The organism is Streptomyces fructofermentans (assembly GCF_014651055.1).
Classification (GTDB): domain Bacteria; phylum Actinomycetota; class Actinomycetes; order Streptomycetales; family Streptomycetaceae; genus Streptomyces; species Streptomyces fructofermentans.
Window position 1 is genome coordinate 401,036 of the sequence record NZ_BMWD01000001.1, and the last position, 57,671, is coordinate 458,706.

A 57,671-nucleotide genomic window follows, 5' to 3' on the forward strand; every position below is an offset into this window, starting at 1 on the left:
GCAGGCGGACCTCTCCGTGCGCGGTACGTGGGAGTCCCACAGCGCGCAGGCCGAGGCGAGCGGCGCGATCGCCGAGCGCCTGGGCCTCGAGGCGGGCGACCGGGTGATGTGCACGAAGTACGTCTTCCGGGACGCGGGCGAGGCGATGATGCTCTCCACCTCGTGGGAGCCCCTCGCCGTCACGGGCCGCACGCCGGTGATGCTTCCCGAGGAGGGGCCGCTCGGCGGCATGGGCGTGGTCGAGCGGATGGCGGCCATCGAGGTGATCGTGGACAACGTCACGGAGGAAGTGGCCGCGCGCCCCGGTCTGGCCGAGGAGTTGTCGGCCCTCGGGGGCGTGCCGGGGCACGTCGTGCTGGTCATCCAGCGCACCTACTACGCGTCGGGGCGGCCGGTGGAGACGGCGGACGTCGTGGTCCCGGCGGACCGGTACCGGATCGCCTACCACCTGCCGGTGAAGTAGCGGGGAGCCTCGCGAAGCCGTCGTTCCCGGGGCCCCGCCCTGGAGCCCGGGGTCCCGGGGCGGGGAAGCCGGCGGGCCCGTCGGCTCGGGAGCCCGGATGCCTCGCGGGAACCGGGAGGTCGGCAGGCACAGCAGCCCGGAGGCCGGGAGGCCGGGAGGCCGGGAAGACGGCAAGCGCGGAAGCCCCGGAAGGCCGGAGGCCAGAAGTCTCGGAGGCCGGGAAGTCGGTGGGCCCCGGAGCCCAGAAGTCTCGGAAGCCGGAAGCCGCAAACCGGAAACCGGAGGACCGGAAGTCTCGGAAAGCCGGAGGTCCGGAAGTCTGTGGTCCCGGGGGTTCGGGGGCCCGGGGGTTCGCAATTCCGAAAGTTCGGGAGGCGGGGCGGTTCGGGGCGCAGGACGTGGGCGCCCGAGCCGTGGCCCGGGGCGGGACCGTGAGTCCGGGGCCCGGGCGAGGGTGCCGGTCCCGTCGGGGCCGGACGGTCCGGGAGGTCCGGCCGGACCGTCCGGGAGGTCCGGCCGGACGCCGGACGGGACCCGCGGTCCGGACGCACGGCTCGAACGGGCGCGCCCCCGGGGCGACTCGGGCGAGCACATCGGGAACCACGCCCGAACGGGCGGTGGACGCCGTGCACATGCCGGTGGAATCCGGTCTTTCTCGGGACCGGTCCGCCGTCGGGTCCCGACGCCGTCCACCGGACCCGAGAGGTGCTCCGGGGGCTGCCCCGGGGGCGCACCCGCGAGACGCGCCCCGCCCGCACTGGCCGGTTGCGTACCTGTCGCATACCTCTTTGTGAAAAGCCGTATTCGCTGCGTGAAGGTTAGGCGTAGGCTCGGGCATATGCGGATTGCGGTTTCCTTATGGAACGGGGCAGGGCGCGAGCCGGGGGCGGGGAGTGGAGGGGCGCGATGAATGACGGCACGATCACTCTGCCCTGGCTCGTCATACGGCAGGACGACAACGGCAATCGCTACCGCGTCGGCAGGTACGCGACGAGGGCCGAGGCCCAGAAGATCGCGGACAGTCTCGATGAGCGCGGGCACAAGCAGCTGTACTGGGTCGAGCGGATCGGTCAGAACGGCGTGAAGTGACCGACGCGGGAACGGCCTCCCGGCTCCCGTAGGCTCCGGCGCATGACCGAACGGATCGTGGTGGTGGGAGCCGCCGTGCTGCACGGGGGGCGGCTCCTCGCCGCCCGCCGCAGCGCGCCCGCCGAGCTGGCCGGACGCTGGGAGCTGCCCGGCGGCAAGGTCGAGCCCGGAGAGGCTCCCGAGGGGGCGCTCGTGCGCGAACTGCGCGAGGAGTTGGGCGTCGAGTCGCAGGCACTGGCCCGGGTCCCGGGCGAGTTCCCGCTGAAGGCGCCGTACACGCTGCACGTCTGGACGGCCCGGCTGGTGCCGGGGTCGCCCGACCCCGAACCCCTCCAGGACCACGACGAACTCCGCTGGCTGACCCCGGACGAGCTGTGGGACGTGGAGTGGCTCGACCAGGACGTGGCCGCCGTGATGGAGGTCGCGCGCGGCCCCTGGGGCGACGGGGCCCCGGACGACTGAGGCGGTCCGGCGGTGTGACGGCCGGGCAGGCGCCTCCCGGAGGTGTGAGCGCCGCATCGCGGTGCACTCGGGTCCACGGGATGTGCGGCGCCCGCCGGGCGTGGGACCCTCGGGCGTCGGAACGCGTGCGGCGGTACGGCCGACCGGGGAGCCGTACGTCGTTCGGGCCACAGCACACTCCCGCACACGGTATTCGTCGGTGATATCGGGTATGTGCCCATTAACCCCATGAAACCGGACATGGTCCACTTCTGGGCTGGGAGTGATCTGCGTGATCCACGCCGAGGGCGACGTCGCCGAGTGGACCTTTCCCGCGGATCCGGGCGCCGTCCGGACCGCCCGCGGCGTCGTCCGGGGTCAGCTCCACTCCTGGGGCCTCGACTCCCTGGGCGACATCACCGTGCTGCTGGTCAGTGAGTTGGTGACGAATTCCCTGCGGCACGCCACCGGCCCCATCGGCGTACGCCTCGTACGCCCCTCCCGACCGCTGGACGCCCTGCTGGTCGAGGTCTCCGACCCGCTGCCGGACCCACCCCGTGAGCGGTCGGCGCAACCGGAGGACGAGACCGGCCGGGGACTTCAGCTCGTGGCGAACTCCTCCCGCCGCTGGGGGACGCGACCAGGGGGTACGGGCAAGACGGTGTGGTTCGAACTCCCCGTGCCGGGCTGACGGGGAGGCGCCGGGGAAGCGGTCCCCGACGGGTGGACGGGCCGCCGGCCGCACCCGGATGCGAGAGCGGGGCGGAGTACGTGGTTCGACGGGGTGCCACGTGGTTAGAAGACTGGGAGTGTTTGTCGCGGCCGGTCCAAAAAGCATCGGGACCGTGCTGTGATCGTGAACACCGTGTTGTGCGGCACCGTAGTGCTGGATACTGCGGGCAGCCGCCCCCGGTGACCGATGCCGGGCGCGGTGAGCTGGAGGGGACGGTTCGCGTGAGCGAGATACCAGCGAAGGCCACGGAGTCAGAGGACCCGTCGGGCGGCGCGAGGGCTGATGCGACGACAGGCGATGCCGCCGTGCCCGCGACGGGCGGGGCGCGCGACGCCTGGACCACCGAGCCCTCGGGCGAGGTCGTGTGGCAGAGCAGCCCGCCCGGATCGATCTACGACTACATCAAGGTCGCCTCGTTCTCGATCGGCCCGGACGGTCTCGTCGACCAGTGGAGCATGCGGGCCGAGCAGCTCTTCGGCATCCCGGCCGAGCACGCCGTCGGCATGGACCCCATCGAGGCCTTCGTCGCCGAGGACCGGCGCGAGCTGGGCCAGCGGAAGATGGCCGAGGTCCTCGACGGCCGGGAGTGGACCGGCGTGGTCCCCTTCCGGCTGCCGGAGTCCGACGACACGGGCGGCGCCGTCGAAGGGCTCGCCGAGGTCTACGTCATGCCGACGCGGACCGAGGAGGGCGAGCGGGCCGCGGTGTGCATCGTCGTGGACGTGCGGACACTGCGTCAGATGGAGACGGACCTTGCCGCCTCGCAGGCGATATTCGGTCAATCTCCTTTCGGATTCCTCCTGATCGACCCCGATCTGCGCATCCGGCGTGCCAACCGGCGCTTCGCCTCGATCTTCGGCGGCACGGTCGACGACCACCGCGGACGCACCGTCAGGGACTACCTGCCGCCGGGTGAGGCGGAGCGCGTCTCGGCGATCCTCAACCGGGTCCTGGAGACGGGCGAATCCGTCACGGAGATGCTGGTCACGGGCACGGTGCCCGGTTCGAGCGACCGGCGGCACTGGTCGATCAACCTCTACCGCGTGCACAGCGGTTCGGGGCGTCCGATCGGCATCGCCTGGCTGGGCACGGACATCACCGCACGCCGTGCCGCCGCCCGTGAGGCCGCGCACGCCCGGCGCAATCTCGCCCTTCTCAACGAGGCCGGGGCCCGCATAGGGAACTCCCTCGACCTGGAGACCACGGCCCGCGAACTCCTCGACGTGGCGGTCCCGGGCTTCTGCGACCTCGCCTCCGTCGACCTGTACCAGGGGCTCCTCGCGGGCGACGAGACGCCGCCCGGCCTCGCCGACGGCAGCGCGGGGCTGCGCCGCGTCGCCTACGCCAGCGCCGTGTCCGACGCCCCGTTCATCGGCGGCCAGGCCCCCGTGGGCGTCGGCGCCGTCCACCACTACGCCTTCAACTCGCCCTGCGCGGACGCCCTGCGCACCGCCCGCCCGCAGGTCGTCCCCGCCGAGGAGGGCGGCCTGATCCAGTCCACCCTCGCCGTGCCGATGGTGGCCCACGACACCGTCGTCGGCCTGGTCCAGTTCTCCCGTACGAAGGGCAGCGAGCCGTTCGGGGAGCGCGACCGCGCCCTCGCCGTGGAACTGGCCGCCCGCGCCGCCGTGTGCATGGACAACGCCCGCCTGTACCGGCGTGAGCACGAACGCGCGCTGATCCTGCAGCGCTCCCTCCTGCCGCCCGGCGACCCGGAGGCCTCCGGCCTGGACATCGCCTGCCGCTACCTGCCGGGGAACGCGGCGACCGAGGTCGGCGGCGACTGGTTCGACGTCATCGAACTGCCCGGACACCGCACGGCTCTGGTGGTCGGCGACGTGATGGGCCGAGGCCTGCGCGCCGCCGTCGCGATGGGCGAACTCCGCACGGCCGTACGCACCCTGGCCCTCCTGGACCTGGAACCGGCGGAAGTGCTCTCCGCCCTCGACGAGATCGCCCGCGGTCTCGGAACACCCGGCGGCGTGCAGCAATCTACGCGCGGTGCCCGCCAGTCCCGGGACGCCGACCTGTCCGAGGTCTACCTCGCCACCTGTGTGTACGCCGTCTACGACTCCGTCACGCGCCGCTGCACCTTCGCCAACGCGGGCCACCTCCCGCCGGTCCTCGTCGAGCCGGGGGAGAGCGCCCTCATGCTCGACGTGCCGCCCGGGATGCCGCTGGGCGTCGGCGGCGAGCCGTTCGAGGAGGTCGAGGTGGAGCTCCCCGAGGGCGCCCTCCTGGCGCTCTACACGGACGGTCTCGTCGAATCGCGCGACCATCCCCTGGACGAGGGCCTCCAGGCCTTCGTGGGGGCCCTCACGGACCCCTCCAGCCCGCTGGAGGACGTCTGCGACCACGTTCTCAACACCCTCGACACCCACCACGGCGAGGACGACATCGCCCTGCTGATGGCGCGCGTCCAGGGGCTGCCGGCCGAATCGGTCGGGGACTGGACGCTGCCGCGCGAGCCGCGCAGCGTGGGCCGGGCGCGCGAGTACGCGCGGGGCCAACTGCTCAGTTGGGACCTCGAACCGCTGGTCGACACCACCGAACTGCTCGTCAGCGAACTCGTCACCAACGCCCTGCGGTACGGCGAGGGCGAGATCAGGCTCCGCCTCCTGCTCGACCGCACCCTGGTCTGCGAGGTCTGGGACGCGGGACTCGTCCAGCCCCGCCGGCGCCGGGCCCGGGACACGGACGAGGGCGGCCGCGGCCTCCAACTCGTGGGCCTGCTCAGCGCGGCCTGGGGCTCGCGCCGCACCCCGCGCGGCAAGACGGTGTGGTTCGAACTCCCCCTGCCCAACGGCGGAACGGGTCTCACGGACCCCGCGGAGGCCCTGCTGAGCCTGTTCTGAGAGCGCGGCGCACCCGCCCCGCACCGCGCTCGCCGACGGCACGGCGTACGGCCCTGGAGTCCTGCCGCCCCGACGCGCACGCGCCGGACCCGCGGCCGGTTCCGGGAAGCGCCCCGGAAACCGGCCGGGCCGTGCCGGGCTACGAGGACGAGGACCTGCGTCCGATCCTGGACCCCAGCCAGACCAGCGGGTCGTACTTGCGGTCCACGGCCCGCTCCTTCAGCGGGATCAGCGCGTTGTCAGTGATCTTGATGCCCTCCGGGCACACCTCGGTGCAGCACTTGGTGATGTTGCAGTAGCCGAGCCCGTGCTCGTCCTGTGCCGCGCGCTTGCGGTCGAGGCCGTTCTCGTCGGCCGCGTCCAGCGGGTGCATGTCCAGCTCGGCCACCCGCATCAGGAAGCGCGGCCCGGCGAACGCCGGCTTGTTCTCCTCGTGGTCGCGCACCACATGGCAGGTGTCCTGGCACAGGAAGCACTCGATGCACTTCCGGAACTCCTGCGGGCGGTCGACGTCCTCCTGCATCATCCGGTACTCGCCGGGTGCCACCCCCGCGGGCGGTACGAACGCCGGAACCTCCCGTGCCTTCGTGTAGTTGAAGCCGACGTCCGTCACCAGGTCCCGTACGACCGGGAACGCCCGCAGGGGCGTCACCGTGATCGTCTCCTCGCGCGTGAACACCGACATCCGCGTCATGCACAGCAGCCGGGGCCGCCCGTTGACCTCCGCCGAGCACGAACCGCACTTGCCCGCCTTGCAGTTCCACCGCACGGCCAGGTCGGGCGCCTGCGTGGCCTGGAGCCGGTGGATGATGTCGAGCACCACCTCGCCCTCGTTGACCTCGACGCCGAAGTCCTCCAGGCCCCCGCCGTCCACGTCGCCGCGCCACACCTTGAAGCGGGCCTCATAGCTGCTCACTCGTAGAGCTCCTCTTCGGCGAGGTACTTGACCAGCTCCTCCTTCTCGAAGAGGGCGAGCAGGTCGGGGCGGATGGGCTCGGTGCTCTCGCGGGACAGGTCGATCTGGCCGCGCACGGGATCGGTCGCCGCCAGCCCGCCCGTCGGGTCGGCCAGCCGGCAGAGCAGGTTCAGGCGCCGCCAGGCCCGGTCCATCCCGGGGTGGTCCTCGCGGGTGTGGCCGCCCCTGGACTCCGTGCGCTCCAGCGCGGCCCGGGCCACGCACTCGCTGACCAGCAGCATGTTCCGCAGGTCGAGCGCGAGGTGCCAGCCCGGGTTGAACTGCCGGTGCCCCTCGACCCCGGCCCGCCGGGCCCGTACGCGCAGCTCGGCCAGCTTCTCCAGCGCGGCCTCCATCTCCGCCTCCCGGCGGATGATGCCGACGAGGTCGTTCATCGCCTGCTGGAGCTCCTGGTGGAGCGTGTACGGGTTCTCCGGCGGCCGGCCCGCGGCGGGCACGGCGTCCCGGCCGGGAAGGGCCGCCTCCGTACCGGTCCCCGTGCCCGGCTCCGGGCCCTCGGCCGAGAAGGGCCGCAGCGCCTCCGCGGCCGCCGCGTCGACCTCGGTCTCGTCGACGGCGGGGCGCCCGGTCTGCACGGCGGAGGCCGCGTACCGGGCGGCGTGCAGCCCCGCCCGGCGCCCGAACACCAGCAGGTCGGAGAGGGAGTTGCCGCCGAGCCGGTTGGACCCGTGCATCCCGCCCGCGACCTCGCCGGCGGCGAACAGCCCCGGGACGCCGCGGGCCGCCGCCGTGTCCGACTCGACGGCGATCCCGCCCATCACGTAGTGGCAGGTGGGGCCGACCTCCATCGCCTCGGCGGTGATGTCGACGTCCGCCAGCTCCTTGAACTGGTGGTACATGGACGGCAGTCGGCGCCTGATCACCTCGGCGGGCATCCGCGTCGACACGTCCAGGAAGACCCCGCCGTGCGGCGAGCCGCGGCCCGCCTTCACCTCGGAGTTGATGGCCCGCGCCACCTCGTCCCGGGGGAGCAGTTCAGGGGGCCGCCGGTTGTGGTCCGGGTCCTCGTACCACCGGTCGCCCTCCTCCTCGGACTGGGCGTACTTCTCCTTGAAGACGTCCGGGACGTAGTCGAACATGAACCGCTTGCCCTCGGAGTTCCTGAGCACCCCGCCGTCCCCGCGCACGGACTCGGTGACCAGGATGCCCTTCACCGACGGCGGCCAGACCATGCCGGTCGGATGGAACTGCACGAACTCCATGTTCAGCAGGGGCGCCCCCGCGAGCAGGGCCAGCGCGTGCCCGTCGCCGGTGTACTCCCACGAGTTCGACGTCACCTTGAAGGACTTGCCGATGCCGCCCGTCGCCACGATCACCGACGGGGCCTCCAGCACGAAGAAGCGGCCCGACTCGCGTTCGTAGCAGAACGTGCCGGACACCCGGTCGCCGTCCTTGAGGATCCGGGTGACCGTGCACTCCTGGTAGACCTTGAGCCGGGACTCGTAGTCACCGGTCTCCGCGAAGTCCTCCTGCTGGAGCGACACGATCTTCTGCTGGAGTGTGCGGATCAGTTCGAGTCCGGTGCGGTCGCCGACGTGGGCGAGACGCGGGTACTCGTGGCCGCCGAAGTTGCGCTGGGAGATGCGCCCGTCCTTCGTGCGGTCGAAGAGCGCGCCCCAGGTCTCCAGCTCCCACACCCGGTCCGGGGCCTCCTGGGCGTGCAGCTCGGCCATCCGCCACTGGTTGAGGAACTTCCCGCCGCGCATGGTGTCGCGGAAGTGGACCTGCCAGTTGTCGCCCGAGTTGACGTTGCCCATGGACGCCGCGATGCCGCCCTCGGCCATCACGGTGTGCGCCTTGCCGAACAGCGACTTGCAGATCACGGCGGTGCGCGCGCCCCGCTCCCGCGCCTCGACGGCGGCCCTGAGGCCGGCGCCCCCGGCGCCGACCACGACGACGTCCCACTCCTGCCGGTCGACCACGGACATCAGAACAACCTCGGATCGTCGAAGGCGCCGGACGCGACCAGGTACACGTAGAAGTCGGCGAGTGCGACACTCACCAACGACGCCCAGGCCAGCTGCATGTGACGGGCGTTCAGCTTGCCGACGAGCTGCCAGGCGCGGTAGCGCACGGGATGCTTGGAGAAGTGCTTGAGCTTCCCGCCGACGATGTGCCGGCAGGAGTGGCAGGACAGGGTGTACGCCCAGATCAGCACGATGTTCACGAGGAACACGAGCGTGCCGAGCCCCATGTGCCCCCACGCGTAGTGCTCGTCGCGGAAGGCGAGGACCGTGTCGTACGTGAGGATGCCGGCGACCGGCACCGCGAAGTAGAAGAAGTAGCGGTGGAGGTTCTGCAGGATCAGCGGGAAGCGGGTCTCGCCGGTGTACGCGCCGTGCGGCTCCGCGACCGCGCAGGCCGGCGGCGAGGCCCAGAAGCCCCGGTAGTAGGCCTTGCGGTAGTAGTAGCAGGTCAGGCGGAAGCCGAGCGGGAAGATCAGGATGAGCAGCGCGGGGGACAGGCCCCACCAGCTCCCGAAGATCTCCCAGTTCGGGCCGCCGCGCATGGGCTCGCAGTTCTCCGCCAGGCAGGGCGAGTAGAACGGCGAGACGTACGGGGCGGCGTAGTAGTCGGCGTTCGCGAAGGCCCGCCAGGTCGAGTAGACGACGAACGCCAGCAGCCCGGCCGCGGTGGCGGCGGGTGCCAGCCACCAGCGGTCGGTCCGCAGGTGCGGGGCGTCGATCGCGGCGCGCGTACGGTTCCGTACACCGCCGCTCTTGCTATGAGGTTCCGTACCAGTGGCCAACTCGAAGCTCCGGTCGGGATCAGGGGGCGTGGCGGTCGCGGGCGCCGAGACCCTCGTCGTCGGAGTCCGTCCACAGGGTCGTGTCGTACGGGGTGTCGGGGATGGTGAGGAGGTCGGGGCGGCGCGGCGCCGCGAGGGCCGGAACGGCTTCGCGCAGCAGGGCCACGCTCTCCCGCAGGTGATCGGCGTCGGTGCGCACCCGGCGCATCTCGAGGCCGCCCCCCATCTGCTGCTCCAGGCGCCCCACGGACCTCAGCAGGTCGTCGAGACAGCGCTGGACTGACGTCAGGTCGTCGTGCACGGACATGACTTGCCCTCACTTCCACGGACTGTCGGGTCCAAGGCGGCAACGTTCATGCGCCTGCGAGTGTTGCGCGCCACATCAGTCCGTGTGAAGGGATCTGCACGGGATTACTGGATCGTGCTGTCCGCGCGCGCCGCGCGTGCGCCCCGGCGGACCGGGCCCGGCGCGCGCCGTTGGGCCGCACGGGTGGGCTTCCGCGTGCCCATCGCCGTGTCGCGGCCCGGAGCCGGACGGGCTCCCCTTCAGTGGGCGATAGATCAGATGAACTCCATATACCGCCAAACGTGATCAAGCAGCGCCCCCGGAGGTAAGTCATGTCCCACGACGGCGTCGGACCGCGCGCGGTGATGCGTTCGGTCGCGTTCCTCACGGCGGGCGTGCTCGCTGTGCCGGCCCTGGCCGGTTGCAGTGAGCAGGACGAGGCGGCCAGGCCCACGGCAGGTCAGGACATCGCCCCGGCCGGGCGCGATCTGGTCGCCGACGGCGGCAAGGTGCGCTGGGCCGTGGACGCCCTGCCGGAGACCCTCAACACCTTCCAGGCGGACGCGGACGCGGCGACCTCCCGGGTCGCCGGTGCCGTCCTGCCCTCGATGTACCGCCTCGACGCGAACGGCCGGCCGCAGCGCAACCCGGACTACCTGGAGTCGGCGAAGGTCGTCGACCGAGAGCCCAAGCAGGTCGTGCTCTACAAGCTCAACCAGCAGGCCGTCTGGAGCAACGGACGGGAGATCGGCGCGGCCGACTTCGCCGCGCAGTGGCGTGCGCTGTCCGGCAAGGACACCGCGTACTGGACGGCCCGCAACGCCGGGTACGAGCGGATCGAGAAGATCGAACGCGGTGCGGGCGACCTGGAGGTCCGGGTCACCTTCAGCAGGCCGTACGCCGACTGGAAGTCGCTGTTCTCCCCGCTGTACCCGAAGGAGGTCATGGGGACCCCGGACAGCTTCAACGACGGCGCCCGCCGCAAGCTCAAGGTCACCGCAGGTCCCTTCGCGATCGCCTCCGTCGACCGCAAGGCCGGCGACATCACGCTCAAGCGCAACCCGCGCTGGTGGGGCAGTCCGGCCAAGCTCTCGCAACTGGTGCTGCGCGCGGTGCCGCGGGAGAAGCGGGTCGCCGCCCTCGCGGGCGGGCGGCTCGACCTCGCCGAGATCGACGCCGCCGAGGCGCAACGCATCGCCCTCGCGGCGCGCGAGAGGAAGGCGGGCAGGGGCGCCCCGGCGGCGGGCGGTCCCGCCGCCGACCTCACCTCGGGCAAGGCGCTGCGCTCCTGGGCGGTCGCGAACGGCTCCGACGAGGACGACGCCGACGAGGAGCTCACGGCCCGCGCCAAGCGCAGGAAGGCCGTCGCGAAGTACGCCGAGGAGCAGGCCTCCCTGCGCGGCTTCGTGGTCCGCAAGTCCCTCGAACCGTCCTTCACCCAGCTCGCGTTGAACGGTTCCGAGGGGCCGCTCGCCGACGAGCGGGTGCGCCGGGCCGTGGCCCGAGCCCTCGACCGGGACGCGCTGGCCAAGGCCGTGCTCCGCCCGCTGGGGCTGCCCGCCGAGCCGGTCGGCAGCCACCTCGCGCTCGCCGGGCAGCACGCGTACGCCGACGGCAGCGGAGCTCTCGGCGGCCAGGACACCCGCGAGGCGCAGGCGCTCCTCTCGGACGCCGGATGGGTGGCGGGCGGTGCCGTCAAGGAGGAGAAGAAGCCGAAGGAGGCCGCGGGCGCGAAGGCCTCCGAGAAGTCGGACGACTCCGAGGACACGAAGGGCGCCGGCGGGTCCGAGAACAGCGAGGGGACCGGCAAGGGCAAGAGCAAGGGAGGGGGCGGGAGTTCGGACGAAGACGGCACGTACGACCTCGGCGACGACAAGCCCGGCGACAACGGCAGCTCCGCCGTGCTCGCCCCCGCGCCCCTGACCGAACGCGAACGGGCCGAACTCCGTGCCCGGACGGCCGAGCGGTCGTCGGGCGAGGGTGCCGGCAAGGACGGCAAGACCGGCAAGGACGGCAAGGACGGCAAGGACGGCAAGGACGGCAAGGACGGCGCCAGCAAGAACCTCGCCCAGGACGGGAAGCAGCAGCTCAAGCCGGGTGGAGCCGCCGGGGCGTACGCTCCCGCCGGCACGGCCGCACCGGGCCGCGCCGCCGCCGGGCCCCTCGCCAAGGACGGCCGGCCGCTGACCCTCAGGTTCGTGCTCCCCTCGGGGCCGGGCTCGGAGTCGCTGCGGACGGTCGGCGAGCGCATCGCGCGGATGCTGGAACGTATCGGCATCCGTACGGAGATCTCCAAGGTCGCCGACGAGAGCTACTTCAAGGACCACATCGCCTCGGGCCAGTACGACCTGGCGCTCTACTCCTGGCCCGCCTCCGCGTTCCCCGCGACCGACGCACGCCCCATCTACTCCAAGCCGGTCCCGGCCGCGGACGGCTCACTGAACGTCGAGCAGAACTACACGAGGGTCGGCACCGACCAGGTCGACCAGCTCTTCGACCAGGCCGTCGCGGAACTGGACGCCGACGCGTCCCGCGCCCTGGTGCGCAAGGCGGACGCCCGGATCTGGGCCGCCGCGGGTTCCATCCCGCTCTACCAGCGGCCCCAGCTCGCCGCCGTCCGCGACGGCCTCGCCAACGCGGGGGCCTTCGGGTTCCAGACCCCGGTCTACGAGGACATGGGCTTCCTGAAGAAGGGCGCCCACGGCCCGCAGCCGTCGCACGGGAACCCCTCGACCGGCGCGAAGTCGGGCAAGGACGGCAAGGACGGCAAGGACGAGAAGGCGGACGGCTCAGAGAAGAAGGGCAGGACGGAGAAGGACGGCAGGACGGAGAAGAAGGACGAAACGGAGAAGAAGGGCGAATAGCCCCGGGCCCGGTATCGCCCCCGCACCACCGCCGTCCCCGTGTCCCGCGGTCACCCGCGGGACACGGGGACGGCGGCGTCACCGCACGACGGCGCCGCACCGCGGACGTCACGGAGGGTGACGGCCCTGCGGCGGGGAGGCGCGGCGCGGTCCGGGAGGGCCGCCGCGGCGGATCCGCCGCGACCCGTGGAGCGCCTGATGGCGGGGCGGGCGGGGCGCTCCGGAGGTCCGGCGGTCTAGCCCGCGGAGGCCGTCCCCGTCAAGGCCACGTACGATGGGGTAAGGCCGTGGCGTGTCCAGCCCGGCAGGCCCCGCTCAGCGGAGGCCGTCCACTCACTCCGGGAGAAGCGCCTCAATATGGCCACGCGCCACGACATCCGCAACGTCGCCATCGTCGCCCACGTCGACCACGGCAAGACCACCCTGGTCGACGCCATGCTCAAGCAGGCCGGTGCCTTCGCCGCGCACGCCGCCGAGTCGCTCGACGACCGCATGATGGACAGCAACGACCTGGAACGTGAGAAGGGCATCACGATCCTGGCCAAGAACACGGCCGTCAAGTACCACCCCAAGGATGGCGGCGACGTCATCACGATCAACATCATCGACACCCCCGGTCACGCCGACTTCGGCGGCGAGGTCGAGCGCGGTCTGTCGATGGTCGACGCGGTCGTGCTGCTCGTCGACGCGTCCGAGGGCCCGCTGCCCCAGACGCGCTTCGTGCTGCGCAAGGCCCTCCAGGCCCGCCTGCCCGTCATCCTGTGCATCAACAAGACGGACCGTCCGGACTCGCGCATCGACGAGGTCGTGAACGAGGCGTACGACCTCTTCCTCGACCTCGACGCCGACGAGGACCAGATCGAGTTCCCGATCGTCTACGCGTGTGCGCGTGACGGCGTCGCCTCGCTGACCAAGCCCGAGGACGGCACCGTCCCCGCGGACAGCGACAGCCTGGAGCCGTTCTTCTCCACGATCCTCTCGCACGTCCCGGCTCCGGAGTTCGACACGGAGGCGCCCCTCCAGGCGCACGTCACCAACCTGGACGCCGACAACTTCCTCGGCCGCATCGCGCTCCTGCGCGTCGAGCAGGGCGAGCTGCGCAAGGGCCAGACCGTCACGTGGATCAAGCGCGACGGCACGATGTCCAACGTGCGCATCACCGAGCTGCTGATGACCGAGGCGCTCACCCGCAAGCCCGCCGAGATGGCGGGCCCGGGCGACATCTGCGCCGTCGCCGGCATCCCGGACATCATGATCGGCGAGACCCTCGCCGACCCGGAGAACCCGATCGCGCTGCCGCTCATCACGGTCGACGAGCCGGCCATCTCCATGACCATCGGCACGAACACCTCGCCGCTCGTCGGCCGGGGCGGCACGGGCAAGGGCGCGGAGAACAAGGCCGCGGTCAAGGACCGCAAGGTCACCGCCCGCCAGGTCAAGGACCGTCTCGACCGCGAACTGGTCGGCAACGTCTCCCTCCGCGTGCTCGACACCGAGCGCCCGGACGCGTGGGAGGTCCAGGGCCGCGGCGAGCTGGCGCTGGCCATCCTGGTCGAGCAGATGCGCCGCGAGGGCTTCGAGCTGACCATCGGCAAGCCGCAGGTGGTCACGCAGGAGATCGACGGCAAGACGCACGAGCCGGTCGAGCGCATGACGATCGACGTGCCCGAGGAGCACATGGGCGCGGTCACGCAGCTCATGGGCGTCCGCAAGGGCCGGATGGACAACATGTCGAACCACGGCTCCGGCTGGGTCCGCATGGAGTTCGTCGTCCCGTCCCGCGGCCTCATCGGCTTCCGTACGGAGTTCCTGACCGGCACGCGCGGCACCGGCATCGCCCACTCGATCCACGAGGGCCACGAGCCGTGGTTCGGCCCGCTGGCGACCCGCAACAACGGTTCCCTGGTCGCCGACCGCGCCGGTGCCGTCACCGCGTTCGCGATGACGAACCTCCAGGAGCGCGGAGTGCTGTTCACCGACCCCGGCACCGAGGTGTACGAGGGCATGATCGTCGGCGAGAACTCGCGCTCCGACGACATGGACGTGAACATCACCAAGGAGAAGAAGCTCACGAACATGCGGTCGTCCTCGGCCGACTCGTTCGAGGCGATCGTCCCGCCGCGCAAGCTCTCCCTGGAGCAGTCCCTGGAGTTCTGCCGCGACGACGAGTGCGTCGAGGTCACCCCGGAGTCGGTTCGCATCCGCAAGGTGAACCTGGACGGCCGTGAGCGCGCCCGCGCCGCGAGCCGCGCCAAGAACGGCTGACCAAGCGCTCAACGCACCCGCCGGACGCCGCAGGGAGCGGCGGCCGGCGGGTGTCGCACGTCCGGCCCCAGAGCCGCCAGGAGGCCCGGCCCACCGCCCCGCGGAGAGCCGGGCCTCCGGCGTGTCCGGGGGCTGAAACCGTGTCAGTTCGGGCATCGGTGGGATCGCGGCAGCGGCGTTCGCATATCGGGCACCGGGCAATCAAGTTTCGGACACGTAAACGAAATTTTCCTCACGGATGCCCGATTCGAGAGATTCCGTTACTGCCTGTCAAGCGCGCGTAGGTGTCATTCTCTGCAATTTTTGCTCAAAATATCGACGGTAGGGAGATCCCTATGCCTTCCGCCCTTGACGCGCGTTGACCCACTTGGTGAAAGTTCCCTGAAACCACAGAACCTGCCGGTATCTGTGCTGCGCTCAACTCTCCATCCCCCGGGGGAAGAACACACATGACCAGTCCAACCAAGGCCGAGGGCCCCGGGCCGTCGGTCGCCTTGGACCCCGAGCTGGACTCGACCACCGAGAAGGCCGAGCCCAAGAAGCTTGAGGGCCGTTCCCCCGGCCAGCTGATGTGGCAGCGCTTCAGGCGTGACCGTACCGGCATGATCTGTGCCGCGGTAGTGATTTTCTACTTCGTGGTCGCGCTCGTCGCGCCGTTGCTCGTGTCCCTCGCGGGGACCAACCCGTACACGCTGTACGGGCAGGACCCCACGTACGCGGACTCGCCCGTCCTCGACGAGTTCGGGCTGCCGCTCGGCTACCTGGGCGGCGTCTCGGGCGACCACTGGTTCGGTGTCGAACCGCAGTACGGCCGCGACCTGTTCGCCATGCTGCTGTACGGCATGCGCACGTCGCTGCTGATGGCACTCGGTGTGACCGTGCTGGTCATGCTCACCGGTGTCGTCATCGGTCTGATCGGCGGATACTTCGGCGGTCGCACCGACTACTGGATCGGCCGCGTCACCGACTTCTTCCTCTCGTTCCCGCAGCAGCTGTTCTTCATCGCCTTCATGCCCGTGGTGACCGCGTTCTTCGTGGACCCGCGGGAGGAGACGCCCACGTACTTCCGGGCCGTGGCCATCCTCATCGTGCTGTGGGTGCTGGGCTGGATGGGTATGGCGCGACTCGTGCGCTCCACCGTCCTGTCCCTGCGCGAGCGTGAGTTCGTGGAGGCCGCCAAGGTCTCGGGGGCCTCGCCGTGGCGGATCGTCCGCAAGGAGGTCCTGCCCAACGTCGTCTCACCGATCCTGGTGCAGTTCACGTACCAGCTCCCCAGCACCATCCTCACCATCGCCTTCCTCTCCTTCGCCGGAGTCGGGTTCGTCGAACCGACCCCGGACTGGGGACGCCTGTTCGCAGCCGGCGCCAAGTACGCCGAGCAGGACCCGGCGTTCATGTTCTTCCCGGGAACGGCGTTGGTGATCTTCATCCTGTGCTTCAACCTCCTCGGAGACTCCGTACGGGATGCCTTCGACCCCAAGTCCGGGCGCTGAACCGTCCATTGGTGGGGGGTGACTGCCGCCCCCGCGTCGGCCTACCAGCCGCGTCAGGCAGTACTCATGGATAACAACCGACAGGTAGGTGCATACACCGTTATGAAGTCGCTCACCTCGCGCAGAGCCACCGCAATCGTGGTCGCCATCGCAGCCGGCTCCCTCGCGCTCACCGGATGCTCGGAGAACAAGGGCAGCAGCTCGGGCAAGGACTCCAAGAAGGACCAGAAGGAGGCCGCGACCCAGTCCAAGTCGGTCACCTACGGTGACGCGGCCGCTTCCACCGGCCCCGCCGAAGAGGTCGCCGGAGCCAAGAGCGGCGGCACGATCCAGGTCTACCAGGAGGCGGGCCTCTCGCACCTGGACCCGGGCCAGATCTACGTCTCCGACGCCGGCCAGGTCGCCAACCTGCTCTACCGCGGTCTGACCAACTTCGAGGAGGACGGCAAGGGCAACGTCTCGGTCGTCGGCGACCTCGCCACCGACTCGGGCAAGTCCTCCGACGGCGGCAAGACCTGGACCTTCACGCTGAAGGACGGGATCAAGGACGAGAACGGCGTCGAGATCACCTCGGCCGACATCCGCCACTCCGTCGAGCGCCTGTACGCCGAGTTCATCTTCGACGGCCCGACCTACCTGCAGACCTGGCTGAGCGGTGCCAAGTACCGCGAGGCGCTGCCGGACGGCGGCTTCGGCAAGAAGCACCTGCCGGACTCGGTCCTGGAGACCCCGGACGACAAGACCGTCGTCTTCCACTTCGACACCGCGCGTCCGGACCTCCCGCAGACGCTCGCGATGCCCGGCTACTCCGTCGTCACGGAGAAGTCCGACACCAAGGCGAAGTACGACAAGGCCCCGGTCTCGACCGGCCCGTACAAGATCTCCGAGTACAAGGTCGGCAAGACCCTCAAGCTCGTCAAGAACGAGAACTGGGACCCGAAGACCGACTCCGTGCGCCACCAGTACGTGGACGGCTTCAACTTCGACTTCGGCGTCACCGAGTCGACCCAGACCAAGCGACTGATCTCGGACCAGGGTGCCGCCAAGAGCGCCATCCAGTTCACGGGCTCCGTCGACGCCACGCAGATCCAGGACGTCATCAACGACCCGGCGGTCAACAAGCGCACGATCAAGGGCTACCAGCCCTACGTCATGACGCTGACCTTCAACCTGGACCGCGTGAAGAACAAGGCGGTCCGTGACGCCGTCACCTACGCGATCAACTCCAAGTCCCTCATCGCCGGTGAGGGTGGCGCGTACGGCGGCGACGTGGCCCCGAACCTCTTCGCCCCGACCCTGCCGGGCTACGAGGCCAAGTACGACCCGTACGGCCGTCTGAAGACGCCGTCCGGCAACATCGAGAAGGCCAAGGAGCTCCTCAAGGACGTTCCCGCCGCCGAGAAGAAGCTCGTCTTCGCCTACGGCAACACCGAGCAGGGCCAGAAGCGCAAGGTCGCCATCGAGGACGCCCTGAGCAAGGTCGGCATCGAGGTCGTCTCCAAGGAGATCGACTCGGCGAGCTACTACGAGCAGATCGGCAAGCTCAAGAACCCGTACGACATGTACGTCTCGGGCTGGGGCCAGGACTGGCCGTCGCCCGGCACGGTCGTCACGCCGATCTACGACGGTGACCAGGTCGCCGACGGTGCGCCGAACTACTCGCACATCAACGACCCGAAGGTCCAGGAGCTCATCAAGAAGGCCCTCTCGCAGGAGCCGACCGAGGCCGCCGCGACCTGGAGGGAAGCGCAGCACTACATCCTCGAGGAGATCAACCCGAGCGCCCCGCTCTGGTACACCAAGCAGTTCCAGCTCTACGGTTCGAACATCGGCGGTGCCCGCTACAGCACCGAGTCGAGCTACATCGACGTCACCCGCCTGTTCCTGAAGTCGTAGCTCTCTACGGCTGATCGCGGGAGTGCGCACCAGGCGGAGCGCACTCCCGCGGTTCCGTGAAACCGCCCACCGCCTCCGCAGAGAGCAGCCTCCCCGCCATGCTTCAGTTCATCCTCCGGCGTACGGTCGGTGCCGTCGTCACCCTGTTCCTCATCGGTGCCGCCACGTTCTTCCTGTTCGTCGCCGCGCCCTCCGACTACGCCTCGCTGGCCTGCGGCAAGGACTGCTCTCCCGCGCGACTGGAGGACATCCGCCAGGCGCTGGGACTCAACGAGCCGGTCGCCAAGCAGTTCTGGGAGTTCATGTCCGGCATCGTGGTCGGCCGTGACTTCCCCGACGGCCACTGCGCGGCCCCCTGCCTCGGGCAGTCGTTCTACTCGGGCGACTTCGTCTGGGACACGATCATGGACCGCTTCCCGCTGACCCTCTCGCTGACCGCCGGCGCCATCGTGGTCTTCCTGGTCGTGGGCCTCGGCGCGGGCATGCTCGCCGCCTACCGGCGCGGCTCCATGGTGGACAAGGTCGCCACCGGCACGTCCATGGTGCTCAGCTCGTTCCAGATCTACTTCCTCGGCCCGATCGTGCTGACGATCCTCGTCTACAGCACCGGGTGGATGGAGGACCCCAAGTACGTCCCGTTCACCGAGGACCCGGTCGGATGGCTGGTCGGACTCTCCATCCCGATGGTCGTGATGGCCACCATCTTCACCGCGCAGTACACGCGTATGGCGCGCGCCTCGATGATCGAGCAGCTCGCCGAGGAGCACGTGCGCACCGCCCGGGCGAAGGGCATGTCGAAGAAGTACGTCTTCTTCCGCTACGCCTGGCGCGGCTCGCTGATCCCGATCGTCACGGTCCTCGGCATCGACATCAGCGCCCTGCTCGGCGGCGGTGTCGTCACCGAACTGACCTTCTCGCTGCAGGGCATCGGCCGGCTGGCCGTGGACGGCGCGGTCACCAAGGACCTCCCGCTGACGATGGGCGTCATGCTGTTCGGGGCCTTCTTCATCCTGGTCCTGAACATCCTCGTCGACATCGTGTACGCGTACATCGACCCGCGCGTCCGGCTCTCCTAGGAAGAACGAACCACCGTGACCACACTGACCAAGACCGAGGACGCCCCGGCCCCGACCGGGCCGGAGAGCTTTCTCTCGGTCCGCGATCTGAAGGTGCAGTTCTCCACCGAGGACGGCATCGTCAAGGCGGTCGACGGCCTCTCCTTCGATGTCGAGCGCGGCAAGACCCTGGGCATCGTCGGCGAGTCCGGCTCGGGCAAGTCCGTCACCAACCTGACGGTGCTCGGTCTGCACAACCCGCGCAGCACCACCGTCGAGGGCGAGATCGTCCTCGACGGCAAGGAGCTCGTCACCGCCACGGAGAAGGAGCTGGAGCAGCTCCGCGGCAACAAGATGGCGATGATCTTCCAGGACCCGCTGACGGCCCTGTCGCCGTACTACACCGTGGGCCGGCAGCTCTCCGAGCCGTACATGAAGCACACCGGCGCCTCCAAGAAGGAGGCGAAGAGCCGGGCCATCCAGATGCTGGAGAAGGTCGGCATCCCGCAGCCCAAGGTGCGCTTCGACGACTACCCGCACCAGTTCTCCGGCGGCATGCGCCAGCGCGCGATGATCGCCATGGCGCTGATGTGCGACCCGGACCTCCTGATCGCCGACGAGCCGACCACCGCGCTCGACGTCACGGTGCAGGCGCAGATCCTCGACCTCCTCAAGGACCTCCAGCAGGAGTTCGGCTCCGCGATCATCTTCATCACCCACGACCTCGGCGTCATCGGCAACATGGCCGACGACCTGCTGGTGATGTACGCGGGCCGGGCCGTGGAGCGCGGCACCGTCCGCGAGGTGCTGGGCGCGCCCCGGCACCCCTACACGTGGGGTCTGCTCACGTCCATGCCGCGCCTGGACGGGGACATCCACGAGATGCTCACGCCCATCCCCGGTTCGCCCCCCTCCCTGCTCAACCCCCCGTCGGGATGCCCCTTCCACCCGCGCTGCGCCTACCAGGAGCAGATCGGCAGCCGCTGCGTGAACGAGCGGCCGTCGCTGGCGGAGGGTCGGGCCTCGGCGTGCCACCTGACGGCCGAGCAGAAGCAGACCATCTTCATCGACACCATCAAGCCCCGGCTGCGCTAGGGAGATTCCGAGACATGAGCGAGAACCTCACACTCCCCGCACAGCAGGGCTCCACCGACACGGCGCGCGAGACGCTCCTCAAGATCGAAGGCCTGAAGAAGCACTTCCCGATCTACGGCGGCTTCCCGATCAAGCGGAAGGTCGGTGCCGTCCAGGCCGTCGACGGGATCGACCTGGACATCGGCGTCGGCGAGAGCGTCGGCCTGGTCGGCGAGTCGGGCTGCGGCAAGTCGACGGCCGGCCGGCTCATCACGCGCCTGCTGGAGCCGACCGCGGGCCGCATCACCTACTCGGGCCAGGACATCACGCACGCCTCGCGCAAGCAGATCGCTCCGGTGCGCTCCGAGATCCAGATGATCTTCCAGGACCCGTACTCGTCGCTCAACCCGCGGCAGACGGTCGGCACGATCATCAAGTCGCCGATGGAGATCAACGGGATCAACCCGGCGGGCGGCCGCGAGAAGCGCGTCCGCGAGCTGCTCGAACTGGTCGGCCTCAACCCCGAGCACTACAACCGCTTCCCGCACGAGTTCTCGGGCGGCCAGCGGCAGCGCATCGGTGTGGCGCGGGCCCTCGCGCTCAAGCCGAAGCTGATCGTCGCCGACGAGCCGGTCTCCGCGCTCGACGTGTCGATCCAGGCGCAGGTCGTCAACCTGCTGCAGAAGGTCCAGGAAGAGATGGGCATCGCCTTCCTCTTCATCGCCCACGACCTCGCGATCGTGCGGCACTTCTCGCAGCGCGTCGCGGTGATGTACCTCGGCAAGATCGTGGAGGTCGGCGACCGGGACTCCATCTACAACCGGCCCCGCCACCCGTACACCCACGCCCTGCTCTCAGCGGTTCCCGAGGTCAGCGTGGACGACGACGCCGAGGACCGCGAGCGGATCCGCCTGTCCGGCGACGTCCCGTCGCCGATCTTCCCGCCGTCCGGCTGCCGCTTCCGCACCCGCTGCTGGAAGGCGCAGGACAAGTGCGCGACGGAGGAGCCCCCGCTGATCCAGCTCTCGGGCAACCGTGAGGGCCACCTGTCGGCCTGCCACTTCCCGGAGGACCCGACCACCGAGTCCCGCGGCGAGGACATCGTCCTGGACCCGGCCCTGGCGGCGCTGGAGGGCGAGACCGGCACGGAGGCGGGCACGGACACCGGCAAGGAGTAGGTGCCCGCGCGGCACCCTCCGCGGGGGAGCGGGGGCCGCGCACGAGCCCTCCGGGACGCCCGGCGCGCCACGCGCCGGCGGGCGCCCGGGGCGCACCTGCGGCAACGGGACCGGGGCGGGGACGACATGTCCCCGCCCCGGTCCCGTGTCGTTCCCGCCCGCGCTACCCGCCCGCTCCGCGCGGCCGTGCGCGGGCCGACGCCCCCGGGCCGCCTCCGGTCCCGCGAAGGCGGCCCACGGGTCCGGCCCACGGGTCCGGCCCGGGGGTTCGGTCCCGCGGTCCGGCGCGGGTGCGTACGGTCCTGTGCGGGTGGCGTACGTGCCCTCCGGGGCGCTGGGGCGGGGCGGGGCGGGGCGGCAGGGCGGGGCGTCGGGACGAGGCCTGCGCCCCGGAACCGGCGGGCCCCGGCGGTCCCTGCCGTCGTTCGCCGCCGGCTCCGAACACCCGGCCCGAACACCCGGCCCGGGCAAGGGAGTCGGGGCCGGTCGGCGGGGGCGTAAACGGTTCGACACCGCACCGGCGGTGGGACATGCTCCCCTGCGGCGACGCGCGCCGCCACACGGTCGGCGGACGGTCCCGGGCGGCGCCCGGCGTACCGCCCGGGCAGGCCCCGCCGACGCGCGTCACCCACCGCTCCGTCCCGCCCGCCGGCGACGGACGATCCGGCGTCCGGCCCTCGGGCGCCGCGAAGGCCCCTGGAGGAGCCAGTTGAACCCCACCATCCACAACATCACCTTCGACTGCGCCGAGGACCCGTACGACCTCGGCCTGTTCTGGAGCGAGCTGCTCGGCCGGCCGCTGGCCGACGACGACAAGCCGGGCGACCCGGAGGCCGTACTGCGCGACCCCGACGGCGGCCCGACGCTGCTCTTCGTCCGGGTCCCCGAGGGCAAGACCGTCAAGAACCGCATCCACTTCGACCTGCGCCCGCGAGGCCGCACCAGGGCGGCCGAGGTCGAGCGGGCGCTCGCCCTCGGGGCCCGGCTGGTCGCGGACAGGACCCGGCCCGACGGGCGGGGCTGGGTGACCCTGGCCGACCCCGAGGGCAACGAGTTCTGCGTGGAGCGCGGGGACTCGGACACCGTGACCGACGCCCCCGCCACGCCCGGCGAGTAGCGGCCCCCACCCTCGGGGGGTGCCACCGGCCACGACGGCCTCCGGCGGACACCCCTGCCGCGCCTCGGCCCCTGCCCCTGCCCCCGCCTCCCGCCCTTCCGCCCGCCGGCTTCCCGCCTCCCGCCCGCTGTCCGGAGTCCCGGGCGGCGGGCGCGGGCCGTTCCGCCCGCGCCCCGGTTTCCGCCGTGCGGGTGAGGCGCGCGGTGACCGGACCGCGGGCGGGCCCGGTCGGGCCTCCGGGCACCCCCGGCGCGCCCGCCGCGCCTCCCGGCCGACCGTCCCGTCGGTGCGGGCGAGGGGCGCGGCCCACGTCGCGCCGAGGGCACGCGCGCCGGGACCGGCGCGGCCCCGCCGGGCGCCCGGGCCACCCGGAAGGGTGGAGTAAATGTGCGCCGTGAACCTTATACGCCGATATTGACGCTAAAGGGCACAGCGTTCGGCGCCGGGCCACAGCGCACATTGAGGAGGCACTCCATGCGTGGAGCCACACACGCCAAATGGGCCGCATGCGCGGCGGCGGTAGCGCTCGCCGCGACGGCCTGCGGCGGTGACGGCGACAGCGGCGGCGGCGACGGCGACGGCACCGGGGTCCTGAGCTCCTCGTGGGGTGACCCGCAGAACCCTCTGGAGCCCGCCAACACCAACGAGGTCCAGGGCGGCAAGGTCCTCGACATGGTCTTCCGGGGCCTGAAGCGGTACAACGCCAAGACCGGCGCGGCCGAGGACATGCTGGCCGAGAAGATCGAGACCACGGACTCGCAGAACTTCACCGTCACCGTCAAGACCGGCTGGAAGTTCAGCAACGGCGAGGACGTCACCGCCGAGTCCTTCGTGAACGCCTGGAACTACGGCGCCAGCCTCAAGAACAACCAGAAGAACGCGTACTTCTTCGGCTACATCGACGGCTACGACCAGGTCCACCCCGAGGACGGCAGCGACCAGAAGGCCGAGACCCTCTCGGGTCTCAAGGTCACCGGCGACAACACCTTCACGGTCAAGCTCAACCAGAAGTTCTCGACCTTCCCCGACACCCTCGGGTACTCGGCCTACTCGCCGCTGCCCAAGGCGTTCTTCGACGACCACGCGGCCTGGCTCTCGAAGCCGATCGGCAACGGGCCGTACGTCGTCGACACGTACACCAAGGGCTCGGAGATGAAGCTTCGCAAGTGGGACGACTACCCGGGCGAGGACAAGGCCGAGAACGGCGGCGTCGACCTCAAGGTCTACACCGACAACAACACCGCCTACACGGACCTCATCGCCGGCAACCTCGACCTGGTCGACGACGTGCCCGCCTCGCAGCTCGGCAACGCCAAGGCCGACCTCGACGGCCGGTACATCAACACCCCCGCGGGCATCATCCAGACCCTGGCCTTCCCGTTCTACGACAAGGCCTGGGACAAGCCCGGCATGGAGAAGGTCCGCACGGGCCTGTCCCGCGCGATCAACCGGGACCAGATCACCGACACGATCTTCCAGAAGACCCGGACGCCCGCCAGCGACTGGACCTCGCCCGTGCTCGGCGAGGACGGCGGCTTCAAGGAAGGGCTCTGCGGAGACGCCTGCGAGTACGACCCCGACGAGGCCAAGAAGCTGATCGAGGAGGGCGGCGGCCTGCCCGGCGGCCAGGTCAAGATCTCGTACAACGCGGACACCGGCTCCCACAAGGAGTGGGTGGACGCCGTGTGCAACTCGATCAACAACGCGCTCGGCAACGACAAGGCCTGCGTGGGCAACCCCGTCGGCACCTTCGCGGACTTCCGCAACCAGATCACGCAGCTCAAGATGAACGGCCCGTTCCGGGCCGGCTGGCAGATGGACTACCCGCTGATCCAGAACTTCCTCCAGCCGCTCTACTACACCAACGCCTCCTCCAACGACGGCAAGTGGTCCAGCCCCGAGTTCGACAAGCTCGTCAACGAGGCGAACGCCGAGAGCGACCGGGCCAAGGCCGTCAGCCTCTTCCAGCAGGCCGAGGAGGTCCTGCGGGACGACATGGGCGCCATTCCGCTCTGGTACCAGAACGGCAGCGCCGGCTACGCGTCGAGGCTCTCGGATGTGGCGCTGAACCCGTTCAGCCTCCCCGTCTACAACGAGATCAAGGTCAGCTGAGCCGCGGGGGCACCCCGCCCGGGCGGGGTGCCCCCATCTACCTCCGGAGCCCTCATGGGACGGTATGTGATCCGGCGTCTGCTGCAGATGATCCCGGTCTTCTTCGGCGCCACCCTGTTGATCTTCCTGATGGTGAACGTGATGGGCGACCCCATCGCGGGCCTGTGCGGCGAACGGCAGTGCGACCCCGCCACGGCCACCCAGCTGCGCAAGGAGTTCGGCCTCGACAAGCCCCTGTGGCAGCAGTACGCGACCTACATGGGCAACGTCTTCACCGGCGACTTCGGCACCGCGTTCAACGGGCAGGAGGTCACCGAGCTGATGGCGAGCGCCTTCCCGGTCACCGTCCGGCTGACGATCGTGGCGATCCTCTTCGAGATCGTCATCGGCATCACCCTGGGCGTCGTCACCGGTCTGCGCCGCGGCCGCCCGATCGACACCGGCGTCCTGCTGCTGACCCTGGTCGTCATCTCGGTGCCGACCTTCGTCACCGGTCTGCTGCTCCAGCTGCTGCTCGGCGTCGAGTGGGGCTGGATCAGCCCGTCCGTCTCGACGGAGGCCCCCTTCGACGAGCTGATCGTGCCGGGCCTCGTGCTCGCGTCCGTCTCGCTCGCGTACGTGACCCGGCTGACCCGTACGTCCATCGCCGAGAACCGCCGCGCCGACTACGTGCGCACGGCCATCGCCAAGGGCCTGCCCCGGCGCCGGGTCATCACCCGCCACCTGCTGCGCAACTCGCTGATCCCGGTCGTCACCTTCATCGGCACGGACATCGGCGCGCTGATGGGCGGAGCCATCGTCACCGAGCGCATCTTCAACATCCACGGCGTCGGCTACCAGCTCTACCAGGGCATCCTGCGCCAGAACACGCAGACCGTCGTCGGCTTCGTGACCATCCTCGTCCTCGTCTTCCTGGTGGCCAACCTGCTGGTCGACCTCCTGTACGCCGTACTCGACCCGAGGATCCGCTATGCCTGAACCCATGCCGCCGGAGCCGCACATCTCGGGCGGGGACCGTGCCGCGGAGGACGGCGCCATCGCGGCGACGGGCCTGGACGGCACGATGGACCTCGCCGCGCAGGAGGGCGAGTCCCTGGAGAAGCGGCTCGACGCACCCGAGAGCGGGCCCGAGGGCAAGCCCCGCTCGCTGTGGTCCGACGCCTGGCGGGACCTGCGGCGCAACCCCGTCTTCATCATCTCGGGGCTCGCCATCCTCTTCCTGGTCTTCATCTCCCTGTGGCCCGGGTCGATCGCCTCGGGCAACCCCCTGCAGTGCGACCTGTCCAAGGCCCAGGAGGGCTCCCAGCCCGGCGCCCCCTTCGGCTACAACGGCCAGGGCTGCAACGTCTACACGAGGACCGTGTACGGGGCGCGGGTGTCCGTCACGGTGGGCGTGTGCGCCACGCTCGGCGTCGCGATCCTCGGCTCGGTGCTCGGCGGGCTCGCCGGGTTCTTCGGAGGGGCCGGGGACGCGGTCCTGTCCCGGATCACCGACATCTTCTTCGCGATCCCCGTCGTCCTCGGCGGACTCGTGCTGCTGTCCGTGGTCACCAGCTCCACCGTCTGGCCCGTGATCGGGTTCATGGTGCTGCTCGGCTGGCCGCAGATCTCGCGCATCGCGCGCGGATCGGTGATCACCACCCGGCAGAACGACTACGTCCAGGCCGCCCGCGCCCTCGGCGCCTCCAACTCGCGGATGCTGCTGCGGCACATCATGCCCAACGCGATCGCGCCCGTCATCGTCGTGGCGACCATCGCGCTCGGCACGTACATCTCGCTTGAGGCGACCCTCTCCTACCTCGGCGTCGGACTGAAGCCGCCCACGGTGAGCTGGGGCATCGACATCTCCTCGGCCTCCCAGTACATCCGCACGGCCCCCCACGCGCTGCTGTGGCCGGCCGGCGCGCTGGCCGTGACCGTCCTCGCGTTCATCATGCTCGGCGACGCGGTGCGCGACGCCCTCGACCCGAAGCTGAGGTGACCGCCGTGCTGCTCGAAGTGCGTGATCTGCACGTGGAGTTCAGGACCCGGGACGGAGTGGCCAAGGCCGTCAACGGCGTCACGTACAGCGTGGACGAGGGAGAGACGCTCGCCGTGCTCGGCGAGTCGGGCTCCGGCAAGTCCGTGACCGCGCAGGCCGTGATGGGCATCCTCGACACGCCGCCGGGCCGGATCACGTCCGGCGAGATCCTGTTCCAGGGCGAGGACCTCCTGAAGTACAAGGAGGAGGAGCGCCGCAAGGTGCGCGGCGCGAAGATGGCGATGATCTTCCAGGACGCGCTGTCCTCCCTGAACCCGGTGCTCAGCGTCGGCGCCCAGCTCGGCGAGATGTTCACCGTCCACCGGGGGATGTCGCGCAAGGACGCCAGGGCCAAGGCGATCGAACTGATGGACCGGGTGCGCATCCCCGGCGCGGCGGCCCGCGTCGGCGACTACCCGCACCAGTTCTCCGGCGGCATGCGCCAGCGCATCATGATCGCCATGGCGCTGGCCCTGGAGCCCGCGCTGATCATCGCCGACGAGCCGACCACCGCGCTCGACGTCACCGTCCAGGCCCAGGTGATGGACCTGCTCGCCGAGTTGCAGCGCGAACTCAGCATGGGCCTGATCCTCATCACCCACGACCTCGGAGTCGTCGCGGACGTCGCCGACCGGATCGCCGTGATGTACGCGGGCCGGATCGTCGAGTCGGCCCCCGTCCACGACATCTACAAGGCTCCGGCGCACCCGTACACGAAGGGCCTGCTGGAGTCGATCCCGCGCCTCGACCAGAAGGGCCAGGAGCTGTACGCCATCAAGGGCCTGCCGCCGAACCTGATGAACATCCCGCCGGGCTGCGCCTTCAACCCGCGCTGCCCGTTCGCCCAGGACATCTGCCGCGCCGAGGTGCCCCCGCTGGCCGAGGTGGACGAGGACCGCAGGAGCGCCTGCTTCTTCTGGAGGGAGACGCTGGATGCCGCAGCCAGTTCCGGAGGCCCCCGTGCCTGAGGCGATTCTTGAGGTCAGCGGGCTGGTCAAGCACTACCCGCTGACCCGGGGCATTGTGTTCAAGAAGCACGTGGGGGAGGTCCGCGCGGTCGACGGCGTCGACTTCGCGCTCGGCGCGGGGGAGACCCTCGGCATCGTCGGCGAGTCCGGCTGCGGCAAGTCGACCGTCGCCCGGATGCTCGTCAACCTGGAGCGGCCGACCGAAGGGGCGATCAAGTACAAGGGCGAGGACATCACCAAGCTGTCGGGCCGCGCCCTGAAGGCCGTCCGCCGCAACATCCAGATGGTCTTCCAGGACCCGTACACCTCGCTCAACCCGAGGATGACGGTCGGCGACATCATCGGTGAGCCGTACGAGATCCACCCCGAGGTCGCGCCGAAGGGCGACCGCCGCCGCAAGGTCCAGGACCTGCTGGACGTGGTGGGGCTCAACCCGGAGTACATCAACCGCTACCCGCACCAGTTCTCCGGCGGGCAGCGCCAGCGCATCGGCATCGCGCGCGGCCTCGCCCTGCGCCCCGAGATCATCGTCGCGGACGAGCCGGTGTCGGCCCTCGACGTGTCGGTGCAGGCGCAGGTGATCAACCTGCTCGACCGGCTCCAGAGCGAGTTCAGCCTGAGCTACGTCTTCATCGCGCACGACCTGTCGATCGTGCGGCACATCTCCGACCGGGTGGGCGTCATGTACCTCGGGCGGATCGTGGAGATCGGCAGGGACGCCGAGATCTACGACCACCCGACGCACCCGTACACGCAGGCCCTGCTGTCCGCGGTGCCCGTGCCGGACCCGGAGGCCCGCGAGCACCGGGAGCGGATCATCCTCTTCGGCGACGTGCCCTCACCGGCGAACGTGCCCTCCGGCTGCCGCTTCCGCACCCGCTGCTGGAAGGCGCAGGAGCGGTGCGCGCAGGAGGTGCCGCTGCTCGCGGTGCCCGCGGAGTTCCGGTACGGGGCCGGTCCCGCCGCCCACGACTCGGCGTGCCACTTCGCCGAGGAGAAGCAGGTCGTACCGCCCGAGGAGGCCGAGAAGCCCGCAGAGCCCGCGGACGGTGCGGAATAGGATGAAAAATGCGTATCAACTTCGTTAACACGCAGGCAACTCCGCCGACCCTCTGCCGATATACGGACGCGTCAGTCTGAGCGGCGTACGGCCGTGCGGGTGCCGTAGACCGGCCGGGGGCACCATGTCTCCCCGGCCGGTCGCATGTCCGCCCCCGGCCGCGCGGTGGCGGCTCCGCGTCAGGACAGCCCCAGCGAGCGTTTCAGGAAGTCCACCTGGAGCAGCAGCAGGTTCTCGGCGACCTGCTCCTGCGGCGTCATGTGCGTGACCCCCGACAGCGGCAGCACCTCGTGCGGACGGCCCGCCGCCAGCAGCGCGGACGACAGCCGCAGGGAGTGCGCGACCACCACGTTGTCGTCGGCGAGGCCGTGCACGATCATCATCGGGCGGGCCGGCTCGACGGCCCCGACCAGGCCGTCGTCGTCGATCAGGGAGTTCGCGGCGTACACCTCGGGCTGCCGGTTCGGATCGCCGAGGTACCGCTCCGTGTAGTGGGTGTCGTACAGCCGCTGGTCGGTGACCGGCGCGCCCACCACCGCCGCGTGGAAGACGTCGGGCCGGCGCAGCGCGGCGAGCCCCGCGAGGTAGCCGCCGAACGACCAGCCGCGGATCGCGACCCGGGTCAGGTCCAGCGGGAAGCGTTCCGCGAGCGCGTGGAGCGCGTGGACCTGGTCCTCCAGGACGACCGCCGCCAGATCGTGCCTGACCGCCTTCTCCCAGGCCGGCGAACGGCCCGGCATGCCCCGCCCGTCCGCGACCACCACGGCGAAGCCCTGGTCGGCGAACCACTGCGGGGTCAGATAGGCGTTGTGCGCGGCGAGCACGCGCTGCCCGTGCGGTCCCCCGTACGGGTCCATCAGGACGGGCAGCGGGCCCTCCGTCCAGCCGGTGGGGAGGACCACGGCGCACGGCACGCGCCGCTCGCCCGCCTCCGTGAGCGTCACCCGCGGGGTCAGGCCCGGGTCGGCGGCGTGCGAGACCACGCTCAGCGGGCGCTTGCTGTCGCGCAGCAGCCGCACCGCGGTGCCCGGCCGGCCGGGCACCGCCGAGACGAGCACGGTCACACCGCCCGCGCGCACCGCCGAGTGCACCCCGGGCTCCTGCGAAATGCGCTCCCAGCCCAGGTCGTTGACGCGGTACACGTGCACCTCGCCGATCTCCGGGTCGGTCGCGGCGGCTCCCGCCGAGGCGGACACCAGCACGTCCTCGTCCGAGATGTCGAGCACCGCGCGCACGTGCAACTGCTGCCCCGTCAAAGGGCGTTCGCCGACCGCGAGCACGCGTGCGCCGCCCTCGTCGGCGATCCGCACGAGGTTCCCGCTCGGCGTCCAACCCGGTACGCCGGGGAAAAGATCAAGCCATTGTGGATCTTCGTCCGCGTGCACCATCCGAGTCGTCCCGGTGTCCGGGTCGACCGCCAGGTAGAGCTGGCTGTTCTGGTCCCGCGCCTGGACGAGGAGCAGCGGCGCACCCGCCGCCGACCAGTGCACTCGCGCCAGGTACGGGTAGCGCGCCCGGTCCCAGACGACCTCCGTGCGGGCCCCGGACAGGTCGAGCACGAAGAGCCGCACCTCGGCGTTCGCCGTCCCGGCCGCCGGATAGGCGACCTGCTGCGGCCGCCGCTCGGGATGCGCGGGATCGGAGATCCACCAGCGGCTCACAGGGGCGTCGTCGGCCCGCGCGACCAGCAGCCGGTCCGACTCGGGGGACCACCAGAAGCCGCGCGAGCGGCCCATCTCCTCGGCCGCGACGAACTCGGCGAGACCGTAGGTGACGGTGTCCGTGCCCGTGTCCCGTTCGGGTTCCGCGAGCGCCCGGTCGTCCTCGCCCTCGGCGCTCACCACGCGCAGCGCGCCGCCGCTCACGTAGGCGACGAGACGCCCGTCCGGGGAGGGGCGCGGGTCCAGCACCGGTCCGGGGACGGGCAGTTCGCGCGCGGTGCCGGCCCTCAGCTCGGCCGTGAAAAGCCGCCCCGACAAGGTGAAGGAGGCCAATTCCACGGCCGCGTCCGTGGCGTAGCCGACGATGCCCGCGCCGCCCTCGCGGCTGCGTTCGCGCCGGGCCCGCTCCGCGGCCGACAGCCGCTCGGAGCCGCCCCCGAGGAGCGTCCGCGGGTCCGCGGCGAGGCGCTCCTCGCCGTCCGCGACGTCGAGGACCCACAGCTGGTTCACCCGGTCCGTGCCGGACGGGGAACGCAGGAAGGCGACGCGGGAACCGTCGGGCGCCACGGTGAACGCGCGGGGCGCACCGAGCGTGAAGCGCAGGGTGCGCGCCTGTCGGCGCGGGAAGGAGAGAGGCTCGGTCGTCATGCCTCGACCATATTGGCCATGCGCCCCCTTGTGCGGCCGTGCGCCGATCGATGCGCAGGTACGGATAGTTATGATCACTAGCGCTGTGTGGGTATCAACCCGCTGGCCGCTGTATGGATTTACCGCTCCCCGTAGTCCGAACCCCGGTCCTGGAATCCTTGGAGGTGAGCCGTTGTGGCACTCTCGATCTCGGCGGTGCTGCTGCTGGCGATCGTGGTCTTCATCCTGATCAAGAAGTCAGGCTTGAAGGCCGTGCACGCGATCGTCTGCGTCCTGCTCGGCTTCTACCTCGCCAGCTCCACGATCGCGCCCACCATCAGCGATCTGACCACCAACATCGCGGGCATGATCGGGGACATCAAGTTCTGACCGGGCCTCGTAGGGTGGGGTCCATGACGGCACTGCCCTCCTCCGGCTCCCGGCCGGGGGGACCCCCATCCGGCGCGGCCCGGCGCCTGCTCCTGGTCCACGCGCACCCGGACGACGAGACGATCAACAACGGCGCGACCATGGCCCGGTACGCGGCCGAGGGCGCCCGGGTCACGCTGGTGACCTGCACGCTGGGCGAGCAGGGCGAGGTCATCCCGCCCCCGCTCGCCCATCTGGCGGGCGAGGCCCTCGGCGAGCACCGCCGGGCCGAGCTGGACGCGGCGATGCGCGCGCTCGGCGTGACGGACCACCGGTTCCTCGGCGCCGCCGGCCGCCACCGGGACTCGGGGATGATGGGCCTCCCGGACAACGAGGCCCCGCACAGCTTCTGGGGCGCCGAACTCGACGCGGCCGCGGCCGACCTGGTCGGGGTCGTGCGCGAGGTGCGCCCCCAGGTGCTCGTCACCTACGACCCGGACGGCGGATACGGCCACCCGGACCACATCCAGGCCCACCGCGTCGCCATGCGCGCCCTGGACCTCGCCGCGGACCCCGGCTTCCGTGCGGAGCTCGGCGACCCCTGGACGATCTCCAAGGTCTACTGGAACCGCGTCCCGCGCTCCGTCGCCGAGGAGGCCTTCGCCCGGCTCGACGAGGTGCTCGACGAGCTGCCGTTCCCGGCCCGTGCCGCCGTCGGGGACGTGCCCGGCGTGGTGGACGACACCGTGGTGACCACCGAGATCGACGGCACCGGCTTCGCCGCCGCCAAGGCCGCCGCGATGCGGGCGCACGCGACGCAGATCGAGGTCGCCGAACCGTGGTTCGCGCTCTCGAACGGGCTCGCGCAGCCGCTGTTCACGGTCGAGTACTACGAACTGGTGCGGGGGGAGCGCACCGGGGCGCGTGAGACGGACCTGTTCGCCGGCCTCACCGACGGTGACGGCGTGGGCGCCGGCACAGCCGCGGCCGCAGCGGGCGCGGGCGTCGCGGGGCGTGGAGGGGCCGGTGAGGCGGGCGGCACCAGTGGGGCCGGAGAAGCCCCCGGGGCCACCGGGATCACCGGTACCACCGGGACCGGGAAGCACGGGAACAGCAGGGACATCGGGAACAGGCACAACGGGGAGGAAGTGCGATGAGTTCGCCGAACAGGGCGGCCGCGGGAAGCGCCCTCGCCCAGCCGCTGCGGTTGCCGTCCGCCGGACGGTTCGCCGTCCACCTCGGGCTGTTCCTGCTCGGCGCCGTGGTCGCCGTGGCCGGCGCGCTGCTCCAGGGCGCCTGGTTCCCGGGCGGCCTGCTGCTCGCGCTGGGCGGCGCGGCCGGGCTCTTCGTGGGCGGGGCCCTCGCCACCGGCGGTCGTGCCGGGGCGGTCGCGCCGGCGGCCGGCTGGCTGATCGCCGTCGTCCTGCTCACCGCCAGCCGTCCCGAGGGCGACTTCCTGTTCGCCGCGGGCGCGGGCTCGTACGTCTTCCTGCTCGGCGGGATGGCCGTCGCTGTGATGTGCGCCACCCTTGCCCCGGGGCGGCAACCGGGCGGCTCCGCTGTCCGACTTGGGAAGTGACGTACCACTTCGCCACAGGGCGCGGGTGCAAGTCCGGTGTGGGTTTCCCCGACGGCCGCAGGATACGTGCGACACGTGGCCAGTATGGTGGTGCGCGCCGCCGAGCCGCCCGAATCGAGGTCGAGTAAACGGGCGGTGGAGCCAACCGGGAGAACCTGCCTTGAGTCGTGAAACTGACAGTTCGTCCTCCGGGCCCAACGGGCGCGGCGGAACCGCATACCCGTCGGGCACTCCGCCGTACGGAACGCCCACACCCTCCGACGACGGCACCGACGCGGGACGTTCCGCCGGTGACCGCCCCGAGGACCGCAAGACCGAGACCACGCTGACGACGCGGATCCGCATCAACATCCCCGGATCCCGGCCGATTCCGCCCGTCGTCGTCCGCACGCCCGTCGCGAACGCGGACACCTCCGGCGGCAAGCCCGCGCCGCAGCCCGCCGCCCAGGACGGCCCGCCGGCCGGCAACGCCGCGGCAGGGCCCGTCGACACGGACACCGGGGCGCACGCCGCGCCGACCGCTCCCGCCGACGAGAAGACGAGCGACTGGTTCGCGCCACGCAAGGCCGGTGCGCCCAAGGGCGGTCCCGGCGGTGGCGGCACCAATGGCGCCGGACTGCCCGCCGGTTCGGCCGCGCCGGGCCCCGGCCCGGGCCCCGCAGGGGGAGTTGGCGGCCCCACCGCTCCCGGTGCGCGGCCCGCCGCCTCCGGCGCCCCGCAGGCTCCCGGCACGGGCGGCGCATCGCGCCCCGGCGCCGGACGGCCGGGCGGCACGAACGGCGCCGGGCTGCCCGGCGCGGGCGGAACCGCCCCGGTCGCGCCCGGTCACGGCGGAGGCACGGGCTCCTTCGACGTCTCCGGAGCCCTGGCGGCAGGTCCGCTGGGCACCGGCTCCGCGTCGCCCTACCCGCCGGGCGGAGCCCCGGGCAACGCCGGCGGCGAGCCGCGCCGCGACGGACTGCCGTACTTCTCGGGAGGCGGCCAGGGCGGCCAGGGAAGCCCCTCGGGGCCGACCGGCGGCCCCACCAGCGGCGACGGCCGGCTGACGGCGCCCGGCGCGGCCCCAGGGGCCCCCGGCGGCCGACGGGGCCCCGCCGGCCAGGGCGCTCAGGGTCCTCAGGGCGGCCCGGGCTTCCCCGGCGGCCAGGGCGCACCCGGTGGTCCCGGCGCGCCCGCAGGCCGCGGCGGTCCGGACCCGTCCGGCTTCCCCGGGGGCAAGGGGCCCCAGAGCGGCTCCTCCTTCACCGGGCCCCCGGCGGGCCAGGGCCGTCCCGCGAGCGCGCTCAGCGACGACACCGCGATCCTCACCCCGCAGCAACTCGCGCCCCAGCCGGGCGCGCCCGGCTACGGCGTCCCCGGCGAGAACGTCTCCGGCCACACCCTGACCAGCGGCATCCCCGTGGTGCCGGCCGCCCCGAACTCGCCGTTCGGGCCGGAGGGACACGGGGACGGAGCCCTCGCGCACCAGGCCCCGAAGCTGCCCCAGCCCGTCACGCCCGCCGCCCCGGCGGCGGCGCGCCCGAAGAAGAAGGGGCGCAGCAAGCTGGTGCTCCTGGTCACCGGTGTGGTGACCCTCGGCGGCATCGCGTACGGCGCCGGGCTGCTGATGAACCACTCCGACGTGCCCAAGGGCACCAGCGTGCTCGGCGTCGACATCGGCGGCGGTACCCGCGACGAGGCCGTGCAGAAGCTCGACGACGCCTTCAAGGCCCGCGCGGCCAAGGCGCTCCAGCTGTCCGTCGACGGGGACACCGTCGCGCTCAAGCCGGACCAGGCGGGGCTCCAGCTCGACAGCCAGGCGACGGTACGGGTGGCGGCGGGCAGCGACTACAACCCCGTCTCGGTCATCGGCTCGCTGTTCGGCAACGAGCGGGTCGTCGACCCGGTGATGCCCGTCGACGAGGAGAAGCTGGGGGCCGCCCTGGAGCAGGCCGCGGGCGGCTCCGGCTCGGCGAGCGAGGGCACCATCAAGTTCCAGTCCGGCAAGGCCGTGGCCGTGTACGGCAAGGCGGGCCAGGGAATCGACGTCGCCCGGTCCGCGGACGCCGTGCAGACGGCCTACCGGGCCCAGGTGGAGACCGGGCGGACCGAGCCCGTGAAGGTCCCCACCACGACGAGGGAGCCCAAGGTCACCAAGGCCGAGGTCGACCGCATGATGAAGGAGTTCGCCCAGCCGGCGATGTCCGGACTCGTGACGATCAAGGCGGGCGGCGTGGAGCTGCCGTTCAGCCCGGAGAACTCCCTGTGGAAGTTCCTCGGGGTGAAGGCGAACGCCCAGGGCAAGCTGGTCGAGTACTACGACAGGGCGGCGCTGAAGAAGCTCTACGGGGGCTCGTTCGACGGAGTCCTGATCACCCGGGCCAACGGCAAGAAGACGGCCGTGACGCCGGAGGACGTGATCGGCGCGATGCGTCCCGCGCTCCTCGGCAGGACGGCCGCGGACCGCGTCGGAGTGATCGACACCGATCCCTCGTAACCGGACCGGAGTACAGGGGGCGCACGGCACCGGCCGGGCGCCCCCTCGGTCGTTCCCGGTGCCCGCCCACCCCTCGGCGGCTCCGGCCCGTACCTCCTGGAGCCCGCCGTGCGCCGTCAGTTGAGCATCGCCCTGGCCGCCTGGGCCTGCTGCCGCACCCGGTCGGCCGCGGGTCCGTCGACGGCGGCCACGATGTCCGCGTAGGCGTCGAGTTCGGTGGCGCCGTCAAGGAACTCGCCGCGCCGGACCAGCAACTGGGCGCGCTCGTAGCGCAGCCGGGCCGGGTGGGAGGGCAGCAGCAGGGACAGGTCGACGGCCCACAGGGCGACGTCGGACCGCTCGGGCCGCGCCGAGGCCCAGGCGCGGATGTTGTTCAGGATGCGCAGGACGACGTCGAGCGGATCGGCGGGCGACAGCATCGACGGGTCGAGCGGGGCGCCGGTGGCCCCCGCGACCAGCAGCTCGGCGTCCGGGCCGGTCAGTACCCGGCCGCCGTCGAAGGGGTCGGCGAGGACCTGCTGGTCGGGCGGCCCGAACCCGACCACGAAGTGACCGGGCAGGGCCACCCCGTAGACCGGGGCGCCGGCCCGTCGCGCGACCTCCATCCAGACCACCGAGAGCAGGATGGGCAGCCCCCGGCGCCGCCTCAGCACCTCGTGCAGCAGCGAGGAGTTCAGACGCTGGTAGTCGCCCTGCGTGCCGTGGAACCGGCAGCGGCCGCCCAGGTGCTCGGCCAGCGCCGTGGCCCAGGCCCGCGGGCCGCCGGGCCGGAACGGCAGCTCGCCGGCCAGCCGGTCCAGCTCCATCTGCGCCGCGTCCATGCCCGCCTCGTCCAGCTCGCCGTCCGCCTGGGCGCCCACCAGCAGACACAGCACCGACAGGTCGGGCCGCTCGGACCGTGCCTCGTCGCCGAACAGCCGCCGCCACTCGGCGCTCTGCTCCGGCCCGGGAGGATGAAGAGGACGCATGGCTGACCCGTGCCCTTTCACGCCGATCGATATTGGTCGGGGGACCCGCCGCGCGCGTCCCCGTCGAGGCGCCGCCCCGCCTGCCCGCCGCCGGGTCCCTCCGCCACCGCGGGAGCGCGGTAGTGGTGGTACGCGTGGTGGGCGGCGAAGCCCATCCCGGCGTACAGCGTGCGGGCGCCCGCGTTCTCCTTCTCCACCTGGAGCCACGCCGCCGAGGCGCCCTCGGACAGGGCCCGGCGGGCGAGGGCCGCCATCACCGCGGTCGCCAGCCCCCGTCGGCGCGCCGACGGGTCCACCTCCACCGCGGCGAAGCCCGCCCACCGGCCGTCCACCACGCAGCGGCCGATCGCCGCGGGCGCGCCCGCCCCGGCACCGGGGACGGTCGCGAACCACACGGAGGGCCCGCTGCCCAGGACCTTGAGGGCCGCCTCGGTCAGACCCTTGCGCCCGTAGCCGCCGAGCCACGCCTCGTCGACCGTGCGGGAGAGGTTGACCGCGGGACCCGTGCCCGCCGGGCCCGTGCCCCCGGGACCCGGGTCCGTCAGGTCGCCGAGCGGTGCCAGCGCGCCGGTCCACAGCTCCGCGGTCACCTCGCGCGTCCAGCCCCGCCCCTCCAGTTCGGCGCCCAGCAGTTCCTGGGTGCCCGCGGCCCCCGTCGCCGTCTGGACGTACGCGGGCAGCTCCCGGGCCGCGTACCAGTCCTGGACGTACCGCAGGGCGCGGTCCAGCGGCAGGCCCGGATCGCCCAGCGGCAGCGCCGAGTTGGCGCGGCGGGTGAAACCGGCCGCCGCCCGCAGCTCCCAGCCGCCGAGCATCTCCCGCTCCACCGGCTGCCAGGCGCGCGCGGACACCCGGGCCAGCTCCTCGTACGACGCGGCCGGGCCCCGTCGGCGGGCGGGCGCGGACGGCACCACCTTGCCCGCCACCAGCGCCGATTCCGGAATCTGGACGCTTTCCCCGGACCGTCGTGTGATCAGCAGCACACCGTTGTCCCATGATGTGAGAACACCGACCGTGTCGGTGAACTTCTCACCCTCGGGGGCGTCTTCGACCACTCGCCGCACCGAGACGCGTTTTCCCACGTCAGCGGGGGTTACGCGGACCTCGAGCCGGATATGCGCAGAGAATTCCACAGCTCAGTCCAACCCTCCTGTTCGGATCATGCCCAAGAACGGAGATACTAGGTGCGGGCATCGACGACGCCGCGCTCCCGCGCGCCAGGTGGCGGAGCCTGAAGACGGCTCGCCAGCGCCCTATCGAGGAGGAACGACAGCGTGACCTACGTCATCGCGCAGCCTTGTGTCGACGTCAAGGACAAGGCGTGCATCGAGGAGTGCCCGGTCGACTGCATCTACGAGGGCCAGCGGTCCTTGTACATCCACCCGGACGAATGCGTCGACTGTGGTGCCTGTGAGCCGGTCTGCCCGGTCGAGGCGATCTTCTACGAGGACGACACTCCCGAGGAGTGGAAGGACTACTACAAGGCGAACGTCGAGTTCTTCGACGAGCTCGGCTCGCCCGGCGGCGCCAGCAAGCTGGGGCTGATCGAGCGCGACCACCCCTTCGTCGCGGGACTGCCGCCGCAGAACCAGTAGGCGGTACGTACGACGCCGTGCCCCGTCCGGCAGTGGCCGGCGGAGCACCGCCTCGGCCCCGTGCGGCCCCGCCGCCGTACGGGACCGGGGCGTTCGCCGTCCGCGCCCCGGGTGCGACCGCGGGCTCCGTGCGCGGGCGCCGTCCGTGCGCGCCGGCCGCTTGAGCGGTCCGTACGAGAAAGTGAGCCAGAACCCGTGTCCGCAGTCTCCGACCGGCTTCCCGCGTTTCCCTGGGACAAGCTGGAGCCCTTCAAGGCGACGGCCGCCGCTCACCCGGGCGGCATCGTCGACCTCTCCGTCGGCACCCCCGTCGACCCGGTGCCCGAGCTGATCCAGAAGGCACTCGTCGCGGCGGCGGACTCGCCCGGCTATCCCACGGTGTGGGGCACGCCGGAGCTGCGGGACGCCCTCGTGGACTGGTGCGGGCGGAGGCTGGGCGCCCTGGACCTCACCCACCGCAACGTGCTGCCGGTCGTGGGGTCCAAGGAACTGGTGGCCTGGCTGCCGACCCAGCTCGGACTCGGTCCAGGGGACACCGTGGCGTACCCGCGCCTCGCGTACCCGACCTACGAGGTCGGCGCCCGGCTGGCCCGCGCGGAGCACGTGGCCTACGACGACCCGACGCGGCTCGACCCCGAGGGCCTGAGGCTGCTGTGGCTCAACTCCCCGTCCAACCCGACCGGACGGGTGCTCCCGGCGGAGGAGCTCGCCCGGATCGTGGCCTGGGCCCGTGAGCACGGCGTCCTCGTCCTCGCCGACGAGTGCTACATCGAACTGGGCTGGGAGGCCGACCCGGTCTCGGTCCTGCACCCCGACGTGTGCGGCGGCTCGTACGAGGGGATCGTGTCGGTCCACTCGCTCTCGAAGCGGTCCAACCTCGCGGGCTACCGGGCCGCGTTCCTGGCCGGCGACCCCGCCGTCCTCGGCGACCTCCTGCAGGTCCGCAAGCACGGCGGCATGATGACGTCCGCGCCCACCCAGGCCGCCACGGCCGCCGCGCTCTCCGACGACACCCACGTCCGTGAACAGCGCGAGCGCTACGCGGCCCGCCGCACCGCCCTGCGCGACGCGCTCGTCGGGCACGGCTTCCGCATCGAGCACAGCGAGGCGAGCCTCTACCTCTGGGCGACCCGCGACGAGCCCTGCTGGGACACCGTGGCGCACCTGGCGGACCTCGGCATCCTGGTCGCGCCCGGCGACTTCTACGGGCCCGCGGGGGCCGAGTTCGTCCGCGTGGCCCTGACGGCGACCGACGAGCGGGTACGGGCGGCCGTGGAGCGGCTCGGGTCCCGGTAGCGGACCGCCCCGGGCACGGGAGGTCCTCCGGGCCCCGGAGCCCCGGTGGCGGCATTGCCCCGGGCCCCCGACGCCCTCCGGTCCGGAGGGCCCCCGGTGCCCCGCCCCGGGCGCTGCGCGTATCCCGTGCGTCCCCCGGGGCGCGGCGGTGCCCCGGGGGACGCGCCCCACGCACCGTTCCCGCCCATTGGGCCCGGGCGCACGCGAAGGGTCCAGGGAGGACCCTGGACCCTTCGCGGACGGGCGCCCCGGCGACTAGCCGAGCGGCAGACCCTTCAGCGGCAGCGACTCGGCGGGCAGCGCGCCCTTGCCGACGGCGTCGGTGGGCAGACCCCCACCGGCCGACTCCGCGGCGTCGCCCAGCACTCCGCTCGCGGTCCCGGCGACGTCCCCGGCCGCCTTCTGGGCGGCGGGCGTCGCCTTCTTGACGGCCTTGCCGCCCGTCTTGCCGGTGGCCGGCACCGCCTTCTTCACGGCCTTGCCGCCCGGGTTGCCCGCCAGCCCGGTCGCGTGCCGCGTGGCACCGTCGAGGCTGCTGCCGGCGGTGTCCAGCGAGGTCAGGCCGCCGAGGTCGGGTGCGGCCGGCAGTTCGGCCGCGCTCGCGGAGCCGGCCGCACCGACCACGGGCGCCGCTCCCGCTGCGATGAGCAGCGCGGCACGGGCGATCCGACGGGTCAGGGGGAGGGACATGGTGCTCCTTAGACGGAAGACAACGATGAAGTGTCCTGACGGGCCCGGCAGTTGGCCGACTGGTTGCCGACCGGCCGTCGATCGACCGGCTGTTGATCGTTCCGGGCTCGGACGCAGTGACTACCGCTCGAAGTCCGCGAAGGTTTCGCTGGCCCGACGTAAAGAGTTCGCAATGCGTCGCATTATCGGCTGCGGAGAAACCCGGGCAAAGAGCGTCCGGCGAGAGGGCGTGCGTAATCCCCGCAGCCCTTTGTTCCCAACGGATTCGGACGACCGGCGAACGGGCGGGCGAGCGCCCGGGCGGGCGGTGGCGGGCCGTGCCCCGTGTACCTCCGACGAGTGAGGACCCGTACTACTGCCCGGTGACGATCCGGACCGCCTCCGTGTTGCTCCGCCCGCCCGGCGCGGCCGAACCGGCCGACCCGTCGGTGCGCCACCCGCTGTCCCTGCTCCCCGACGTCCACACCCGGCCCGCGTACGAGACCTGCTCGACGCGCAGCGCCGCGGAGTTGGCCACGGCCCAGTGCGCGAGGACCCAGCCGCGGCGGCGTTCGCCGCCCTCGGCCTCCGATGTCCTCGGGACCGGCAGGGTCAGGGTTCGACGGCCTCCGGTGCCGCCCGCCGTCGCCGCGGGGGACGCGGGGCGCGAGGCGGCAGAGGAGGCAGAGGGGGCAGATGAGGAGGTCGACGTGTCGTCCCGGGGTGCCTCGGAGGCGGCGCCCGCCATCTCGGCCCCCACCTCCTGGAACGCGTCGCGGCCGAAGTCCCGGACGAGCGCGGCCCGCACCGCGTCCGGACCGCCCGCGCGCACTTCCTGGCGGCCCTCGCAGGTCAGCGTGGCGGCGGCGCGCCCGGTGAGCGCCGCCGCGAGAAGCGTGGCGTCCGGCTCGTGCTTCGCGTACGCGTCCGGGAAGCCGCTGCGCTGGACGCGCTGCGCGGCGACCGTGAGGGGGAGGTCCTCGTAGTCCCGGACCTTGTCCAGATGCTTGTAGAACTCGCCCGCCGCGTACGTCGGGTCCATGATCTCGCGCTCCGTGCCCCAGCCCTGCGACGGCCGCTGCTGGAACAGGCCCAGCGAGTCCCGGTCGCCGTGCCGGATGTTGCGCAGGGCGGACTCCTGGAGCGCCGTCGCCAGCGCGATCGTGACCGCCCGCTCGGGCATGCCGCGATTGGTGCCGACGGCGGTGATCGTCGCCGCGTTCACCGCCTGCTCGGTGGTGAACTCGTACGAGGCGCCGTCGTCCTTTCCGGAGACGACCGTGCACTTCGGCTCGCCCGTGCCCCCGGTGAGGTACTGCACGGCGAGATAGCCCGCGACGGCGAGCAGAACGACGAGGGCCGCTCCGAAACGGAAGAGGCGGCCGCGGCGTACGGGAGTGGGGGACGGCTCTGGCACGGGTACAAGGTACTGGAGAGTACGGTCGGTGTTCGGTGAGCCTGTGGACAAGTGCGCGAAGGCACTCCCGGCCGGGCCCGGAGGGCGTCCCGCGGGGCGTCACGGGGCGCCCGTCCGGCGCTCCGGGCCGCGGCCGGGCGCCCGCGGGCGGGCGTTAGGGTCGACGGCATGGCCGAGACCCCGCTTGACCTCACGCTGGACGCTGCCCGCCTGACCGCGCAGCTCGTCGACTTCCCCTCCGAGAGCGGCACCGAGAAGCCCCTCGCGGACGCCGTCGAGGCCGCGCTGCGCGCCCTGCCGCACCTGACAGTCGACCGCCACGGCAACAACGTCGTCGCGCGGACGCACCTGGGACGGGCCGAGCGCGTGATCCTGGCCGGCCACATCGACACCGTCCCGATCGCGGACAACGTGCCGTCGCGGCTCGACGAGGACGGAGTGCTGTGGGGCTGCGGCACCTGCGACATGAAGTCGGGTGTCGCCGTCCAGCTGCGGATCGCGGCCACGGTCCCGGAGCCCAACCGCGACATCACCTTCGTCTTCTACGACAACGAGGAGGTCGCCGCCCACCTCAACGGCCTGCGGCACGTGGCCGAGGCCCACCCCGACTGGCTCGAGGGGGACTTCGCGGTCCTCCTGGAGCCGTCCGACGGGCAGGTCGAGGGCGGCTGCCAGGGCACCCTGAGGGTCCTGCTGAGGACCACGGGCGAGCGGGCGCACTCGGCGCGCGGCTGGATGGGCTCGAACGCCGTCCACGCGGCCGCGCCGGTCCTCGCGCGCCTCGCCTCGTACGAGCCGCGCCGTCCCGTGATCGACGGCCTGGAGTACCGCGAAGGGCTGAACGCCGTCGGGATCTCGGGCGGGGTGGCGGGCAACGTGATCCCCGACGAGTGCGTGGTCACCGTGAACTTCCGCTACGCGCCCGACCGCACCGAGGAGGAGGCGCTGGCCCACGTCCACGAGGTCTTCGCCGGCTGCGGCGTCGAGGAGTTCGTGGTCGACGACCAGAGCGGAGCGGCGCTGCCCGGGCTCTCCCACCCGGCCGCGGTCGCGTTCATCGAGGCCGTGGGCGGCACTCCGCAGCCCAAGTTCGGCTGGACCGACGTCTCCCGCTTCAGCGCGCTCGGCGTCCCCGCGGTGAACTACGGCCCCGGCAACCCGCACTTGGCGCACAAGCGGGACGAGCGCGTCGACACCGCGAAGATCCTCGCGGGCGAGGAGCGGCTGACGGCCTGGCTGACCTCCTGAACCCCGCCCGGCCCCGCCCGGTGCGCCCGGCAGTTCATGGCGGACATGCCGGCGTCCCCCCTCCGTAACCCGCGTAGATCTACGCTGAGGTGGAACGATCGCCAAGCGGAGGGAGCGGACATGGCTACCGGCAATCCCGAGGGCAGCAAGCAGCCACCGGAGGAGCAGCGGCTGGGCCCCGTGCTGCGCAGGCGGGACCAGGTGCAGTCGAGTACGACGGACCAGCGGCTGCTGGACGCGGGCGGGCCCTCGGACTGGGTCCACACCGATCCCTGGCGGGTGCTGCGCATCCAGTCGGAGTTCATCGAGGGCTTCGGGACCCTGGCCGAACTCCCGCCCGCCATCAGCGTGTTCGGCTCGGCCAGGACGCCCGCCGACTCGCCCGAGTACGCGGCGGGCGTGGCTCTCGGACGCGGCCTGGTCGAGGCGGGGTTCGCCGTGATCACCGGCGGCGGACCCGGGGCCATGGAGGCCGCCAACAAGGGCGCGTGCGAGGCGAAGGGCATCTCCGTCGGACTGGGCATCGAGCTGCCCTTCGAGCAGGGGCTCAACCCCTACGTCGACATCGGACTCAACTTCCGCTACTTCTTCGTGCGCAAGATGATGTTCGTCAAGTACGCGCAGGGGTTCGTGGTCCTGCCCGGCGGTCTGGGCACCCTCGACGAGCTTTTCGAGGCCCTCACCCTGGTCCAGACGCAGAAGGTCACCCGCTTCCCCATCGTGCTCTTCGGCACGGAGTACTGGGGCGGGCTGGTCGACTGGCTCAGGAACACGCTGATCGCCCAGGGCAAGGCCTCGGAGAAGGACCTGCTCCTGTTCCACCTCACGGACGACGTGGACGAGGCGGTGGCCCTGGTCTCGAAGGAGGCCGGGAGGTAGCCCGGTCCCGCGCGGGGCGCGCGGGCTCCCGGCGGGCCGCCCGCCGGGAGCCCGGCCCGTCCCGGGGCTCCGCCCGGTGCCCGTCCTCGGCGGGGGAGGCCGGTGAGGCCTCTAGGCCAGGCCCCGGCGCGCGACCGCCGGGGGGCGGTGTCCCGCGATCGCGGCCACCATGTCGAGCACCTGCCGTGTCTCGGCCACCTCGTGCACGCGGTACACCTGCGCCCCCAGCCACGCGGACACCGCCGTCGTGGCCAGGGTGCCCAGCAAGCGCTCCTTGACCGGACGGTCGAGGGTCTCGCCCACGAAGTCCTTGTTGGACAGCGACACCAGCACCGGCCACCCCGTGGCGGCCATCTCGCCCAGCCGCCGCGTGGCCTCGAGGCTGTGCCGGGTGTTCTTGCCGAAGTCGTGCCCCGGGTCGATCAGCACCGACTCGCGGGGCACCCCGAGCGAGACGGCGCGCTCGGCCAGGCCGACCGTGACCTCCAGGATGTCGGCCATCACGTCCTCGTACGCGACGCGGTGGGGCCGGGTGCGCGGCCGGGTGCCGCCCGCGTGGGTGCAGACCAGCCCCGCGCCGTACCGCCCGGCGACCTCCGCGAGCCGTGGATCGAAGCCGCCCCACGCGTCGTTGAGCACGTCAGCGCCCGCCTCGCAGACGGCCTCGCCGACGTCGTGCCGCCAGGTGTCGACGCTGATGACGACGTCGGGGAAGCGCCGCCGCACCTCGGCGACGAAGCCCACCGTGCGGCGCGCCTCCTCCTCGGCCGTGACCTCCTCGCCCGGCCCGGCCTTCACCCCGCCGATGTCGATGATCGCGGCGCCCTCGGACACGGCCTGCTCCACGCGCGCGAGCGCCGGCTCGTCGCGGAAGGTGGCCCCCTGGTCGTAGAAGGAGTCCGGGGTCCGGTTCACGATCGCCATGATCACCGGCTCGTGCGCGCCGAATTCGCGCCTGCCCAGCCTGAGCATCCCCTGTGACCTCTCCCAGTCGTCGTCGCCGTAGGACCGCCTGCGACCCTAACCGTCAGAGTCGCATGGCACGATCGGTGCCTGACACTTTCCGCGCCGACGCGCCCCGCGTCGGCACCAGAGCGTGGGGACCTCAGCGATGTTCATGTTCTTGTTCCTGGTCGTCGCCCTCGTGGTCGTGGTCGGCGCGGTGACCCTCTCCGTCGTGGGCGGCGGGGAGAGCGGCGCCCTCGCCGAGGCCCCGCCCGAGCGCCTCCGCGACCCGCTGCCCGCCGACCGGCCCGTGCACCGGGGCGACGTGGAGGCCCTGCGCTTCCCGCTCACGCTGCGCGGCTACCGCATGGCGGACGTGGACGAGGCCCTCGGCCGCCTCGGCGCCGAACTGTCCGAGCGGGACGCCCGGATCGCCGACCTGGAGGCCGCGCTCGCCGGCGCGCGCGCCGCCCGTGCCACGTCCCTGGAGAAGCCCTCGGGGGAGGACCGCCGATGAGTGACGCCCGCAAGGGGCCCGACGGCGCCCTGCGCTGCCCCTGGGCCCTGTCCACCGAGGACTACGTCGCCTACCACGACCAGGAGTGGGGCCGCCCGGTCCACGGCGACGACGCGCTGTACGAGCGGCTCTGCCTGGAGGCCTTCCAGTCGGGGCTGTCGTGGCTCACGATCCTGCGCCGCCGCGAGGGCTTCCGCGCCGCCTTCGCCGGCTTCGCGATCACCGAGGTGGCCGCCTTCACGGAGGCCGACAAGGAGCGCCTGCTCGCCGACGCGGGCATCATCCGCAACCGCGCCAAGATCGAGGCGACCGTCGCCAACGCGCGCGTGCTCGCCGACTGGTCCCCGGGCGACCTGGACACGCTGATCTGGTCGTACGCGCCCGACGCGGCGTCCCGTCCCGCCCCCGAGGCCCTCGCGGACGTGCCGGCGGTCACCGACGAGTCGACGGCCCTCTCCAAGGCCCTGAAGAAGCGGGGCATCCGCTTCGTGGGGCCGACCACGGCCTACGCCCTGATGCAGGCGTGCGGCCTGGTCGACGACCACCTTGCGGACTGCGTGGCCCGCGGCCGCTGAACCGGCCGCGGGCGCCGCGGTCCGCCGGGCGCCTCAGCGCCCCAGGTACTTCGGCTTCTCCTTGTCGACGAAGGCCTGCACGGCGATCGTGTGGTCCTCGGAGGAACCCGCCCGGGTCTGGAGCTCGTCCTCCTTCTCCAGGCTCTCGTCCAGTGAGTGGGAGAGGGCGTGGGCGAGGGACTCCTTGAGCGCCGCGTAGGCGAGCGTCGGGCCCTCGGCCAGCGCGCGCGCCACCTTCACGGCCTCGGCGGCCAGATCGGCCGCGGGCACGACGCGGTTGGCGATGCCCAGGTCGTACGCCTCCTGCGCGCCGATGCTGCGCGGGAAGAGCAGCAGGTCGGCGGCCCGGCCGGGGCCGACGACGCGCGGCAGCGTCCAGGAGATGCCCGAGTCGGCGGTCAGGGCGACCCCGGCGAACGAGGTGTTGAACGTGGCGGTGTCCGCGACGATCCGGTAGTCCGCCGCCAGGGCGAAGCCGAAACCGGCGCCGGCCGCGACGCCGTTGACCGCCGCCACCACGGGCTTCGCGGCGCCGGTCAGGGCCCGCACGATCGGGTTGTAGTGCTCACGGACCGTGCTCATGACGCCCTCGTCCGAGCCCGACTCGCGCGCCGCGAGGAGGCCGCCGATGTGCTCCTTGAGGTCCTGGCCCACGCAGAACGCCCGCTCGCCCGCCGCGGTCAGCAGCACGGCCCGTACGGAGCTGTCGGCCGCCGCGGCCTGCGCCGCGTCCCGGAGGGCGACCTTCGTCCCGGTGTTCAGCGCGTTCATCGCCTCGGGGCGGTTCAGCGTGATGGTCGCGAGTCCGTCGCTCACCTCGTAGAGCACGGTGTCGGCCATGGCGGTCCTCTCCGGTGTCGCGGCTCCGACGTACCCGTCGGTACGTCTGCGTCTGAGGACAGCATGGCGGAGATCGCGGGGAGCGGTGAGGTCCGGACATGTGACCTGCGTCAAAGAATTCCGGCCGCCGGAAGTCCATGCGGCGGCGCAGTATCGCAGCCACTTCGGCGAATTGAGTGGTTTTGCTCAAGCGCGTTGCGCAAGCGATGCCGACTGATGTTGGTCATCGGGTCCTGAGATGCGGGATAATGGCTTGGAAGCAATGTGTTCGATGCCGGTGACGCGTGTCCGACGAGAGGATGCGTGCCCTTCAGTGGGGCCGTCGGCGACGATGAGCTGGTTTCAGGAAGGGGAACGAGCATGGCGGCCATGAAGCCGCGGACGGGCGATGGCCCGCTCGAGGTGACCAAGGAGGGGCGGGGCATCGTCATGCGCGTTCCGCTCGAAGGCGGCGGTCGGCTCGTCGTCGAGCTGACCCCGGACGAGGCGGACGCGCTCGGCGACGCCCTCAAGAAGGTCGTCGGCTGACGCGGAACGCGACCATACCTGTCAGCTGCCCCGGCATCGTCACGCGATGCCGGGGCAGCTGACGTACAGGGGCACGCCAATGGCGTGCCCCTGTGGCGTTTGTGCAGGTCAAAGGGTGTTCCAGGGTGAGCCGTGGACGGGGCGTGTCAGCGCTTGACCGCGCACAGCAGGCCGTCGCCGACCGGCAGCAGCGAGGGCACGAGGTCCTGGCTCTCGCGGATCGCGCGCAGCAGTTCGCGCAGCCGCAGCACCTCGGTGGGCTGCGGTCCCGACTCCACGGTCCGGCCGTTCGCGAAGACGCCCTCGAAGACGACCAGGCCGCCCGGCCGCAGCAGGCGCAACGATTCAGCGAGGTAGTCCAGGCACTCCAGCCGGTCGCCGTCGCAGAAGACGAGGTCGTACCCGGCGTCCGCGAGCCGGGGCAGGACGTCCAGCGCGCGGCCCGGGATGAAGCGGGCGCGATTGCTGGCGAAGCCGGACGCGCGGAAGGCCTGGCGGGCGAACTGCTGGTGCTCCGGCTCCGGATCGACGGTCGTGAGTACACCGTCCGGCCGCATGCCGTGCAGCAGATGAATTCCGGATACGCCGGTGCCGGTCCCGATCTCCGCGACCGCCTTCGCGTCCACGGTGGCGGCCAGCAGCCGCAGGGCGGCGCCCGTGCCGGGCGACACCGAGCGCAGCCCCGCGTCCCGGGCGCGGTCCCTCGCCCAGTGCAGTGCCTCGTCCTCGGCGACAAAGGCGTCGGCGAACGCCCAGCTCGTCAGCCGGTTGCCGGTAATGGCCCTCTCCTGTCCCCGTGGTTGCCTGGGCGTGACTGTATCCGTTGCCGCCGGGAACCCGCAGATGGGACCAGTCGTTCACAAGGGGGTGCGGGACTACGCGGGGGGAAGCCGATGGACGAGGACGGCCGGCAGGTGCTGACGCAGCCATATGAGCGCGTATCAATTTCTCGTAAAACCGCTTATCCGGAGCTAACGGGCGAGGTGGCTATGGTAGGTGCTCCACTGGACACCACCAGAGCCGACAGGGGAGGTGCGGCCGAGCCTGTGGATCGGGGAGGGGTGCTCAGGCGCCTGCTCAGATCAGCGGGTGAGCCGAAATCCGTGAACGACACCGCTGACCGATCCCTCCCTCATTCTCGACTTCGTTCGAGCGGGGGGACCCGCATCGCCGACTCCGCCCAGACCGCGACCTTCACGTCCGACGCGGACTCGCAGGCGTGGACTCCGCCCACCTGGGAGGAGATCGTCAGCACGCACAGCGGCCGGGTCTACCGTCTGGCGTACCGCCTGACGGGAAACCAGCACGATGCCGAGGACCTGACCCAGGAAGTCTTCGTCAGGGTCTTCCGCTCACTGTCGACGTACACGCCGGGCACCTTCGAGGGCTGGCTGCACCGCATCACCACCAACCTGTTCCTCGACATGGTCCGCCGCAAGCAGCGCATCCGTTTCGACGCCCTCGGCGACGACGCGGCCGAGCGCCTGCCCAGCCGCGAGCCGTCCCCGCAGCAGGTCTTCAACGACACGCACTTCGACGCGGACGTCCAGCAGGCACTCGACACGCTCGCGCCGGAATTCCGCGCCGCGGTCGTGCTCTGCGACATCGAGGGCCTCTCGTACGAGGAGATCGCCGCGACCCTGGGCGTCAAGCTCGGCACGGTCCGCAGCCGCATCCACCGCGGCCGCTCCCAGCTGCGCAAGGCCCTGGCCCACCGGTCGCCCGAGGCACGGGCCGAGCGCCGCGGGTTCGCGGTGACCGGAGTGCCCGCACTGGGAGGAGGGGGCGGGACCACGTGAGCGGATCACGGCTGAACCCTGCCGACCGGCCCCTCGCCGAACAGCACCTCGGAGACCGGCTCTCCGCCTTGGTCGACGGCGAACTCGGGCACGAGGCGCGCGAGCGCGTCCTGTCCCACCTCGCCACGTGCGCGCGCTGCAAGTCGGAGGCCGACGAGCAGCGGCGACTCAAGAACGTCTTCGCGGAGGTGGCCCCGCCGCCGCCCTCGGAGAGCTTCCTCGCCCGTCTCCAGGGACTCCCCGGCGGGGACGGCACGGACGGTGACGGACCCCCGCTCGGCGGGAGAGGCTTCGGCGCCCCCGGGGTCTTCGACATGACACCGGGCTCCTTCGGCTACGCGCCGTCGGGCGTCCACTCCGCCGTGCTGCCCTCGGGGCAGCGCGGGTTCCGCATCCACGACATGAACCGCCGCGAGGCCGAGCGGTCGGCGTCACGCGGGCTGCGCTTCGCGGCCGCCGCGGCCGGAGCCGTCTCGCTCGCTGCGATCGCGCTCGGCGGGGTGTCGACCGGCGTACCCGCCGACACCTCCGACACACGGGGCGGATCGGGGTCCGGCAGCAATGTGACGCCCATGCGGAGCGCCGGCGCCGCGGGCACCGCCAACTCGGACAACCAGCGCCGGCGCGGCGTCGCGCCGCTGCTCGCACAGGGCCAGCGGTCCTTCACCGGAGAGGGCGGGGCGCAGACCGGTATGTCGGCGCCGCTGCTGCCCGGGGCACCCGCGCCCGGCACCGCGTCGACCGTCGGGCAGGGGGCCCGCCCGCTGCACACGCTGGCGACCCCCGTGCTGGTCGGTGCCGCCGCCATGTCGCCGCTCATACGTCCCTTCACCCCGGCGCCACCCGTCACGCTCACCACGTGGTCGGCGGGCCAGGAGGTCGACACGTCGGTGCTTCCGGTGCTGCCGCCGTTCACCTCGTCCGCCTCACCCTCGCCTTCCACCTCCGGCTGACCCGGCTCTCTGCGCGACGGCCCGGGAACCTGGTTGAATCCAGGGGATGTGCCGTGCCCGCCGCAGTGACCCCGGGCGCGGAGTCGACAAACCGCGGTGGCCGCCGACGTGCAGTGCCGCGGGTCAGGCGTGGGGAGTACGACCAGCATGGACGAGGGGAAGCCCACGAGGCCGAAGTGGTGGAGCCGGCCCCGAACCCATGTGCCGGACTCCGCCCGAGCGGAGGCCGTGGCCGCGACGGACGGCGCGAGCGGCGTTCACGGGGGCGGCACGGACGGCGACTTCGAGTTGGAGAAGCCCGCGGGAGCGCGCGCCGGGGACGGCCCGTCCGCCACGGACCCGTCCGCCGGCGGCAGCGGCTCGGCGCCCATACCCGCGCCCGCGCCGGAGCCCCTCGCCGCGCCCGCCCCGGAGCCTCTCGCCGCGCCCGCGCCGGAGCGCCTCGCCGCGCCCGCGCCGGAGCCCCTCGCCGCGCCCGCCCCGGAGCCCGATCCGGCGCCCGTCCCGGCGCTGGGGACCGTTCCGGTCCGGGACGACGTGGCGGCCGGAGCGGGCACGGGAGGCGAGCGGCCCCGCCCCCTCCACGACCCCGACCCCTACAGCACCCCGCCCTACGGCCGGCCCGGCCCCTGGGCCCCCGCACCGCCTGTGCAGCACCCGGGGACGACCCCCGCCCACGGGACCGCCGTCGGGGCCGCGGCCCCGCACCGGGACCTGACCCCGGGAGCCGGACCGGAACCGGCCGCCCCGCACGGCGTCCCCGGACCCGCGCTGCCTCCGGGCCAGCACCGGTCCGACGTCCCCGGTCCGGGCGGTCCGGGCGGTCCGGGCGGCCCGGGCGGCCCGGGCCACCCGGGCCACGGGTTCCTGCCCCCGGCCGGCCCTCCCGGCGAGGGCGACTTCCCCTTCCCCGCCCCGGCGCGCGCTTCCGCCCCCGAGCCCGGTGCCGCCCCGTTCCCCGCCGGCCCCGAACACGGCGGAACCGGCCCGGCCGCGCACAGCCCCTGGCAGAACTACGACCCCTGGGCCGCCGCACCCCTCCAGCACAACGGAGCGGCCGCCGAGAGCGTGGCCGCCCGCCGAGGCCGTACGCGCAGGGCACTGGTCCTCGGCGCCGCACTCCTCGCGCTGGCCTCCGGAGGCGTCGGCGGGGCCGTGGGCGCCTATCTGGAGCGCAACGGCGGCATCGACGACGTGGAGCTGCCGCAGGCCGACACCGAGGCCGAGGGACGGGCACCGGACAGCGTGGCCGGCATCGCGGCCAGCGCGCTGCCCAGCGTCGTCACGCTGCATGTGAGCGGATCGGACGCGCAGGGCACCGGCACCGGATTCGTCCTCGACCGGCGCGGCCACATCCTCACCAACAACCACGTCGTCGACCCGGCGGACGGCTCCGGCGGGATAACGGTCACCTTCAGCGGCGGCCAGACCGCCAAGGCCGAGGTCGTCGGGCACGACAGCGGCTACGACCTCGCCGTCGTCAAGGTGAAGGGTGTCAGCGGCCTCAAGCCCCTCCCGCTCGGCAACTCCGACAACGTGCAGGTCGGCGACCCGGTGGTGGCCATCGGCGCCCCCTTCGACCTGGAGAACACCGTCACCGCGGGCATCATCAGCGCCAAGGAGCGCCCCATCACGGCGGGCGGCGAGGAGGGCGACGGCAGCGACATCTCGTACGTGGACGCGCTGCAGACGGACGCCCCGATAAACCCGGGCAACTCCGGTGGTCCGCTGGTCGACTCCAAGGCCCGGGTCATCGGCATCAACAGCGCCATCCGCTCCGCCGACAGCGGCTCCGCCCCGGAGAACGGCCAGTCCGGTTCGATCGGCCTCGGTTTCGCCATCCCCATCAACCAGGGCAAGCGCGTCGCCGAGGAACTCATCAACACGGGCAAGGCCACCCACCCGGTCATCGGCGTGACGCTGGACATGGAGTACACGGGCGACGGGGCCCGCGTGGGAGCCGAGGCGGCCGACGGCGGACCCCCGGTCACCCGCGGCGGCCCCGGCGACCGGGCCGGCATCGAGGCCGGCGACGTGATCACCGAGGTCGACGGGCAGCGCGTGCGCTCCGGTGAGGAGCTCATCGTCAAGACCCGCGCCCACCGCCCGGGCGACCGGCTGGAGCTGACGCTGGAGCGCGACGGCCGGGAGCGGACGGTCGCACTGGTCCTCGGTTCCGCCGACGGCGACTGACCGGGACGTCCCGGGAGGTGGCCGAAAGGCCCCGTCCCGTACGCGCGGCGGGCCGGGCCACCGCCGCCCGCCACCCGGCCGGAGGTCGCGGGACAGTACCGGACGGACAGGTGGTCCGGGTACCGTGGACCCGGCCCGGACCACGGAAGACCTGCCGAGGGCCGAGGACATCGCGAGGAGCTGCAAGGTGTTCAATGACATAGGAGTTTTCGAGCTGGTGACGCTCGTCGTGCTCGCTGTGCTCGTCTTCGGTCCGGACAAGCTCCCGAAGGTGATCCAGGACGTCACCCGCACCATCCGCAAGATCCGTGAGTTCTCGGAGAGCGCCAAGCAGGACATCCGTGAGGAACTCGGCCCCGAGTTCAAGGACTTCGAGTTCGAGGACCTCAACCCCAAGACGTTCATCCGCAAGCAGTTGGACAACGACGAACTGGGGCTCAAGGAGATCCGCAACGGCTTCGACCTGAAGAAGGAGATGGCCGAGGTCACGGACGCCGTGCACGGCCGCGAGTCGGACTCCTCGTCGGCTTCGCCCGCCTCGTCGTCGGCGGCCTCCGGCGGCAGCGTCGACATGACGAAGAAGCGCGAGAAGCTCGACGCGGACGAGCGCCCGCCGTTCGACTCCGACGCCACCTGAGCCCGCCGGCACCCGCGCGACCGGGCCCGCGAGAGGCCCGCGCCGGGAGCGCCCACGACCCGTGAGCCCTCGAGCGGACCGGCGATTCCCCTTCCGCGCCTCCGCCCAATCCGCCTCCGCCTCTTCCCTTCTGCGCCTCCGCCTCTCCCCCCAGGCGCTTCCCGCCTTCCCCGAGCGGTGCGACCCGCCGGGCCGCCGAAGTGTCACGCGTCACGTCGCGCAGGGGCCAACGGGCCGCCCACCGGCCCGATTCCAGCAGGTCGCGGAGGCCGGACGCGACGCGTACGCGACCCACTGGGCGACCGGTTTCCCGGCTCACCGGGGAGCTGTGGCTATCCTGCCTAGTTGTTGTGCGGACCGGAAGGACGCCCGAAGGGGGGCGGGCCGCCCCGGTCCGACGAGAGCGAGGAGGCGTCCGGGCATGGAGACGACAAGTCGGGTAGGCGCGCAGGCGCCGGCCGCGGAGGGTGGACAACAGGACCCCTTCGCCCGGGGCACGGTCGACGGCTACCTGCTGGCGCCCTTCCCCTGGTACGGCCTCGACGAGGCCTTCACCGGGGAGCGCCGGCTGATGCAGGTCGGCGCGGCGGCCGACGGGGCCGTCGAGCACGGCTCGATCGGGCACGGCGACGAGCCCTCGGTACGCGGCGAGACCGCGGAGGACAAGGAGCGCTTCGCGGTCGTCGTCACCGTCGCGGCCAACCCCGTACGGCGCAGTGCCGACGGCACGGGACTCATGGAGGCCACCTCGGTGTCCTCCGCGGCGTGGCTCGCGGGGGTCGGGCTGCTGTCCTTCACCTGGCCCGGCCAGATGGACCACACCCTGCGCGACGACTGGCTGGACCAGCAGACCGAGACGGCGTGGGTCCTCGCGGACGACCTGGACGGCTCGGACTGGTCGACGCTGTCCCTCCCGGTGGACGGCGTCCCGACGACCTTCCACTACCGGGAGTCGGAGTTCGGCTGGGTCCTCGCCGGATCCACCCGGGAAGGCGTCCACCTGGGCGCGTACGGGCGCGGGATGAGCGCGTACGGCCTGGGCTTCGCCATGATCAAGGACATCGCCACGTACGCGTAGGGCGCGTCGGCGCGGAACGTACGCGCGGCACATGTGCGGAAGGGGGCGCCGTCGGGTGACGGCGCCCCCTTCGCGTGTGCGGCGGGGCCGGGGCCGCCGGGCGGCGTCGGCCTCCCGGGCGCCGGGCCGGACCCGTAGGCCTGCACGGGCGCCCGGGACGGCACCGGTGTGCGGGCGGCCGGACCCGGGGCGCGGGTCCGGCCGCCCCGGGCGGGACCTAGAACTTGTTGCGCGGGGTGATGCCGAGGGACATGCCCGACAGGCCGCGCTGGCGGCCCCCGAGCTTTCCGGCGATGGAGCGCAGGGCCGAGCCGGCCGGGGAGTCGGGGTCGGTGAGGACCACCGGCCTGCCCTCGTCGCCGCCCTCGCGCAGGCGGACGTCGATCGGGATGGAGCCGAGGACCGGGACCGTGGCGCCCGTGGTGCGGGTCAGTCCGTCGGCCACGCGCTGGCCGCCGCCGCTGCCGAACACGTCGACCATCTCGTCGCAGTGCGGGCAGGGCAGGCCGGCCATGTTCTCCACCACGCCGACGATCTTCTGGTGGGTCTGGACGGCGATGGAGCCGGCCCGCTCGGCGACCTCTGCGGCGGCCTGCTGCGGGGTCGTCACGACGAGGATCTCCGCGTTCGGGACGAGCTGCGCGACCGAGATCGCGATGTCGCCCGTGCCCGGCGGGAGGTCCAGGAGCAGGACGTCCAGGTCGCCCCAGAAGACGTCCGCGAGGAACTGCTGGAGCGCGCGGTGGAGCATCGGGCCGCGCCACACCACGGGGGCGTTGCCGGGTGTGAACATGCCGATCGAGATGACCTTCACGCCGTGCGCCGACGGCGGCATGATCATGTTCTCGACCTGGGTGGGCCGCCCGTCGGCGCCCAGCATGCGCGGCACCGAGTGGCCGTAGATGTCGGCGTCGACGACACCGACCTTCAGCCCGTCCGCGGCCATCGCCGCGGCGAGGTTGACCGTCACGGAGGACTTCCCGACACCGCCCTTTCCTGAGGCGACCGCGTACACGCGGGTCAGCGAGCCCGGCTTCGCGAAGGGGACCTCGCGCTCGGCCTGGCCGCCGCGCAGGGCCGACGCCAGCTCACGCCGCTGCTCGTCGCTCATCACGTCCAGGACCACGTCGACACCCGTGACTCCCTCGACGGCGGCGACCGCCTTCGTCACGTTCTCCGTGATCGTCTCTCGCATCGGGCAGCCGGAGACGGTCAGGAACACCGCGACAGCGACCGAGCCGTCCGCACCGATCTCCACCGATTTGACCATCCCGAGTTCGGTGATGGGCCGCTGGATCTCGGGGTCGTTCACCGTCGCCAGCGCTTCGCGCACCGCGTCTTCCGTAACCATGGGGTCGATGGTACGGCGCCCGGGCGGGGGGCCGGAAAGCCCCGTCACCGGTCGTCTACGTCACGTCCCCGCGGCCGTTCTGCCGGGAATACGACACGGGCGCCGCCGTGGCCGTCCGAACGGCGCTCCTCCAGCTCCTTGACCAGGTCCTCCAGCTCGGAGCGGATCCAGTCGCGGGTGGCGACCTCGCCGAGCCCGGCGCGCAGCGCCGCGATCTCCCGGGTCAGGTATTCGGTGTCCGCGATGGACCGCTCATTCTGCTTGCGGTCCTGTTCGAGGTTGACCCGGTCGCGGTCGTCCTGCCGGTTCTGCGCGAGCAGGATCAGCGGGGCCGCGTACGAGGCCTGGAGCGAGAGCATCAGGGTCAGGAAGATGAACGGATAGCTGTCGAAGCGCAGGTCGCGCGGCGCTGAGACGTTCCACACCACCCACAGGATGATCGCGACCGTCATCCAGACGATGAACCGTCCGGTGCCCAGGAACCGCGCGATCCGCTCCGACAGGCGGCCGAAGGCCTCGGGGTCGTACTCGGGGAGGAACCGGCGCCGCCGCGGCTGCGGCTGGTCGAGCCGGACGCGCGGCCGGCCGGCGGTGCCCGCCCCGGTCGCGGCCCGTTCGCGGGCGGCCTCTCGCTCAGGAGCCATGAGGGACCCCCTCCCCGGACGGCTCCTCGTCCAGGTGGAACTCCGTCTCGCGCCAGTCGTCGGGCAGCATGTGGTCGAGGACGTCGTCCACGGTGACCGCCCCGAGCAGCGAGCCGCTCTCGTCGACGACGGGCGCCGCGACCATGTCGTACGCGGCGAAGAAGCCGGCCACGACCGGCAGCTCGGCCTCCGGGTCCAGCGGCTGGAGGTCGTCGTCGAGCATCGAGCCGACGAGCGTGTACGGCGGGTCGCGCAGCAGCCGCTGGAAGTGGACCGTGCCGAGGTACTTGCCCGTCGGGGTCTCGTCCGGCGGGCGGCACACGTACACCTGGGCGGCCAGGGCGGGGGACAGGTCGGCGTTGCGCACCCGGGCGAGCGCGTCGGCGACGGTCGCGTCGGGCCGCAGCACGATCGGCTCGGTCGTCATCAGTCCGCCCGCAGTGCGCTCCTCGTACGCCATCAGCCGCCGTACGTCCGCCGCGTCGTCCGGGCGCATCAGGGCCAGCAGCCGCTCCTTGTCGTCCTCCGGCAGCTCGCCCAGCAGGTCGGCCGCGTCGTCGGGGTCCATCGCCTCCAGCACGTCCGCGGCGCGCTCCTCCTTGAGCTTGCCGAGGATCTCGATCTGGTCGTCCTCGGGCAGCTCCTCCAGGACGTCGGCGAGCCGGTCGTCGTCGAGCGCGGCGGCCACCTCACCGCGCCGTTTCGGGGAGAGGTGGTGCAGGACGTTCGCGAGGTCGGCCGGGCGCAGCTGCTCGAACGTGGCGAGCAGGTTCTCCGCGCCCTGCCCGTGCTCCTCCAGCGAGAAGCCGGTGACGGCCGACCAGTCGACCACCAGCGTCTCGCCCTTGGCCCGTCTGAACGCGCCGGTCTTGCCCCTGCGCACGAAGACCCGGTCGATCTCCCAGTCGCGGCGGGCGGGCAGTTGCTGGATGGAGATGTCCAGTACGGTGACCTCCTCGTCGGCCCCGCCGAGCCGCACGCGCCGGTCGAGGAGCTCACCGAGGACCAGCCGTTCGGTGGGCCGCTGCTCGAAGCGGCGGACGTTTAGCACGCCGGTGGTGATGACCTGGCCGGACTCGATGCCGGTCACCCGGGTCATGGGCAGGAAGATGCGGCGCCGGGTGGAGAGTTCGACGACGAGGCCGAGCAGCCGGGGAGGCCGCCGCCCGACGCGGAGCATCGCGACCAGGTCGCGCACGCGTCCCACCTGGTCGCCGTTCGGGTCGAAGACGGCGACGCCGGCGAGGTGCGAGACGAAGATCCTGGGGGCGCCTGCCGCCATGCCCGCGCCTCCTTCTTCGTACGGGCTTCGGTACGGGGTTCGGTACGGGGTCCGGGTGCGGAGTCCGGGCACGGGTCTCGGTACGGGCGGATTTGAACTGCGGTGTCCGCTCGGGTCGGCTTCAGGCTAGCCCGTCCCGGTCGGATACGCCCTGGTGAGCGGTGCGGACGGACTGACTCCGAGTGGCGCGGGGAGCCCCGGTACGCTGCGGTACGCGTTGAGGACACCCGCACGAGAGGCAGCGCCACCTGTGACTGCGATTCCCCAGGGACGTACCCGTAAGGCCGTGTTGGCGAGCGCCGTGTGCGCGCTGGTCGTGACGGGCACAGGGTTGACGGGGTGCGGCGGCGAGGACCCCGACGCGGGGACCAACGGGGTGGGGAAGCTGCCCCCCGCCAAGATCCAGAGCAGGACCCAGTCGGCGGCCAGGGCGGCGGAGACGGTACGGCTGTCCGGGGCCGTGGTCAGCAACAAGCGCACCTACAAGCTGGACATGCGGCTCAAGGGCGACGGCGGCACCGGCTCGGTCACCTCCAAGGGCACGACGTTCCGGCTGCTGCGCGTGGGTGAGCACCTCTTCATCAAGGCCGACGCGGAGTTCTGGGGCCATCAGGACGGCAAGAGCGACGACGACTCGTCGGACGCGGCGGCCGCGGACAAGCTGCAGGGCATGTTCGTGAAGGTCCCCAAGGGCGACCCCGCCTACCAGCAGCTCAGCATCTTCACCGACAAGGACGTCCTGCTCGACGGACTGCTCTCGCTGCACGGGAAGCTCGGCACGGACGGCCACCACGAGCAGCGCGGCGTCCGGACGATCCGGATCACGGGTGACGAGGGCTCGGGCGGCAAGC

General features: G+C 72.1%; 50 protein-coding genes (2 of these 50 running past the window's edge). 35 read left to right on the forward strand and 15 right to left on the reverse strand.

The features are described 5' to 3' along the window. From IE265_RS01645 to IE265_RS01665, 5 genes are all read left to right on the forward strand, one after another. On the forward strand, positions 1-463 hold the 3' portion of the coding sequence (locus IE265_RS01645; protein WP_190033439.1) for a GntR family transcriptional regulator. It extends 290 nt beyond the left edge of the window; only the last 463 of its 753 coding nucleotides appear in the window; its start codon lies beyond the left edge, outside the window; its stop codon occupies positions 461-463. A gap of 906 nt (positions 464-1,369) precedes the next feature. Continuing rightward, positions 1,370-1,552, forward strand: coding sequence for an SPOR domain-containing protein (locus IE265_RS01650; RefSeq protein WP_190033440.1), 183 nt, complete (start codon positions 1,370-1,372; stop codon positions 1,550-1,552). Between the two features lie 42 nt (positions 1,553-1,594). Next, complete coding sequence (locus tag IE265_RS01655; protein WP_190033441.1) at positions 1,595-2,014, forward strand: (deoxy)nucleoside triphosphate pyrophosphohydrolase; 420 nt, start codon at positions 1,595-1,597, stop codon at positions 2,012-2,014. A gap of 262 nt (positions 2,015-2,276) precedes the next feature. Continuing rightward, positions 2,277-2,684 (forward strand): ATP-binding protein, encoded by a 408-nt coding sequence (locus tag IE265_RS01660; RefSeq protein WP_190033442.1) that lies wholly within the window; start codon positions 2,277-2,279, stop codon positions 2,682-2,684. Positions 2,685-2,947: 263 nt separating this feature from the next. After that, positions 2,948-5,581 (forward strand): SpoIIE family protein phosphatase, encoded by a 2,634-nt coding sequence (locus tag IE265_RS01665; RefSeq protein WP_190033443.1) that lies wholly within the window; start codon positions 2,948-2,950, stop codon positions 5,579-5,581. A 139-nt stretch (positions 5,582-5,720) separates the two neighbouring features. On the opposite strand, the gene IE265_RS01670 is transcribed toward IE265_RS01665, so the two are convergent. Genes IE265_RS01670 through IE265_RS01685 form a run of 4 tightly spaced genes read right to left on the reverse strand, consistent with a single transcriptional unit; the run spans position 5,721 to position 9,613 of the window. Next, on the reverse strand, positions 5,721-6,497 hold the full coding sequence (locus tag IE265_RS01670) for a succinate dehydrogenase/fumarate reductase iron-sulfur subunit (protein WP_190033444.1): 777 nt from the start codon (positions 6,495-6,497) through the stop codon (positions 5,721-5,723). Further along, positions 6,494-8,485 (reverse strand): fumarate reductase/succinate dehydrogenase flavoprotein subunit, encoded by a 1,992-nt coding sequence (locus IE265_RS01675; protein ID WP_190033445.1) that lies wholly within the window; start codon positions 8,483-8,485, stop codon positions 6,494-6,496. The genes IE265_RS01670 and IE265_RS01675 overlap by 4 nt, the downstream gene beginning before the upstream one ends. Continuing rightward, positions 8,485-9,306 carry a succinate dehydrogenase subunit SdhC gene (sdhC, locus tag IE265_RS01680; protein ID WP_190033446.1) on the reverse strand — a complete coding sequence of 274 codons (822 nt, stop codon included), beginning with the start codon at positions 9,304-9,306 and terminating at the stop codon, positions 8,485-8,487. Before sdhC ends, IE265_RS01675 begins: the two co-directional genes overlap by 1 nt. A 19-nt stretch (positions 9,307-9,325) precedes the next feature. Then, positions 9,326-9,613: an Rv0250c family protein gene (locus tag IE265_RS01685; protein ID WP_190033447.1), complete on the reverse strand. Its 288-nt coding sequence runs from the start codon at positions 9,611-9,613 to the stop codon at positions 9,326-9,328. 311 nt (positions 9,614-9,924) lie between these two features. Here IE265_RS01685 and IE265_RS01690 point away from each other — a divergent pair, with 311 nt between their 5' ends. The 13 genes from IE265_RS01690 (at position 9,925) to IE265_RS01750 (ending at position 28,694) form a co-directional block, all read left to right on the forward strand. Continuing rightward, a complete protein-coding gene (locus tag IE265_RS01690) occupies positions 9,925-12,456 on the forward strand; it encodes an ABC transporter family substrate-binding protein (RefSeq protein ID WP_190033448.1) in 2,532 nt (843 codons plus the stop codon). Positions 12,457-12,813: 357 nt separating this feature from the next. Continuing rightward, positions 12,814-14,721, forward strand: a complete 1,908-nt coding sequence (gene typA / locus IE265_RS01695; protein ID WP_190033449.1) for a translational GTPase TypA — start codon at positions 12,814-12,816, stop codon at positions 14,719-14,721. A 449-nt stretch (positions 14,722-15,170) separates the two neighbouring features. Next, positions 15,171-16,214, forward strand: coding sequence for an ABC transporter permease (locus tag IE265_RS01700; RefSeq protein ID WP_190033450.1), 1,044 nt, complete (start codon positions 15,171-15,173; stop codon positions 16,212-16,214). 102 nt (positions 16,215-16,316) lie between these two features. Beyond that, positions 16,317-18,110: an ABC transporter substrate-binding protein gene (locus IE265_RS01705; protein ID WP_190033451.1), complete on the forward strand. Its 1,794-nt coding sequence runs from the start codon at positions 16,317-16,319 to the stop codon at positions 18,108-18,110. Positions 18,111-18,208: 98 nt separating this feature from the next. Further along, complete coding sequence (locus tag IE265_RS01710) at positions 18,209-19,186, forward strand: ABC transporter permease (RefSeq protein ID WP_190033452.1); 978 nt, start codon at positions 18,209-18,211, stop codon at positions 19,184-19,186. A gap of 15 nt (positions 19,187-19,201) precedes the next feature. Further along, positions 19,202-20,260 (forward strand): ABC transporter ATP-binding protein, encoded by a 1,059-nt coding sequence (locus IE265_RS01715; RefSeq protein WP_190033453.1) that lies wholly within the window; start codon positions 19,202-19,204, stop codon positions 20,258-20,260. A gap of 14 nt (positions 20,261-20,274) precedes the next feature. Next, the gene (locus tag IE265_RS01720; protein WP_190033454.1) at positions 20,275-21,417 is read left to right on the forward strand and encodes an ABC transporter ATP-binding protein; all 1,143 of its coding nucleotides are present in this window, start codon (positions 20,275-20,277) and stop codon (positions 21,415-21,417) included. 709 nt (positions 21,418-22,126) lie between these two features. Next, positions 22,127-22,534 (forward strand): VOC family protein, encoded by a 408-nt coding sequence (locus IE265_RS01725; RefSeq protein ID WP_190033455.1) that lies wholly within the window; start codon positions 22,127-22,129, stop codon positions 22,532-22,534. A gap of 474 nt (positions 22,535-23,008) precedes the next feature. Next, positions 23,009-24,646 carry a peptide ABC transporter substrate-binding protein gene (locus tag IE265_RS01730; RefSeq protein ID WP_190033456.1) on the forward strand — a complete coding sequence of 546 codons (1,638 nt, stop codon included), beginning with the start codon at positions 23,009-23,011 and terminating at the stop codon, positions 24,644-24,646. A 54-nt stretch (positions 24,647-24,700) separates the two neighbouring features. After that, positions 24,701-25,624 carry an ABC transporter permease gene (locus IE265_RS01735; RefSeq protein ID WP_190033457.1) on the forward strand — a complete coding sequence of 308 codons (924 nt, stop codon included), beginning with the start codon at positions 24,701-24,703 and terminating at the stop codon, positions 25,622-25,624. Continuing rightward, positions 25,617-26,627 carry an ABC transporter permease gene (locus tag IE265_RS01740; RefSeq protein WP_190033458.1) on the forward strand — a complete coding sequence of 337 codons (1,011 nt, stop codon included), beginning with the start codon at positions 25,617-25,619 and terminating at the stop codon, positions 26,625-26,627. The genes IE265_RS01735 and IE265_RS01740 overlap by 8 nt, the downstream gene beginning before the upstream one ends. A gap of 5 nt (positions 26,628-26,632) precedes the next feature. Continuing rightward, positions 26,633-27,634, forward strand: a complete 1,002-nt coding sequence (locus IE265_RS01745) for an ABC transporter ATP-binding protein (RefSeq protein WP_190033459.1) — start codon at positions 26,633-26,635, stop codon at positions 27,632-27,634. Then, positions 27,600-28,694 carry an ABC transporter ATP-binding protein gene (locus IE265_RS01750; protein WP_190033460.1) on the forward strand — a complete coding sequence of 365 codons (1,095 nt, stop codon included), beginning with the start codon at positions 27,600-27,602 and terminating at the stop codon, positions 28,692-28,694. Before IE265_RS01745 ends, IE265_RS01750 begins: the two co-directional genes overlap by 35 nt. A gap of 179 nt (positions 28,695-28,873) precedes the next feature. Here IE265_RS01750 and IE265_RS01755 read toward each other — a convergent pair whose 3' ends face one another. Continuing rightward, the gene (locus tag IE265_RS01755; RefSeq protein WP_190033461.1) at positions 28,874-31,003 is read right to left on the reverse strand and encodes a S9 family peptidase; all 2,130 of its coding nucleotides are present in this window, start codon (positions 31,001-31,003) and stop codon (positions 28,874-28,876) included. Positions 31,004-31,177: 174 nt separating this feature from the next. On the opposite strand from IE265_RS01755, the gene IE265_RS01760 reads away from it, so the two are divergent. From IE265_RS01760 to IE265_RS01775, 4 genes are all read left to right on the forward strand, one after another. Then, a complete protein-coding gene (locus tag IE265_RS01760; protein ID WP_190033462.1) occupies positions 31,178-31,372 on the forward strand; it encodes a hypothetical protein in 195 nt (64 codons plus the stop codon). 23 nt (positions 31,373-31,395) lie between these two features. Continuing rightward, positions 31,396-32,508, forward strand: a complete 1,113-nt coding sequence (gene mshB, locus IE265_RS01765; protein ID WP_190033463.1) for an N-acetyl-1-D-myo-inositol-2-amino-2-deoxy-alpha-D-glucopyranoside deacetylase — start codon at positions 31,396-31,398, stop codon at positions 32,506-32,508. Continuing rightward, the gene (locus IE265_RS01770) at positions 32,505-32,930 is read left to right on the forward strand and encodes a DUF6113 family protein (protein ID WP_190033464.1); all 426 of its coding nucleotides are present in this window, start codon (positions 32,505-32,507) and stop codon (positions 32,928-32,930) included. Before mshB ends, IE265_RS01770 begins: the two co-directional genes overlap by 4 nt. A 160-nt stretch (positions 32,931-33,090) precedes the next feature. Beyond that, positions 33,091-35,406, forward strand: a complete 2,316-nt coding sequence (locus tag IE265_RS01775) for a hypothetical protein (RefSeq protein ID WP_190033465.1) — start codon at positions 33,091-33,093, stop codon at positions 35,404-35,406. A 116-nt stretch (positions 35,407-35,522) separates the two neighbouring features. On the opposite strand, the gene IE265_RS01780 is transcribed toward IE265_RS01775, so the two are convergent. Both IE265_RS01780 and IE265_RS01785 read right to left on the reverse strand, forming a co-directional pair. Next, positions 35,523-36,374: a transglutaminase family protein gene (locus tag IE265_RS01780; RefSeq protein WP_190033466.1), complete on the reverse strand. Its 852-nt coding sequence runs from the start codon at positions 36,372-36,374 to the stop codon at positions 35,523-35,525. A gap of 17 nt (positions 36,375-36,391) precedes the next feature. Beyond that, the gene (locus tag IE265_RS01785) at positions 36,392-37,507 is read right to left on the reverse strand and encodes a GNAT family N-acetyltransferase (protein ID WP_190033467.1); all 1,116 of its coding nucleotides are present in this window, start codon (positions 37,505-37,507) and stop codon (positions 36,392-36,394) included. A 141-nt stretch (positions 37,508-37,648) separates the two neighbouring features. Here IE265_RS01785 and fdxA point away from each other — a divergent pair, with 141 nt between their 5' ends. Next, a complete protein-coding gene (fdxA, locus tag IE265_RS01790) occupies positions 37,649-37,969 on the forward strand; it encodes a ferredoxin (protein WP_190033468.1) in 321 nt (106 codons plus the stop codon). A 195-nt stretch (positions 37,970-38,164) separates the two neighbouring features. Then, positions 38,165-39,265, forward strand: a complete 1,101-nt coding sequence (locus IE265_RS01795; protein ID WP_190033469.1) for a bifunctional succinyldiaminopimelate transaminase/glutamate-prephenate aminotransferase — start codon at positions 38,165-38,167, stop codon at positions 39,263-39,265. 255 nt (positions 39,266-39,520) lie between these two features. Here the strand turns inward: IE265_RS01795 and IE265_RS01800 are convergent, their stop codons facing one another. Both IE265_RS01800 and IE265_RS01805 read right to left on the reverse strand, forming a co-directional pair. Continuing rightward, positions 39,521-39,955, reverse strand: coding sequence for an ATP-binding protein (locus IE265_RS01800; RefSeq protein WP_190033470.1), 435 nt, complete (start codon positions 39,953-39,955; stop codon positions 39,521-39,523). A gap of 352 nt (positions 39,956-40,307) precedes the next feature. Next, positions 40,308-41,351 (reverse strand): VldE C-terminal domain-containing protein, encoded by a 1,044-nt coding sequence (locus IE265_RS01805; RefSeq protein ID WP_190033471.1) that lies wholly within the window; start codon positions 41,349-41,351, stop codon positions 40,308-40,310. 168 nt (positions 41,352-41,519) lie between these two features. Between IE265_RS01805 and dapE the strand changes: the two genes are divergently transcribed. Continuing rightward, positions 41,520-42,599 carry a succinyl-diaminopimelate desuccinylase gene (gene dapE, locus IE265_RS01810; protein WP_190033472.1) on the forward strand — a complete coding sequence of 360 codons (1,080 nt, stop codon included), beginning with the start codon at positions 41,520-41,522 and terminating at the stop codon, positions 42,597-42,599. A 120-nt stretch (positions 42,600-42,719) separates the two neighbouring features. Further along, positions 42,720-43,478, forward strand: coding sequence for an LOG family protein (locus IE265_RS01815; RefSeq protein WP_190033473.1), 759 nt, complete (start codon positions 42,720-42,722; stop codon positions 43,476-43,478). A gap of 111 nt (positions 43,479-43,589) precedes the next feature. Here the strand turns inward: IE265_RS01815 and folP are convergent, their stop codons facing one another. Continuing rightward, positions 43,590-44,450 (reverse strand): dihydropteroate synthase, encoded by an 861-nt coding sequence (gene folP, locus IE265_RS01820; protein WP_190033474.1) that lies wholly within the window; start codon positions 44,448-44,450, stop codon positions 43,590-43,592. A gap of 139 nt (positions 44,451-44,589) precedes the next feature. On the opposite strand from folP, the gene IE265_RS01825 reads away from it, so the two are divergent. Together IE265_RS01825 and IE265_RS01830 are read left to right on the forward strand one after the other, a co-directional pair. Further along, the gene (locus IE265_RS01825) at positions 44,590-44,940 is read left to right on the forward strand and encodes a DivIVA domain-containing protein (protein WP_190033475.1); all 351 of its coding nucleotides are present in this window, start codon (positions 44,590-44,592) and stop codon (positions 44,938-44,940) included. Further along, the gene (locus tag IE265_RS01830) at positions 44,937-45,515 is read left to right on the forward strand and encodes a DNA-3-methyladenine glycosylase I (RefSeq protein WP_190033476.1); all 579 of its coding nucleotides are present in this window, start codon (positions 44,937-44,939) and stop codon (positions 45,513-45,515) included. The genes IE265_RS01825 and IE265_RS01830 overlap by 4 nt, the downstream gene beginning before the upstream one ends. Positions 45,516-45,548: 33 nt before the next feature. Here IE265_RS01830 and chcB read toward each other — a convergent pair whose 3' ends face one another. Next, positions 45,549-46,355, reverse strand: coding sequence for a 2-cyclohexenylcarbonyl CoA isomerase (gene chcB / locus IE265_RS01835; RefSeq protein WP_190033477.1), 807 nt, complete (start codon positions 46,353-46,355; stop codon positions 45,549-45,551). Positions 46,356-46,715: 360 nt separating this feature from the next. Here chcB and IE265_RS01840 point away from each other — a divergent pair, with 360 nt between their 5' ends. Further along, positions 46,716-46,883, forward strand: coding sequence for a DUF3117 domain-containing protein (locus IE265_RS01840; protein WP_003966491.1), 168 nt, complete (start codon positions 46,716-46,718; stop codon positions 46,881-46,883). 146 nt (positions 46,884-47,029) lie between these two features. Here the strand turns inward: IE265_RS01840 and IE265_RS01845 are convergent, their stop codons facing one another. Continuing rightward, the gene (locus IE265_RS01845; RefSeq protein ID WP_308434768.1) at positions 47,030-47,728 is read right to left on the reverse strand and encodes an O-methyltransferase; all 699 of its coding nucleotides are present in this window, start codon (positions 47,726-47,728) and stop codon (positions 47,030-47,032) included. A 216-nt stretch (positions 47,729-47,944) separates the two neighbouring features. Here IE265_RS01845 and sigE point away from each other — a divergent pair, with 216 nt between their 5' ends. The 5 genes from sigE to IE265_RS01870 all read left to right on the forward strand — a co-directional run bounded on the left by sigE (position 47,945) and on the right by IE265_RS01870 (position 53,543). Further along, entirely contained in the window at positions 47,945-48,682 is a 738-nt protein-coding gene (sigE, locus tag IE265_RS01850) for an RNA polymerase sigma factor SigE (protein ID WP_190033744.1), read from the forward strand. After that, positions 48,679-49,635 carry an anti-sigma factor family protein gene (locus tag IE265_RS01855; RefSeq protein ID WP_190033478.1) on the forward strand — a complete coding sequence of 319 codons (957 nt, stop codon included), beginning with the start codon at positions 48,679-48,681 and terminating at the stop codon, positions 49,633-49,635. The genes sigE and IE265_RS01855 overlap by 4 nt, the downstream gene beginning before the upstream one ends. A 147-nt stretch (positions 49,636-49,782) precedes the next feature. After that, positions 49,783-51,828 (forward strand): trypsin-like peptidase domain-containing protein, encoded by a 2,046-nt coding sequence (locus IE265_RS01860; RefSeq protein WP_190033479.1) that lies wholly within the window; start codon positions 49,783-49,785, stop codon positions 51,826-51,828. A 187-nt stretch (positions 51,829-52,015) separates the two neighbouring features. Continuing rightward, a complete protein-coding gene (locus IE265_RS01865; RefSeq protein ID WP_190033480.1) occupies positions 52,016-52,465 on the forward strand; it encodes a sec-independent translocase in 450 nt (149 codons plus the stop codon). Between the two features lie 421 nt (positions 52,466-52,886). Then, a complete protein-coding gene (locus IE265_RS01870) occupies positions 52,887-53,543 on the forward strand; it encodes a hypothetical protein (RefSeq protein WP_190033481.1) in 657 nt (218 codons plus the stop codon). A gap of 217 nt (positions 53,544-53,760) precedes the next feature. Here the strand turns inward: IE265_RS01870 and IE265_RS01875 are convergent, their stop codons facing one another. The 3 genes from IE265_RS01875 to IE265_RS01885 are packed head-to-tail and all read right to left on the reverse strand — an operon-like array spanning position 53,761 to position 56,820. Next, the gene (locus IE265_RS01875; protein WP_190033482.1) at positions 53,761-54,894 is read right to left on the reverse strand and encodes an Mrp/NBP35 family ATP-binding protein; all 1,134 of its coding nucleotides are present in this window, start codon (positions 54,892-54,894) and stop codon (positions 53,761-53,763) included. Between the two features lie 44 nt (positions 54,895-54,938). Continuing rightward, positions 54,939-55,538, reverse strand: coding sequence for a DUF1003 domain-containing protein (locus IE265_RS01880; RefSeq protein WP_190033483.1), 600 nt, complete (start codon positions 55,536-55,538; stop codon positions 54,939-54,941). After that, a complete protein-coding gene (locus IE265_RS01885; protein WP_190033484.1) occupies positions 55,528-56,820 on the reverse strand; it encodes a magnesium transporter MgtE N-terminal domain-containing protein in 1,293 nt (430 codons plus the stop codon). The genes IE265_RS01880 and IE265_RS01885 overlap by 11 nt, the downstream gene beginning before the upstream one ends. 250 nt (positions 56,821-57,070) lie before the next feature. On the opposite strand from IE265_RS01885, the gene IE265_RS01890 reads away from it, so the two are divergent. Continuing rightward, positions 57,071-57,671, forward strand: the 5' portion of a protein-coding gene (locus IE265_RS01890) for a hypothetical protein (protein WP_190033485.1). It continues 158 nt past the right edge of the window; 601 of the gene's 759 nt are visible here — the first part of the coding sequence; its start codon is at positions 57,071-57,073; the stop codon falls past the right edge of the window.

Bases quoted from the DNA above. Each gene is read 5' to 3' on its own strand.
- chcB (WP_190033477.1), bottom strand. From the start codon at position 46,355: ATGGCCGACACCGTGCTCTACGAGGTGAGCGACGGACTCGCGACCATC.
- IE265_RS01755 (WP_190033461.1), bottom strand. From the start codon at position 31,003: ATGACGACCGAGCCTCTCTCCTTCCCGCGCCGACAGGCGCGCACCCTG.
- typA (WP_190033449.1), top strand. From the start codon at position 12,814: ATGGCCACGCGCCACGACATCCGCAACGTCGCCATCGTCGCCCACGTC.
- IE265_RS01650 (WP_190033440.1), top strand. From the start codon at position 1,370: ATGAATGACGGCACGATCACTCTGCCCTGGCTCGTCATACGGCAGGAC.
- IE265_RS01685 (WP_190033447.1), bottom strand. From the start codon at position 9,613: ATGTCCGTGCACGACGACCTGACGTCAGTCCAGCGCTGTCTCGACGAC.
- IE265_RS01860 (WP_190033479.1), top strand. From the start codon at position 49,783: ATGGACGAGGGGAAGCCCACGAGGCCGAAGTGGTGGAGCCGGCCCCGA.
- IE265_RS01750 (WP_190033460.1), top strand. From the start codon at position 27,600: ATGCCGCAGCCAGTTCCGGAGGCCCCCGTGCCTGAGGCGATTCTTGAG.
- dapE (WP_190033472.1), top strand. From the start codon at position 41,520: ATGGCCGAGACCCCGCTTGACCTCACGCTGGACGCTGCCCGCCTGACC.
- IE265_RS01770 (WP_190033464.1), top strand. From the start codon at position 32,505: ATGAGTTCGCCGAACAGGGCGGCCGCGGGAAGCGCCCTCGCCCAGCCG.
- IE265_RS01825 (WP_190033475.1), top strand. From the start codon at position 44,590: ATGTTCATGTTCTTGTTCCTGGTCGTCGCCCTCGTGGTCGTGGTCGGC.
- IE265_RS01705 (WP_190033451.1), top strand. From the start codon at position 16,317: ATGAAGTCGCTCACCTCGCGCAGAGCCACCGCAATCGTGGTCGCCATC.
- IE265_RS01720 (WP_190033454.1), top strand. From the start codon at position 20,275: ATGAGCGAGAACCTCACACTCCCCGCACAGCAGGGCTCCACCGACACG.
- IE265_RS01880 (WP_190033483.1), bottom strand. From the start codon at position 55,538: ATGGCTCCTGAGCGAGAGGCCGCCCGCGAACGGGCCGCGACCGGGGCG.
- IE265_RS01815 (WP_190033473.1), top strand. From the start codon at position 42,720: ATGGCTACCGGCAATCCCGAGGGCAGCAAGCAGCCACCGGAGGAGCAG.
- IE265_RS01870 (WP_190033481.1), top strand. From the start codon at position 52,887: ATGGAGACGACAAGTCGGGTAGGCGCGCAGGCGCCGGCCGCGGAGGGT.
- IE265_RS01780 (WP_190033466.1), bottom strand. From the start codon at position 36,374: ATGCGTCCTCTTCATCCTCCCGGGCCGGAGCAGAGCGCCGAGTGGCGG.
- IE265_RS01655 (WP_190033441.1), top strand. From the start codon at position 1,595: ATGACCGAACGGATCGTGGTGGTGGGAGCCGCCGTGCTGCACGGGGGG.
- IE265_RS01735 (WP_190033457.1), top strand. From the start codon at position 24,701: ATGGGACGGTATGTGATCCGGCGTCTGCTGCAGATGATCCCGGTCTTC.
- IE265_RS01840 (WP_003966491.1), top strand. From the start codon at position 46,716: ATGGCGGCCATGAAGCCGCGGACGGGCGATGGCCCGCTCGAGGTGACC.
- IE265_RS01700 (WP_190033450.1), top strand. From the start codon at position 15,171: ATGACCAGTCCAACCAAGGCCGAGGGCCCCGGGCCGTCGGTCGCCTTG.
- IE265_RS01885 (WP_190033484.1), bottom strand. From the start codon at position 56,820: ATGGCGGCAGGCGCCCCCAGGATCTTCGTCTCGCACCTCGCCGGCGTC.
- IE265_RS01675 (WP_190033445.1), bottom strand. From the start codon at position 8,485: ATGTCCGTGGTCGACCGGCAGGAGTGGGACGTCGTCGTGGTCGGCGCC.
- folP (WP_190033474.1), bottom strand. From the start codon at position 44,450: ATGCTCAGGCTGGGCAGGCGCGAATTCGGCGCGCACGAGCCGGTGATC.
- IE265_RS01830 (WP_190033476.1), top strand. From the start codon at position 44,937: ATGAGTGACGCCCGCAAGGGGCCCGACGGCGCCCTGCGCTGCCCCTGG.
- IE265_RS01690 (WP_190033448.1), top strand. From the start codon at position 9,925: ATGTCCCACGACGGCGTCGGACCGCGCGCGGTGATGCGTTCGGTCGCG.
- IE265_RS01730 (WP_190033456.1), top strand. From the start codon at position 23,009: ATGCGTGGAGCCACACACGCCAAATGGGCCGCATGCGCGGCGGCGGTA.
- IE265_RS01875 (WP_190033482.1), bottom strand. From the start codon at position 54,894: ATGGTTACGGAAGACGCGGTGCGCGAAGCGCTGGCGACGGTGAACGAC.
- IE265_RS01710 (WP_190033452.1), top strand. From the start codon at position 18,209: ATGCTTCAGTTCATCCTCCGGCGTACGGTCGGTGCCGTCGTCACCCTG.
- mshB (WP_190033463.1), top strand. From the start codon at position 31,396: ATGACGGCACTGCCCTCCTCCGGCTCCCGGCCGGGGGGACCCCCATCC.
- IE265_RS01800 (WP_190033470.1), bottom strand. From the start codon at position 39,955: ATGTCCCTCCCCCTGACCCGTCGGATCGCCCGTGCCGCGCTGCTCATC.
- IE265_RS01740 (WP_190033458.1), top strand. From the start codon at position 25,617: ATGCCTGAACCCATGCCGCCGGAGCCGCACATCTCGGGCGGGGACCGT.